This window comes from Bradyrhizobium zhanjiangense, assembly GCF_004114935.1.
GTDB lineage: Bacteria > Pseudomonadota > Alphaproteobacteria > Rhizobiales > Xanthobacteraceae > Bradyrhizobium > Bradyrhizobium zhanjiangense.
The window spans coordinates 620529-677056 of the sequence record NZ_CP022221.1; the positions used below are offsets into that span (position 1 = coordinate 620529).

At 64.5% G+C, this 56528-nt stretch carries 54 protein-coding genes and 1 tRNA gene (2 of these 55 cut by a window edge); 25 read left to right on the top strand and 30 right to left on the bottom strand.

Annotated features, from left to right (window positions below):
* Together obgE and XH85_RS03015 are read right to left on the bottom strand one after the other, a co-directional pair.
* Window positions 1-172, bottom strand: partial view of a GTPase ObgE gene (gene obgE, locus XH85_RS03010; RefSeq protein ID WP_128937075.1) — the start only. 869 nt of this gene lie to the left of the window's left edge; only the first 172 of its 1041 coding nucleotides appear in the window; it begins with the start codon at window positions 170-172; its stop codon lies beyond the left edge, outside the window.
* A gap of 84 nt (window positions 173-256) precedes the next feature.
* Window positions 257-739 (bottom strand): MaoC family dehydratase, encoded by a 483-nt coding sequence (locus XH85_RS03015; RefSeq protein WP_128930677.1) that lies wholly within the window; start codon window positions 737-739, stop codon window positions 257-259.
* A 263-nt stretch (window positions 740-1002) separates the two neighbouring features.
* Between XH85_RS03015 and XH85_RS03020 the strand changes: the two genes are divergently transcribed.
* Entirely contained in the window at window positions 1003-1917 is a 915-nt protein-coding gene (locus XH85_RS03020; RefSeq protein ID WP_128930678.1) for a DMT family transporter, read from the top strand.
* 203 nt (window positions 1918-2120) lie between these two features.
* Here the strand turns inward: XH85_RS03020 and XH85_RS03025 are convergent, their stop codons facing one another.
* The 3 genes from XH85_RS03025 to rplU all read right to left on the bottom strand — a co-directional run bounded on the left by XH85_RS03025 (window position 2121) and on the right by rplU (window position 3625).
* A complete protein-coding gene (locus tag XH85_RS03025) occupies window positions 2121-2714 on the bottom strand; it encodes a GNAT family N-acetyltransferase (protein WP_164935160.1) in 594 nt (197 codons plus the stop codon).
* 152 nt (window positions 2715-2866) lie between these two features.
* On the bottom strand, window positions 2867-3136 hold the full coding sequence (gene rpmA, locus XH85_RS03030) for a 50S ribosomal protein L27 (protein WP_128930680.1): 270 nt from the start codon (window positions 3134-3136) through the stop codon (window positions 2867-2869).
* A gap of 102 nt (window positions 3137-3238) precedes the next feature.
* The gene (gene rplU, locus XH85_RS03035) at window positions 3239-3625 is read right to left on the bottom strand and encodes a 50S ribosomal protein L21 (RefSeq protein WP_128930681.1); all 387 of its coding nucleotides are present in this window, start codon (window positions 3623-3625) and stop codon (window positions 3239-3241) included.
* A 333-nt stretch (window positions 3626-3958) separates the two neighbouring features.
* Here rplU and XH85_RS03040 point away from each other — a divergent pair, with 333 nt between their 5' ends.
* On the top strand, window positions 3959-5089 hold the full coding sequence (locus XH85_RS03040; protein WP_128930682.1) for an ROK family protein: 1131 nt from the start codon (window positions 3959-3961) through the stop codon (window positions 5087-5089).
* A gap of 381 nt (window positions 5090-5470) precedes the next feature.
* Here XH85_RS03040 and XH85_RS03045 read toward each other — a convergent pair whose 3' ends face one another.
* Window positions 5471-6334 (bottom strand): alpha/beta fold hydrolase, encoded by an 864-nt coding sequence (locus XH85_RS03045; RefSeq protein WP_128930683.1) that lies wholly within the window; start codon window positions 6332-6334, stop codon window positions 5471-5473.
* Between the two features lie 136 nt (window positions 6335-6470).
* Between XH85_RS03045 and XH85_RS03050 the strand changes: the two genes are divergently transcribed.
* Window positions 6471-6560 (top strand) — tRNA-Ser (locus tag XH85_RS03050).
* A 3-nt stretch (window positions 6561-6563) separates the two neighbouring features.
* On the opposite strand, the gene XH85_RS03055 is transcribed toward XH85_RS03050, so the two are convergent.
* On the bottom strand, window positions 6564-7463 hold the full coding sequence (locus XH85_RS03055; RefSeq protein ID WP_128930684.1) for a LysR family transcriptional regulator: 900 nt from the start codon (window positions 7461-7463) through the stop codon (window positions 6564-6566).
* Window positions 7464-7579: 116 nt separating this feature from the next.
* On the opposite strand from XH85_RS03055, the gene XH85_RS03060 reads away from it, so the two are divergent.
* Both XH85_RS03060 and XH85_RS03065 read left to right on the top strand, forming a co-directional pair.
* The gene (locus XH85_RS03060) at window positions 7580-9220 is read left to right on the top strand and encodes an FAD-dependent oxidoreductase (protein WP_164940257.1); all 1641 of its coding nucleotides are present in this window, start codon (window positions 7580-7582) and stop codon (window positions 9218-9220) included.
* 71 nt (window positions 9221-9291) lie between these two features.
* Window positions 9292-10272 (top strand): Bug family tripartite tricarboxylate transporter substrate binding protein, encoded by a 981-nt coding sequence (locus XH85_RS03065; protein WP_164940258.1) that lies wholly within the window; start codon window positions 9292-9294, stop codon window positions 10270-10272.
* A gap of 118 nt (window positions 10273-10390) precedes the next feature.
* Here XH85_RS03065 and XH85_RS03070 read toward each other — a convergent pair whose 3' ends face one another.
* Window positions 10391-11401, bottom strand: coding sequence for a Bug family tripartite tricarboxylate transporter substrate binding protein (locus XH85_RS03070; protein WP_128930687.1), 1011 nt, complete (start codon window positions 11399-11401; stop codon window positions 10391-10393).
* 518 nt (window positions 11402-11919) lie between these two features.
* On the opposite strand from XH85_RS03070, the gene XH85_RS03075 reads away from it, so the two are divergent.
* Together XH85_RS03075 and XH85_RS03080 are read left to right on the top strand one after the other, a co-directional pair.
* A complete protein-coding gene (locus tag XH85_RS03075) occupies window positions 11920-13191 on the top strand; it encodes a DUF2157 domain-containing protein (RefSeq protein ID WP_128930688.1) in 1272 nt (423 codons plus the stop codon).
* Window positions 13188-13802 (top strand): GDYXXLXY domain-containing protein, encoded by a 615-nt coding sequence (locus XH85_RS03080; protein WP_128930689.1) that lies wholly within the window; start codon window positions 13188-13190, stop codon window positions 13800-13802. Before XH85_RS03075 ends, XH85_RS03080 begins: the two co-directional genes overlap by 4 nt.
* Before the next feature lie 4 nt (window positions 13803-13806).
* Here the strand turns inward: XH85_RS03080 and XH85_RS03085 are convergent, their stop codons facing one another.
* On the bottom strand, window positions 13807-15174 hold the full coding sequence (locus XH85_RS03085; RefSeq protein ID WP_420837925.1) for an aminotransferase-like domain-containing protein: 1368 nt from the start codon (window positions 15172-15174) through the stop codon (window positions 13807-13809).
* Window positions 15175-15336: 162 nt separating this feature from the next.
* Here XH85_RS03085 and XH85_RS03090 point away from each other — a divergent pair, with 162 nt between their 5' ends.
* Window positions 15337-16197: a DMT family transporter gene (locus XH85_RS03090; protein ID WP_128937076.1), complete on the top strand. Its 861-nt coding sequence runs from the start codon at window positions 15337-15339 to the stop codon at window positions 16195-16197.
* A gap of 131 nt (window positions 16198-16328) precedes the next feature.
* Here the strand turns inward: XH85_RS03090 and XH85_RS03095 are convergent, their stop codons facing one another.
* From XH85_RS03095 to XH85_RS03105, 3 genes are all read right to left on the bottom strand, one after another.
* Window positions 16329-17537: an EAL domain-containing response regulator gene (locus XH85_RS03095; protein WP_128930691.1), complete on the bottom strand. Its 1209-nt coding sequence runs from the start codon at window positions 17535-17537 to the stop codon at window positions 16329-16331.
* A 291-nt stretch (window positions 17538-17828) separates the two neighbouring features.
* Window positions 17829-18254: a hypothetical protein gene (locus XH85_RS03100; RefSeq protein ID WP_164940259.1), complete on the bottom strand. Its 426-nt coding sequence runs from the start codon at window positions 18252-18254 to the stop codon at window positions 17829-17831.
* A gap of 478 nt (window positions 18255-18732) precedes the next feature.
* Window positions 18733-19896, bottom strand: a complete 1164-nt coding sequence (locus XH85_RS03105; protein WP_128930693.1) for a hypothetical protein — start codon at window positions 19894-19896, stop codon at window positions 18733-18735.
* Between the two features lie 311 nt (window positions 19897-20207).
* Here XH85_RS03105 and XH85_RS03110 point away from each other — a divergent pair, with 311 nt between their 5' ends.
* Window positions 20208-20831 (top strand): LuxR C-terminal-related transcriptional regulator, encoded by a 624-nt coding sequence (locus tag XH85_RS03110; RefSeq protein WP_128930694.1) that lies wholly within the window; start codon window positions 20208-20210, stop codon window positions 20829-20831.
* Window positions 20832-20874: 43 nt separating this feature from the next.
* Here XH85_RS03110 and XH85_RS03115 read toward each other — a convergent pair whose 3' ends face one another.
* The 3 genes from XH85_RS03115 to XH85_RS03125 form a co-directional block, all read right to left on the bottom strand.
* A complete protein-coding gene (locus XH85_RS03115) occupies window positions 20875-21123 on the bottom strand; it encodes a hypothetical protein (RefSeq protein WP_091893184.1) in 249 nt (82 codons plus the stop codon).
* 230 nt (window positions 21124-21353) lie between these two features.
* Complete coding sequence (locus XH85_RS03120) at window positions 21354-21731, bottom strand: Hpt domain-containing protein (RefSeq protein ID WP_164940260.1); 378 nt, start codon at window positions 21729-21731, stop codon at window positions 21354-21356.
* Between the two features lie 152 nt (window positions 21732-21883).
* The gene (locus XH85_RS03125) at window positions 21884-22591 is read right to left on the bottom strand and encodes a Crp/Fnr family transcriptional regulator (RefSeq protein ID WP_128930696.1); all 708 of its coding nucleotides are present in this window, start codon (window positions 22589-22591) and stop codon (window positions 21884-21886) included.
* Window positions 22592-23251: 660 nt separating this feature from the next.
* Between XH85_RS03125 and XH85_RS03135 the strand changes: the two genes are divergently transcribed.
* From XH85_RS03135 to XH85_RS03165, 7 genes are all read left to right on the top strand, one after another.
* Complete coding sequence (locus tag XH85_RS03135; RefSeq protein ID WP_128930697.1) at window positions 23252-23734, top strand: response regulator; 483 nt, start codon at window positions 23252-23254, stop codon at window positions 23732-23734.
* Window positions 23735-24145: 411 nt separating this feature from the next.
* Window positions 24146-26926: a hybrid sensor histidine kinase/response regulator gene (locus XH85_RS03140; protein WP_128930698.1), complete on the top strand. Its 2781-nt coding sequence runs from the start codon at window positions 24146-24148 to the stop codon at window positions 26924-26926.
* Window positions 26927-26947: 21 nt separating this feature from the next.
* Window positions 26948-27421, top strand: coding sequence for a chemotaxis protein CheW (locus XH85_RS03145; protein WP_128930699.1), 474 nt, complete (start codon window positions 26948-26950; stop codon window positions 27419-27421).
* Window positions 27422-27453: 32 nt separating this feature from the next.
* The gene (locus tag XH85_RS03150) at window positions 27454-27840 is read left to right on the top strand and encodes a response regulator (protein WP_091897857.1); all 387 of its coding nucleotides are present in this window, start codon (window positions 27454-27456) and stop codon (window positions 27838-27840) included.
* 61 nt (window positions 27841-27901) lie between these two features.
* A complete protein-coding gene (locus tag XH85_RS03155) occupies window positions 27902-28780 on the top strand; it encodes a CheR family methyltransferase (protein ID WP_128930700.1) in 879 nt (292 codons plus the stop codon).
* A 2-nt stretch (window positions 28781-28782) separates the two neighbouring features.
* Window positions 28783-29100: a pilus assembly protein PilZ gene (locus tag XH85_RS03160; protein ID WP_091897861.1), complete on the top strand. Its 318-nt coding sequence runs from the start codon at window positions 28783-28785 to the stop codon at window positions 29098-29100.
* Between the two features lie 142 nt (window positions 29101-29242).
* Window positions 29243-29746: a response regulator gene (locus tag XH85_RS03165; RefSeq protein ID WP_128930701.1), complete on the top strand. Its 504-nt coding sequence runs from the start codon at window positions 29243-29245 to the stop codon at window positions 29744-29746.
* Window positions 29747-29922: 176 nt separating this feature from the next.
* Here XH85_RS03165 and XH85_RS03170 read toward each other — a convergent pair whose 3' ends face one another.
* Window positions 29923-30207, bottom strand: a complete 285-nt coding sequence (locus tag XH85_RS03170; RefSeq protein ID WP_128930702.1) for a hypothetical protein — start codon at window positions 30205-30207, stop codon at window positions 29923-29925.
* Window positions 30208-30356: 149 nt separating this feature from the next.
* Between XH85_RS03170 and XH85_RS03175 the strand changes: the two genes are divergently transcribed.
* A complete protein-coding gene (locus XH85_RS03175; protein ID WP_091897867.1) occupies window positions 30357-30992 on the top strand; it encodes a response regulator transcription factor in 636 nt (211 codons plus the stop codon).
* 147 nt (window positions 30993-31139) lie between these two features.
* Here XH85_RS03175 and XH85_RS03180 read toward each other — a convergent pair whose 3' ends face one another.
* From XH85_RS03180 to XH85_RS03190, 3 genes are all read right to left on the bottom strand, one after another.
* A complete protein-coding gene (locus XH85_RS03180; protein ID WP_128930703.1) occupies window positions 31140-34736 on the bottom strand; it encodes a PAS domain S-box protein in 3597 nt (1198 codons plus the stop codon).
* Window positions 34714-35142, bottom strand: coding sequence for a response regulator (locus tag XH85_RS03185; protein ID WP_128930704.1), 429 nt, complete (start codon window positions 35140-35142; stop codon window positions 34714-34716). The genes XH85_RS03180 and XH85_RS03185 overlap by 23 nt, the downstream gene beginning before the upstream one ends.
* Window positions 35143-35336: 194 nt before the next feature.
* Complete coding sequence (locus XH85_RS03190; protein ID WP_128930705.1) at window positions 35337-36050, bottom strand: GntR family transcriptional regulator; 714 nt, start codon at window positions 36048-36050, stop codon at window positions 35337-35339.
* A gap of 94 nt (window positions 36051-36144) precedes the next feature.
* Here XH85_RS03190 and XH85_RS03195 point away from each other — a divergent pair, with 94 nt between their 5' ends.
* The 6 genes from XH85_RS03195 (at window position 36145) to XH85_RS03220 (ending at window position 42435) form a co-directional block, all read left to right on the top strand.
* The gene (locus XH85_RS03195; RefSeq protein ID WP_128930706.1) at window positions 36145-37164 is read left to right on the top strand and encodes an ABC transporter substrate-binding protein; all 1020 of its coding nucleotides are present in this window, start codon (window positions 36145-36147) and stop codon (window positions 37162-37164) included.
* Window positions 37164-37925, top strand: a complete 762-nt coding sequence (locus XH85_RS03200; RefSeq protein WP_128930707.1) for an ABC transporter ATP-binding protein — start codon at window positions 37164-37166, stop codon at window positions 37923-37925. Before XH85_RS03195 ends, XH85_RS03200 begins: the two co-directional genes overlap by 1 nt.
* 10 nt (window positions 37926-37935) lie before the next feature.
* Window positions 37936-38799: an ABC transporter permease gene (locus XH85_RS03205; protein WP_128930708.1), complete on the top strand. Its 864-nt coding sequence runs from the start codon at window positions 37936-37938 to the stop codon at window positions 38797-38799.
* Window positions 38796-40538 (top strand): L-arabinonate dehydratase, encoded by a 1743-nt coding sequence (gene araD / locus XH85_RS03210; RefSeq protein WP_128930709.1) that lies wholly within the window; start codon window positions 38796-38798, stop codon window positions 40536-40538. Before XH85_RS03205 ends, araD begins: the two co-directional genes overlap by 4 nt.
* Before the next feature lie 10 nt (window positions 40539-40548).
* Complete coding sequence (locus tag XH85_RS03215) at window positions 40549-41268, top strand: ribonuclease activity regulator RraA (RefSeq protein ID WP_128930710.1); 720 nt, start codon at window positions 40549-40551, stop codon at window positions 41266-41268.
* Between the two features lie 75 nt (window positions 41269-41343).
* The gene (locus XH85_RS03220; RefSeq protein WP_128930711.1) at window positions 41344-42435 is read left to right on the top strand and encodes an SMP-30/gluconolactonase/LRE family protein; all 1092 of its coding nucleotides are present in this window, start codon (window positions 41344-41346) and stop codon (window positions 42433-42435) included.
* Window positions 42436-42589: 154 nt separating this feature from the next.
* Here XH85_RS03220 and XH85_RS03225 read toward each other — a convergent pair whose 3' ends face one another.
* The 4 genes from XH85_RS03225 to XH85_RS03240 all read right to left on the bottom strand — a co-directional run bounded on the left by XH85_RS03225 (window position 42590) and on the right by XH85_RS03240 (window position 49014).
* The gene (locus XH85_RS03225; RefSeq protein ID WP_128930712.1) at window positions 42590-44686 is read right to left on the bottom strand and encodes a S9 family peptidase; all 2097 of its coding nucleotides are present in this window, start codon (window positions 44684-44686) and stop codon (window positions 42590-42592) included.
* A gap of 285 nt (window positions 44687-44971) precedes the next feature.
* A complete protein-coding gene (locus tag XH85_RS03230; RefSeq protein WP_128930713.1) occupies window positions 44972-46159 on the bottom strand; it encodes a pyridoxal-phosphate-dependent aminotransferase family protein in 1188 nt (395 codons plus the stop codon).
* A 107-nt stretch (window positions 46160-46266) separates the two neighbouring features.
* A complete protein-coding gene (locus XH85_RS03235) occupies window positions 46267-46992 on the bottom strand; it encodes a thermonuclease family protein (protein ID WP_128930714.1) in 726 nt (241 codons plus the stop codon).
* A gap of 291 nt (window positions 46993-47283) precedes the next feature.
* On the bottom strand, window positions 47284-49014 hold the full coding sequence (locus XH85_RS03240; RefSeq protein WP_128930715.1) for a hypothetical protein: 1731 nt from the start codon (window positions 49012-49014) through the stop codon (window positions 47284-47286).
* 420 nt (window positions 49015-49434) lie between these two features.
* Between XH85_RS03240 and XH85_RS03245 the strand changes: the two genes are divergently transcribed.
* On the top strand, window positions 49435-50286 hold the full coding sequence (locus tag XH85_RS03245) for a caspase family protein (RefSeq protein WP_128930716.1): 852 nt from the start codon (window positions 49435-49437) through the stop codon (window positions 50284-50286).
* Between the two features lie 320 nt (window positions 50287-50606).
* Here XH85_RS03245 and XH85_RS03250 read toward each other — a convergent pair whose 3' ends face one another.
* The 4 genes from XH85_RS03250 to XH85_RS47225 form a co-directional block, all read right to left on the bottom strand.
* A complete protein-coding gene (locus XH85_RS03250) occupies window positions 50607-51500 on the bottom strand; it encodes an efflux RND transporter periplasmic adaptor subunit (protein WP_164940477.1) in 894 nt (297 codons plus the stop codon).
* A 188-nt stretch (window positions 51501-51688) separates the two neighbouring features.
* Complete coding sequence (locus tag XH85_RS44685) at window positions 51689-51859, bottom strand: hypothetical protein (RefSeq protein ID WP_164940478.1); 171 nt, start codon at window positions 51857-51859, stop codon at window positions 51689-51691.
* A 70-nt stretch (window positions 51860-51929) separates the two neighbouring features.
* A complete protein-coding gene (locus tag XH85_RS03255) occupies window positions 51930-53069 on the bottom strand; it encodes a lactonase family protein (protein ID WP_164940479.1) in 1140 nt (379 codons plus the stop codon).
* Between the two features lie 123 nt (window positions 53070-53192).
* Complete coding sequence (locus tag XH85_RS47225) at window positions 53193-53327, bottom strand: hypothetical protein (protein WP_276485573.1); 135 nt, start codon at window positions 53325-53327, stop codon at window positions 53193-53195.
* Between the two features lie 121 nt (window positions 53328-53448).
* Between XH85_RS47225 and XH85_RS03260 the strand changes: the two genes are divergently transcribed.
* Window positions 53449-53829 carry a hypothetical protein gene (locus tag XH85_RS03260; protein WP_128930718.1) on the top strand — a complete coding sequence of 127 codons (381 nt, stop codon included), beginning with the start codon at window positions 53449-53451 and terminating at the stop codon, window positions 53827-53829.
* Window positions 53830-53966: 137 nt separating this feature from the next.
* On the opposite strand, the gene XH85_RS03265 is transcribed toward XH85_RS03260, so the two are convergent.
* From XH85_RS03265 to XH85_RS03275, 3 genes are all read right to left on the bottom strand, one after another.
* Window positions 53967-54920, bottom strand: coding sequence for an MBL fold metallo-hydrolase (locus tag XH85_RS03265; RefSeq protein WP_128930719.1), 954 nt, complete (start codon window positions 54918-54920; stop codon window positions 53967-53969).
* A gap of 214 nt (window positions 54921-55134) precedes the next feature.
* A complete protein-coding gene (locus XH85_RS03270; RefSeq protein WP_245473596.1) occupies window positions 55135-55920 on the bottom strand; it encodes an SDR family NAD(P)-dependent oxidoreductase in 786 nt (261 codons plus the stop codon).
* Window positions 55921-55968: 48 nt separating this feature from the next.
* On the bottom strand, window positions 55969-56528 hold the end of the coding sequence (locus XH85_RS03275) for an NAD(P)/FAD-dependent oxidoreductase (RefSeq protein WP_128930720.1). Its footprint extends 646 nt past the window's final position; 560 of the gene's 1206 nt are visible here — the last part of the coding sequence; the start codon falls outside the window, past its right edge — the gene reads right to left on this strand; the stop codon is at window positions 55969-55971.

A 56528-nucleotide genomic window follows, 5' to 3' on the forward strand; every position in this document is an offset into this window, starting at 1 on the left:
CGATCAGCGTGTTGAGGCCGTCGGCGACCTCGATGATCACATTGCCGCCGCGGCCGCCATTGCCGCCGGAGGGGCCGCCGAATTCGATGAACTTCTCGCGGCGGAACGCCACGCAGCCGTTCCCGCCGTCACCGGAGCGGATATAGACCTTTGCTTCGTCGAGGAATTTCATGGGCCATAGGTAGGCCAGCTCGCCCGGCCCGGCAACCCGAATTGACCCGTGCATCGGCGGAAATTCCGCGATTTTGGGGCGTGCTTAACCTGCGGGCCTTTTCCGGATCAGGAATTTCTGCGTGCCCTCCAGCACCAGCTCCTTGCGCTGGTTGAACACGGTGCTTTTGAGCGTGACAACACCGGTCGTGCGACCCGGCACCAGCTCGGTGACTTCGAGCGCGGGATAAAGGGTGTCGTCGGCGAACACGGGATTGAGAAACCGGCTTGACTGCTCGAGGAAGCCGACCAGGGATTCCTCGACCATGAACGGAAACAGGCCGGCACCGGGCGCGGTGTGGATCAAGGTCTGGAAGCCGTGGGCGAGCAGATGCGGCATGCCGCGGGCGCGACAATATTCCACGTCGTAGTGCACCGGATGGGTGTCGCCGCTTGCGGTCTGGAATGCCGCGAACACGGCGGAAGTCTGAGTGCGGCTCGGCAGCACGAAACGCTCGCCGAGGATGAAATCCTCAAACCAGCGTTGCGTTGGGATCATGCGATGCTGGGAGGGATCGAAATCGGTCATGCCGCGTCCTTTCGTCGGTATGAGTTCTATCGCTACCGCGATGCGAAGAGTGCGACAATCCGTTCAATTCGGCGCAAGTGGGCTTGTCCAGCGCGCCTGCGTCATTAAAACGACCGAAGCGACACTACTCGCCGTTTTTCGACGCTTCCTCCGCTCGTCATTGCGAGCGAAGCGAAGCGATCCAGACTGCTTCCGTGGAAACAGTCTGGATTGCTTCGTCGCAACAGCTCCTCGCAATGACGGGTCTTCCACGAACGACAGCAATGCCCTTCTTCAAGAATCTCTCCGCCTATGACGACCGCTCGGCACGGCTGGCCGGCATCGCCTTGATGGTGCTGTCGATCTTCATGTTCTCGTTCGGCGACGCCATGGGCAAGTTCCTGGTCGGCACCTATTCGGTGGGGCAGCTCTTGTTCCTGCGCGCCTGCGCGGCGCTGCTCTTGCTGTCGCCGCTGATCTGGCGGCAGCGTCACCACTTCCTGCAGCTGGAGCGGCCGCGCCTGCAGTTGTTTCGCGTCGTGCTGTCGACGCTGGAGGTGGCTGCCTTCTTCCTCGCGACCGTCTATCTGCCGCTCGCCGACGTCATCACCTATTATCTGGCCGGTCCGATCTTCGTCACCGCGATGTCGGCGATCTTTTTGGGCGAGAAGGTCGGCTGGCGGCGCTGGACCGCCATCCTGATCGGTTTCTGCGGCGTCTTGATCGCGCTGCGGCCGTCCGCGCAGACTGTCAGCCTGCCGGCACTGATCGCGCTCGGCGGCAGTCTCTCCTTCGCAACGCTGATGCTGATCACGCGCAGCCTGCGCAAGACGCCCGATATCGTGATGGCGTCCTCGCAATTCATCGGCACGTTTTCGCTGGGTGCCGTGCTCTCGGCATTTCACTGGGTGCCGCCGACATCGGGCAGCCTCGTGATCTTCGCGCTTGCGGGATGCGTCTCGGTCACCGCGCTGTTCTGCGTCAACCGCTCGCTGAAGCTCGCGCCGGCCAGTGTCGTGGTGCCCTACCAATATTCGATGATCGTCTGGGCGGTGATCTTCGGCTTCGTCGTGTTCGGCGACGTGCCTGAAGTCGCCACCATCGTCGGCGCCGCTATCATCATCGGCGCGGGATTCTATATTTACTTGCGGGAACGCGATTTGGGGCGTGAGAACGCCGAGGTGAATCCGCCCGCTTAGCTCTTACCCTCCCTGGAGGGCCCTGGAGGGGGGATGTCGCTCGCGCGCCGTGCGAGCGGGGTGACAGTCTTTTCGCGAAGATGGTGCTTGGATTGGCGGTGGTGGGTGAGACCATTGCTGTGGCTTCACCCCACCCCGCTGCGCATTCCGCTTCGCTGCATGCGCATCGACCCTCCCCCTCCAGGGGAGGGTGATCGGTGCACCTACCTCATCCGCCTCGCACTGCTCCAGCTCTTCAGCGACGCCCACACACCGCGTGACAGGCGGAAGCAATCGACGGGCGTGGACGATCCCAGCGCCAGGAAGCGGTGCAGCTGGACGCCGCTCCACTGGAAGCCGCACTTCTCCAGCACCTTGCGCGAGGCCGGGTTGGTGACGCGCGCGCCGGCATAGAGATGGTCGTCCTCGAACTCCTCGAAGAAGAAGTCGATCGCGCCGCGTGCGGCCTCGGTGGCAAAGCCCTGGCCCCAATGCTCGACGCCGAGCCAGTAGCCGAGCTCGGCATTGTCCGGCGTGGAGCAGTCGATGCCGACCATGCCGATCGGCCCGCTGTCGTGCTCGATCAGGAACACGGTCTCGCTGCCGAGCGCGGCGGTGGCGCGGATGAATTCAACGGCGTCGTCCTGCGAATAGGGATGCGGCAGGCGGCGGGTGTTTTCTGCGATGCGGCGGTCGTTGGCGAGCCGGGCGATGGTCCTGACGTCGGCGAGTGTCGGCCGCCGCAAGGTCAGCCGCTCGGTGGCGACGACACTCGGTCTCGCCTCCTGCAAGGTCACGCTCGAGAAATCCTGCAACATGTCCGGCTCCTGGAAAGTCACTAAGTCAAAGTGAGCAAGTCAAAGAAAAGGGGAGGCCGGTTTCCCGCCTCCCCTGGAGCCTTCGATCTCTATGATCTCTAGGACTCCGCCGGTTTGGTCAGGACCCGGCGGATTCCCATTTGATCCGCCGTCTATTCAGCCGCCTCTGCGATCGGGAGCACCGATACGAAGGTGCGGCCCTTGGCTTTGGCCTGGAACGAAACACGACCTTCGACCTTGGCGAACAAAGTGTGGTCCGTGCCCATGCCGACATTAAGGCCGGGGTGCCAGGTGGTGCCGCGCTGACGCGCAATGATGTTGCCGGGAGCGACGATCTCCCCGCCGAACGCCTTGATGCCGAGGCGCTTGCCCTTGGAATCGCGTCCGTTACGCGATGAACCGCCTGCTTTTTTGTGAGCCATGGCTCGTCTCCGAAATCCTACGTATGTCTAGATCAATTCCTTGACGGAATCATTTCACGATTTCTCACGCATCAATTCGTGAATTGGCGTGATCAAATCTCGTTATTCGGCGGCTTCCTTCGCGGCTTCCTTGGCCACCTTCTCCTTCTTCGGACGCGGGCCCTTGGTGGGCTTGGCGCCGTCGGTCAGGATCTCGCTGACACGCAGCACCGTGATCTCGTCGCGGTAGCCGCGCTTGCGGCGCGAGTTCTTGCGGCGGCGCTTCTTGAACGCGATGACCTTCGGTCCGCGCTTGTGGTCGAGCACCTCGACCGCAACGGACGCGCCTGCGACCGTCGGGACGCCCAGGACCGGCGTGTCGCCGCCGACCACCAGAACTTCATTCAACTGCACGATCGTGCCGACTTCGCCGGCGATCTTGCCTACTTCGAGAACATCATCCGGCACGACGCGGTATTGCTTGCCGCCGGTTTTGATGACTGCGAACATCTTTTTTTTCCTTCGTGTTCAATCCCGGCCTCGCGACAGTTTGTCGGGGCCGGCTTTTTGTCAGTCGCTACGGGTTTATGCGAGTTTTGTGCGGGCGGGAGTTATCCCTTTGAAAACCCACGCAAAAGCAAGCGGCGCGAGAAACGCCCCGCGCCGGCTGTGGGACTTATAGCCGCCGGACGCCGCAAGTCAAGGAAAAGCGAGCGAAAACGGTCAGGATTTGAAGGATTTGGACCCATTCCGGTGTATGGGCCGAATCTGCGGCCGACTTGAAACCAACGGGTTCCCTCCCCGTTGTGTCCTCGCAAATCGGACACGCGGGCAAGGGCTATCATGGCAGCAGACCAGCTGGTCAACACGACGGGCATCGCCCAGCACGGGGCGAGCCGCCTGCCGTCGGTCGACGTCGACAGCTTCAACATCGAGCTCAAGGACGACGAGGGCTTTCTGGGTGACCGCGCCAGCAAGGGCGCGTTCCGCGAGATCCTCGAAGAGTGGCGCAAACCGCTGCGCAAGAGCGGCGAGGATCCCTTCGGCGACGAGCCGTCCGACAAGATCAGCAAAAAGGCCCTCGATGCCGTTCTGGTCGGCGACGACACCGAGGCCACGGCCGTCGTGCATAGCGCGATCGAGGATTTCGCGCAGGAGCTCGCTTACGTCACGCGGCGGTTCCTCAAAACCAAGTCCTGGGCCAAGACCGACTGCATTGTGGTCGGCGGCGGCTTTCGCGCGAGCCGGCTCGGCGAAATTGCCATTGCCCGGGCCGAGATCATCCTCAAGTCGGAAGGCTTCCAGGTCGATCTGGTGCCAATCCGATTCGACCCTGACGATGCCGGCTTGATCGGAGCCCTGCACCTCGCGCCGTCCTGGATTTTCGAGGCCTATGACAGCATCCTCGCGGTCGACATCGGTGGAACCAACATCCGCTGCGGGATCGTGGAGACACGCTGGAAGAAGGCGCCCGATCTGTCCAAGGCCGCGGTCTTCAAATCCGATCTGTGGCGCCATGCCGATGATGAGCCGAGCCGCGAGGCCGCGGTGAAGCGGCTGGTCAAGATGCTCGAAGGGCTCATCGAGGATGCCGAAGCTGAAGGCTTCAAGCTCGCGCCGTTCATCGGCATCGCCTGTCCCGGCGTGATCGATGCGGACGGCTCCATCGAGAAAGGTGCGCAGAACCTGCCCGGCAATTGGGAGAGCAGTAAGTTCAACCTGCCGGCGAGCCTCGTCGAAGCCATCCCTGAGATCGGCGAGCACGACACCGCGGTCGTGATGCACAATGACGGCGTGGTTCAGGGCCTTGCGGAAGTGCCGTTCATGCAGCACGTCGATCGCTGGGGCGTGCTCACCATCGGCACCGGCCTTGGCAATGCGCGTTTCACCAACCGCCGCAAGGAGGGCGCCAACGGAAAAGACCGGGATTCCACGGAGAACGGCAAGAAAAAGGGCAAGAATGACAAGGAGTAACCTTGACCGGTTAGGTTAAGGGGCGGATTGCGTTGCGCGATGCGGGCTGCACGCTAGGGTCGAATCGTCGCTTCACTCGGCCGGCGAAGCCGCCCTTCCCGGTCAGTATTTCAATGAGCGGCAAGGGACCGCCAGTGTTTACCGCGTCTGGCGGTCCCACCCCGTTTTTCTGACGCTTGCTCCGCCTCTCCCGCTTGCAGGAGAGGCGGACGCGCCCCGCGCGATGCGAAGCATCGTCCCGCGCGCGGCGGGTGAGGGCTCTCGCCGCGTCGGGACGTCCTCAGCAATCCAACAATCCCATTGTGGAAACACCCTGTCCCCGACCTCTCCCGCAAGCGGGAGAGGGAGTGCACCTCCATCATCGCACGAGCTCCCCTTGATTCAGCTCCAGCCGATGCGCTGAAAGAACGCCGCGATCTCCACGGCCGCGCGATCCGGATCTTCCCGATGCGGGAAGTGCCCGACGTCCGGAAACATCGCCAGATCGAGTTCGCTGAAGGTTTCGCCGAGCCGATCGGTCCAGGCATAGGGAAACAACGGGTCGTGCTCGGCCCAGCGCACGCAGGTCGGCACGTTGATCGGCGGCAGGCGCGGCGCCTCACCCTTCATCATCGCGATGCGCCCGGCATGCGAGGCGCGATAATGCGCAAAGCCGCCGGCGAGATTGCCGTCCTTGAGGAAGTTGTCGGCGAAGGCGTCGAGCACGTCGTCGAAGGCATTTTTCCGGTGCGCCCAGCCTTTGAGGAAGTGGCTGATATAGAGCCGGCAGGTCTCGCGGCTGGCGCCGACCAGTGCCGGGGCCATCTCCATCTGCTGAAAGGACTGGTACCAGATGTGGTTGAGCCTATCGGGGGCCGCCATGCGCGGCCCGATGCCGGGATAGACGAAATCGAAGAAGAACAGCCCGGTGAGCCGTCCCGGTGCCTGCCGGGCCAGGGGCTGCATCACGGCGCCGCCGACGTCATGACCCACGACGCCGAATCGGTCGATGCCGAGCCCGTCCATCAGCGCCAGCATGTCCGCCGCATGGCCATCCGGCCCGTAAGGGCCATCGGGCTTGTCGCTGTCACCAAAGCCGCGCAAATCGGGCGCGATCAGCATGAAGCGATCCGAAAGCCTAGATATCACCGACTCCCAGGTCCGCCAGAATTCCGGCCAACCATGCAGCAAAAGCAGCGGTTTGCCCCGTCCTGCGCGAACCAGGTGGAAATCGGCGCCATTGGCCGCGATCGTCAGATGCTCCACGGCGGTTCCTTTCGGAATGAGAGGGAAGGGATGAAACAGGCGGCGGATTTTCGCCTTTCGCGCCTTGTCTGGCCGGCCATCCTCGCCTATTACACGCCCCGACCACAGGGGTTCCTACCTCTTATCGGCACCTTCAGGAGAGGTGGCAGAGTGGTTGAATGCACCGCACTCGAAATGCGGCATAGGTGCAAGCCTATCGGGGGTTCGAATCCCTCCCTCTCCGCCATTATCAAGTAGATCGCTCCGCTAGCACCGTCCTCGCCGTCGCCACAAACGCTTGCGCCGCCGGCGAGAGAGTTCGTCCCTGGCGCTGTAGCAGCGATACCGGGCGGGTGATGGCCGGGCGCACCAGCGGCTTCGCGATCAGCGTCGGGAATTGATCGGCCGGTAGCATCGTTGCGGGAAGGATGGCGAGGCCGAGGCCCTGCGCGGTCATGGCGAGCGCGGTGTTGATCAGCGTCACTTCATAGGTCGGCGAGAGGCGCTTGCCCTGCGCGCCCAATGCCTGATCGATCTGCATGCGGATCCGCGTCTCGCGCCGCATTGCAATCGTCGGGAGCTGTGACAGCTCATCCCATGTCAGCGCGCGCCGCGCAGCGAAGTCGGCGGTGCGGCGGCCGATTGCGCTCAGGCGACCGCGGGCCAGGGTCTCGACCGACATCTCCGCGATCTCGCCCTCCACGCTGCCGATCGCGAACTCTGCATCGGTTGCAATCATGCGCGGAACGAGATCGTCCGCGGCAACGTCGCGCATGTCGATCTCAATGTCCGGATAGCCTGCGCGGAATTTCGCTAACACCAAAGGCAGCAGCGCCGATGCGGCGCCGGCTGACGCGAGGAACACGACGCGACCTGCGCGCGCCTGCGCGAGGTCATGCATGCGCCGTGACAGTCCTTGTGCATCGCTGAGCATCCGTTCGGCGGCATGAAAAGCTTCGTCGGCGGCCAGCGTTGGCTGCACGGACCGCGTGGAGCGATCGAACAGCCTGACGCCAAGTTGGACCTCGAGCTGCTGGACCAAGAGGCTCGCCGCCGATTGCGTGATCCCGAGCTCGCGCGCGGCCCGCGTGATGCTGCGCGTCCGGTACACGCCGGTGAAGGCTTGCAGCTGCCTCAAGGTGACATTCATAGGCAATGCTCATGAATTGATGAGTTCTTTCTGGCTTATCTCATAAGCGACCCTGCAATAAAATGCATGCTGCGTGGACAGGGAATCCGCGGGTGAAGCATGGGATGGAAACGAGCATGAGGACACAGGTGCTGGTGGTGGGCGCCGGGCCCGTCGGATTGACCGCGGCGATGGATCTGGCCTCGCGCGGGATCGACGTCGTCGTCGCGGAGATCCGCCATGCCGGCGATCCGCCCAGCGTCAAATGCAATCACGTTTCGGCGCGCTCGATGGAGATCTTCCGCCGGCTCGGCGTCGCCGCAAAGCTGCGCGACGCAGGCCTGCCGGCCGACTTCCCGAACGATTGCTCCTACAGGACCACCGCGACCGGCATCGAACTTTGCCGCATCGACATCCCCTCCCGCGCGCGCCGTTACACCGCAACCGGCGGTCCCGACACCTGGTGGCCGACGCCCGAGCCGCCGCACCGGATCAACCAGGTCTATCTCGAGCCGATCTTGTTTGGCCATGCCGCCGCGCAGCCGCGCATCACCATTTTGGCGCGCACGGAAATTACGGACATCGAACAGAACGACGGCCCTGTGATCGCGATAGGTCGCAACCTCGACAGCGGAAACCCGCTCCGTATCGAAGCCAACTTCGTGATCGGGTGCGATGGCAGCCGTTCGCTCGTGCGGAAATCGATTGGCGCGAGCCTGTCCGGGACGCCGGTCATCCAGCGCGTGCAATCGACCTATATCGAAGCTCCGCAACTCAAGGAACTGATGGGAGCGCACAAGCCTGCCTGGATGGTGCTCTCGCTCAACCCGCGGCGCTCCGGCACCACGGTTGCGATCGATGGTCACGACCGCTGGCTGATCCACAATCACCTGAAGCCCGACGAGCCCGAGTTCGATTCGGTCGATCGCGACTGGGCGATCCGCGCCATTCTCGGCGTCGATGCGCGCTTCGAATACCGGGTCCTTAGCAAGGAGGACTGGGTCGGGCGCCGGCTGGTGGCCGATCGCTTCCGCGATCGCAGGGTCTTCATCTGCGGCGACGCCGCGCATTTGTGGATGCCCTATGCCGGCTACGGCATGAATGCGGGCATTGCCGACGCCGTCGACCTCTGCTGGCAATTGGCGGCGCATCTGAACGGGTGGGCGCCGGCTTCAATTCTCGACGCCTATGAAGCGGAGCGCCAGCCCATCACCGAACAGGTGTCGCGCTTTGCGATGGACCACGCGATGAAGATGATGGCCCAGCGCGGCGGCGTCTCAGCGGAGATCGAGGACGCCACGCCGCGCGGTCACGCGGCGCGCGCAGCGCTGGCCAGGGCGGCGTACGATCTGAACGTGCAGCAATATTGCTGCGCCGGCCTCAACTTCGGCTACTACTACGATGCCTCGCCGATTATCGCCTATGACGGTGAGACCCCGCCGGCTTACGCGATGGGAAGTTTTGCGCCTTCCACCGTACCCGGCGCCCGCGCGCCGCACCTCTTCCTGCGCGACGGCCGATCGCTCTACGATGCATTCGGGCCCGGCTATACATTGCTGCGGCTCGATCCGGCGATCGATGTGGCACGATTCAAGTCTGCCGCGGAGGAACGCGGTATGCCGCTCACGCTGGTCGACATCGCGCCGGACGAGGCGAACGGTGCCTATGCCGAGAAGCTGGTGCTGGTGCGGCCAGACCAGCACATCGCCTGGCGCGGGCAAGTCGCGCCCGACAATCCGCAAGGCTTGCTGGCACGCATCACCGGCGCGGCGGCGTAAGGCGACATCAAGCTGCCCGGCCGACCCGTCTGGTTGGGACTCACAAACAAGAACGGACTGAGGAGGGAAATGTGTTTCACGCTGCGAGGCGCCGCATTCTGGCCGTGCTGACGGCCGCGACTTTCGCCGTGCTGCCGCTGGGGGGCGTTGAAGCGGCCTATCCGGAGCAATTGATCAAGATCATCGTGACCTTCCCGCCCGGCGGCAGCGCCGATACCGTGATCCGCGCGCTCGAGCCGCTGGTCACCGCCGAACTCAAGCAAAGCCTGGTGATCGAGAACCGCGCCGGGGCAGGGGGCAACATCGGCATGGCCGCGGTCGCGCAAGCCAAGCCGGACGGCTATACGCTCGGTGTCGCGCCGGCAGGCAGCCTGACGGTGAATCCGCACCTCAATTCGTCAATGCCGTTCGATCCCAGGGATCTCGCGCCGATCACCCTGCTTGCGGAGATTCCCTTTGTGCTGGTGGCGTCTGCAAACGTGCCCGCGCACAATGCGGCGGAGACGATCGCGCTCGCCAAGGCAAAGCCAGGCGCGTTGTCGATCGGACATGGCGGCAACTCGACCGCCATGCATCTGACGGCAGCGCTGTTCGCGCAGAAGACGGGGATTAATATGGAGCTGGTACCCTATCGCGGGACCGCGCCGGCGACGGTCGATGTGCTCGCAGGGCACGTCCCGTTCGCTGTGCTGGATATCCCCGCATCGCGGCAGCTGATCCTCGAAGGCAAGCTCAACGCGATCGGCGTCTCCTCGGCGCGCCGTCTTGCATCCCTCCCTGACGTGCCGACTCTTGCCGAGAGCGGGATCGCGGGTTTCGAATCGGTCGGCTGGTTCGGTCTCGTTGCTCCGGCCGGGACGCCTGCGGATGTCGTCGGCCGACTGAACGAAGCCTTCACGAAGGCCCTGAAAGACCCGTCGGTGGTCGAGAAGATCCGCACCCTCGGCGCAGAGCCCGCGCCGACATCGCCTGAGCAGTTCGGCCGCTTCATTCAGGGCGAAAGTGCGAAATGGGGCAAGCTGATTGGCGAGGCCGGGATCAAGGCGAACTAAAGCGCGATGCGATGAGGATGAATCGTCATCGCGCTTTAGGTTGTTGTTTGAGCATGATCTTTTCGGAAAACCGCTGCGCACTTTGCGCTCACGCGGCCCTTCGGGTCCGGATCATGCTTTAACGCGCGGCGATGCCCGCGCTCTCGATCACCCGCTTGTAGCGTGCGGTCTCCTCGACGATGAACGGCTCCATCTCGGCCGGCCCCTTGTCGGCGATCGACACCTGGCCGTTGGTGGCGAGGTCCGCGACGATGGCGGGGTCGGCGAGCACGGCGGCCAGCGCCTCAGAGAGCCTGCCCACGATTCTCGGGTCGGTTCCGGCTGGGACCGAGACCCAGGTCGAGCCGACACTGACGGCGTCCGGGTAGCCGACCTCGAGCACCGTGGGCGCGCCGGGCAGCGCGGCCAGCCGCGCCGTGCCGGTGGTGCCGAGCACCTTGACCTTGCCGGTGTCGATCAGCGGCCTGAGCACGGTAAGGTAGTCGAAGGAGACGTCCAGGATGCCCGACATCATGTCGGTCATCTGGCTCGAGCCCGACTTGTAAGGCACGTGGGTCAGCTTGATGCCGGCGGCAGCCTGGAACATCTCGCCGGCGAGGTGCTGGGCGGTGCCGGGGCCGGGGGAGCCGAAATTTACCTTGCCCGGGTTGGCCTTCGCGTACGCGACGAACTCAGCCAGCGAGTTGTAGGGCGCTGCCGCGGTCGCGACGAGGATCTGGTTCGACGAGCTCACGCCGCGGACGTGGACGTAGCTCTTGAGCGGGTCGTAGTTGAGCTTCGCCAGCCCCAGGTTCGGCTGGATCGTCATAGGCCCGCCGGAGGCGTAGAGCACGGTGTAGCCGTCGGGCTGGGCCCGGGCAACGAACTCCGTCCCAATGGTCCCGCCAGCGCCGGGGCGGTTCTCCACCACCACGGGCTGCCCAAGCCGCGTCCGCAGCAACTCCGCGATCTTGCGCGAGACGAGGTCGGTGACGCCGCCGGCCCCGAACGGCACTACCCAGGTGATCGCGCGGTTCGGCCAGGATTCTGCGGCCGTCTGAGCCCCCGCGGCGCCCGCCTGGAGCGCCAGCGTCGTCGCGGCGACGAGGCACAAGAGCGCTCTCATCACCTTGGCGGCGATGCCTTCCATGGTTGCAGTTCTCCCTCGCTGCCGTGTGGCCGTTTATGGCCATGTTGACTGAAAGTTACAGCTGTGAGTCTCTTCCAACCATCGGCGCAATCTGAGCATCTCTTTTGCAGAATATGAAAAGATGGATGAATTGCCTTCAGGTCGTGGAACTGTTCGTCATCATGGGTCCGCGAGGGCAGCTTCTCGGCGGCGGCCCGCCGCGCCGGGCTCTCGCCGACCTTGGTGTCGCTACATCGGCGAGCTCGAAGCGCAGTTCGGCGTGCAGCTATTCAACTGCAGCATCTGATCGGACGCATCGGTCGCGATCTCTCGCCGGCTGCGCGCTTCAGCGCGGCATACTTGCGGGCGCTCAGCCGATCCGCGACCGCAAGCTCGCCGGCTGACGTGTCGTGCAGCAACCGTCTATGCCCTCTGCAGACAGTGCGGTCTTGAACCCGCCATCGGCGGAATCCGACCAAGCAACATCCCGCCGGCTGACTGGCGGCAGCCGCCCGCCGGCAGTTAGGTGATCCCAGACGATGTTCGACAAAACCTACCGGCAGCGCCTCGAAACCGATCTTGCGCAATGGGAGGCCGATGGCGTGATCGCGCCGGCGGTTGCCGCCTCCATCCGCAATGCACTGCCGCCGCTGCCGGCCGGCATCAACATCGCCGTGGTCGTCGCCATCGTCGGTGGTCTGTTGATCGCGGCGGCTTTCCTCGCCTTCGTCGCCGCGCACTGGACCGAGATCGCGCGGCTGTTGCGGTTCGTGATCCTGCTTGCCGGCATGGTCGTCGCAGGCGGTCTCGGGGCGTGGTTCGCCAGCGCGGGACGCACGGTTCTCGCCGATCTCTGTGCCAGCATTGGCGCGATCATCTTTGGCGCGGGCATCGCGCTGGTCGGCCAGATGTATCATCTCGGCGAGGACTTTGCCGGCGGCATGCTGCTGTGGTCGATCGGCGCATTTGCCGGGGCACTCTTGACCGGTTCGCGCGGTGCGCTCGCGGTCGGTCTCGTGGCCGCCTCGATCTGGACCTGCTTGCGGACTTACGACACGCCGGACGCCCTGCATCTTCCCTTTGTGGCAGTCTGGCTCATCGCCGCCGCGACGGCCTTCGCATGGAATTCTCGCGTGGCGGCGCATCTCGTCGCGATCGCGATGCTGCCGTGGTGGATCGCGACGTCGCTCCGCTTCGAACTCGATGGCGCGCAGCCATCATTCCTGCTTGCGAACGGCGCGGCGCTGTTGTTCGGCGCGGGGCTCGCGATCGCCGCATCGCCGTCGCCGAGGGCGCTCCGCCTCGGGAGCGTTCTGTCGATCTACGGGGCGTTTGCGTTGGCCGGCGTTGCCTTCCTCGAGGTGACGACAGTCGACGACATCGTTAGCTTCCGGACCGGCACGGTGCCAGCTCAACCGCTTTGGGCGATCCTGAGCGGGATTGCGGGTGCAATCCTTTCTCTCGCATCCGCCGGGATCACCAGGCGCGCCGGTGAAGTCCTGGCAGCATGCGCCATCGGGCTCGTGCTGCTCGCCGCGCCGATCTGGCCGGCATCTGCGGCCGGCGAGCCCTGGTTCGCCTATGCCGCGCTGCTCTGCGCCATGCTGTGCCTCGTCGTCTCCGGCATGCTCGATGAGGTGCGTCCGCGAATCGTTGCCGGCTGGCTCGGCATCGCCGGCGTAATCGCGGGCATCACCTGGGCCGTGAAGGGCTCGCTGCTGGGCCGCTCGGCCTTCCTTGCGGCGGCCGGAATCATCGCCGTCGGATTTGCGACCGCGCTCAATCGCATGCTGCCGAGGGCTGCGCGATGATCAAACTGGCCGCATCAGTCACAAAAATCTGGCAGCGCATTCCGAAAGCCGTGCTGTTCGGGGGCGCCGTCCTGCTTCAATGCGTGCTGCTGGTCCTGATGGTCGCCGATCGCATGCAGATCCTGCGCGAGGGCCATGAGGTGACCTTGCAGACGCAGCCGGTCGATCCCCGCGATCTCCTGCGCGGCGACTATGTCGTGCTCCGCTATGAAATCTCGCAAGTGCCGGCCGGCGCGCTCGCCGGCAAGCCGGCCGCCGAACGCAATGCCGTCGTGTTCGTCAAGCTCGCGCCCAATGCCAGCGGCCTTTACGAGGCCGTCTCGGTGCATGCCGAGCCTGTCCCGGTCACGGCGCCTGAAGTGCTGATCCGCGGCCGCGTCGGCTATTCGGGGGGCGCCTGCGGCACAAACGGCCGCACCTTCTGTGACAAGCTGACGATCAAATACGGTCTCGAAAGCTATTTCGTGCCCGAAGGCGAGGGCAAGAAGCTCGAGCAGGCCCGCAACCAGCAGAAGCTGCGGGTCGTTGCCGCGGTGCTGCCCTCGGGCCGCGCCGCCATCAAGCGGCTGCTGCTCGACGGCGAGCCGGTGTATGAGGAGTCTTGGTACTAGGCGTCTATCGTTCGGTGCCCGCCTTCAACGCCCGCCGCAGCACATCCCACATCCTGGGATCGCCCATCTGCGCCACGTTGAACCGCATGAAATTCGATGCCGTTTGCGACACGCTGAATACATTGCCCGGTGCCAGCACCACATCCTCTTCGAGTGCGGCGCGCGCGACGGCCGTGGCATCCTGGCCGCCCGGAAGACGGCACCAGAGGAAGAAGCCGCCGCGCGGCGTCAGCCACGGCTCGATGCCGAGCGCCTGAAGCTTGCGCGCGACGTCGCGCCGGGCGCGCATCAGCCGTTGCCTGAGCTCGTCCATGTGCTTGCGATAGCTGCCGCCGGCCAGCACCTTTGCGATGATCTCGGTCGCGACCGGGCTTGAGCCGCCGAAGCTGGTTGCGACCTGGAGATCGACGAGATGCTCGATCCAGTCGGCGCGCGCGGCGATATAGCCGCAGCGCACCGAGGCCGATAGCGTCTTGGAGAAGCTGCCGATGCGGATCACGCGGGCGAGACCGTCGAGCGCGGCAAGGCGCGGCGAGCGCTCCGGCTCGAAGTCGCCGAAAATATCGTCCTCGACGATCGTGAGGTCGTGCGCGGCGGCCGCGCTCAGCAGCCGATGCGCAGTCGGAAGCGACAGCGTCGCGCCGGTCGGATTGTGCAGCGCTGAATTGGTGATGTAGAGCCGCGGCCGTTCGCTGGCGAGGACCTGCTCGAAGCTTGCGACGTCCGGACCCGATGGCGTGTAGGGCACGCCGACGATCTTCGCCTGGTGCGCCCGCAGCAAGGCGCGAAAATTAAAGTAGCAGGGATCATCGACCAGCACGGTGTCGCCGGGACGGAGCAGGAAGCGGCAGACGAGATCGGCACTTTGCGTGCCCGAGCCCGTGAGCATGAGCTGGTCGACCGACACCTCGATCGCATCTTCCGCAAGACGCGTAAGCAGCAGCCGGCGCAGTGCCGGCGAACCGCGCGTGCCGCCGTAGTCCGCGAATAGAGTCGCATGGGTCCGCGCGAGCGCGCGGATAGCGCGTCGCAGCGCCGCCTCCGGCATCCACTCCGGCGGCAGCCAGCCGCAGCCGGGCTTCAGCGCGGTCGTGTCTGCATCGAGCGACTGCCGCGAGACCCAGAATGGATCGACCTCCCGGTCGCGGCGCGGCTCGACCTCGGCAAGCGTAAGCGGCGGCATGACCGTCGGCGAGACGTAGAAGCCCGAACCGCGACGGGCACGGATCAGCCCTTCCGCGGCCAGGCGGTCATAGGCCTCGACGATGGTGGAAGGCGAAACCCCCATCGTCGCCGCAAGGCTGCGGATCGATGGCAAGCGGTCGCCGGTATTGAGCGTGCGTCCGGCGACCTTGGCGCGGATCGCGCTCATCACGTCGGTGGTCCGCGTGCCGCCCCGTCCCTTCGTCTGCGTCTCGCCGTCCAAGCTGTATTGCCTTCCATACCCATACAGTTTTGTCGGATTGTACTGGATTGTCCCTGGTCTTGCCATCGCTGGAGGACGAGGGTCGTCACGCAAAAGGCGGGAATGGACATGCAATCTGCGGGCAGCGGCTGGGGCAATGGGCTTCTCGGCGTCATCATCTTCAGCGGCTCGCTGCCGGCGACGCGCGTGGCGGTCGGCGGCTTCTCCGCGCTGTTCCTGACGTCCACGCGCGCGGTCATTGCGGCGTTGATAGGCCTGGCCGTGCTTGGCTTGCTCCGTCAGGCGCGACCGGCGCGGCACGATCTCGCCTCACTCGCCATCGTCGCCATCGGCGTCGTGGTCGGCTTTCCCTTGCTGACCGCGCTCGCGCTCCAGCACATCACTTCGGCGCATTCGATCGTCTTCATCGGCCTCTTGCCGCTATCGACCGCGATCTTCGGCGTCTTGCGCGGCGGTGAGCGGCCGCAGCCGTTGTTCTGGCTGTTCGCCGTCCTCGGCAGTGCCACCGTCGCGGGCTTTGCTCTGTCGAATGACGGCTCAGCCTCGCTCAGCGGCGATCTCCTGATGGTGGCCGCGATCGTCTTATGCGGTCTCGGCTATGCCGAAGGCGCCGCGCTGTCGCGCCGCCTCGGCGGCTGGCAGGTGATCTCCTGGGCGCTGCTGCTGGCGCTGCCGCTGATGGTGCCCGTCGCGATTTGGACGTGGCCGCCGACATGGAGCGGCGTCAGCGCGCCCGCCTGGATTGGGCTCGCCTACGTCTCGATCTTCAGCATGTTCGTCGGCTTCATCTTCTGGTATCGCGGGCTTGCGCTCGGCGGCATTGCGCGTGTCGGCCAGTTGCAACAGCTCCAGCCATTCTTTGGCCTGGCGCTTGCCGGCCTGTTGCTGCGCGAGTCGGTTGCCTGGAGCATGATCGTCGCGACCGCGCTCGTGGTCGTCTGCGTCTTTTTCGCGCGGCGGTTTGCGTGATGATGGCCGGCTAGTCCTGCCTTCGGCACGGCAAGAGCGCGAGTGCTCGGACTGCCCAAGCAGGCCCGGCGAACGCGCGCGAGATCAATGATTCTCGCGCGCGCCCAGCGACGCACGAGCCGCGAACGAGCTCACTCCATCACGGTTTTCGTCAGCGTCGAGCGGGCGAATTTCTTCAGCGGCATCGGCTTGCCGAACAGAAAGCCCTGCACGAGATCGAAGCCGAGCTCGTTCGCGCCGACGAGGTCGGCGCGACTCTCGATGCCCTCGGCGACCACGCGCGCGCCGTAGCCCTGCGCAAGCTCGACGATGTGACGGCACACCGTGCGCTTCAGCCGGTCGCTGCCGCTGCCGGTGACGAAGTGCCGGTCGGCCTTCATCATGACGAAGGGAATCTTGTCCAGGCCCATCAGCGCCGGCCAGTTGGCGCCGAGATTGTCGATCGCGAGGCCAATATTGTGCAGCCCCACCTCGCGGGCGACCTCGGTCAGGAGATCGAGATCGCGGGTCGCTTCTTCGCTGTCGATCTCGATGGTCAGCCCGCCGAAGGCCGGATGCGTCGGCACGCGGCGACAGAGATCGCGCACCGCCTGCGGCGCCTTCAGATAGGACGCCGGCAGGTTGATCGAGAGATCGACCGGGCTCTGCTGCTCCAGCAGATAGTGCCAGTCCTGCATGGCGCGCTCGATCACGAATTCCGAGAGATCGCGCAGATGCGGATCGTGCTCCTCGGGAATGAAATAGGCCGGCGGCACGACGCCCCAGGTCGGATGGCGCATTCGCACCAGCGCCTCGGCGCCGCTGCGGATCAGCGTGCGCGCGTCGATCTTGGGCTGGTACCAGAGCTCCAGCCAGCCGGCATGCAAGGCCTCGCCGACATGCACGGCCGGGCTCGGCGCCGGCTCCTCCGGCAGCAGCATCGCGACACGCTCGCGCAGCGTCTCCGCGGCAAAGGGCGTGGTCAGCGGCGGCAGCATCGCAAGGCCATATTCTTCGCCGACCTGCCGCACGGCCCTGACGACGATCGATTCGCGGGCGCCGACCGCCAGAACCTTCCCAGCGAAGCCCTCACGCACCAAGACCTCGAGGAATCTCCCCGGCTCGATGCCGTCGGTGGCGACACCGAGCAGGATCAGATCCGGCAATTCGGTGGCGAGCACGGTTTGCAGCTCGTCCGCGCTGGCGCATTCGCAGGTAACGAAGCCAAGATCCTCGAGCACTTCGCTGAGGAAGGCGCGCAAGTGACGCTTGCTGTCGGCCACGCAGGCGCGCGGCGTCACCTTTCGCCGTCCGAAGGTTACAGGCCTTCGTCCGACGAGTTCAACAATCCCATCGTTCATCAACACCACTCCCGTTCCGTGACGGTTTCTTAAACGCGGAGCGTGGGTTCAAATAAGGAGAGCGTCACGTCGCTGTTGAATTATTTGAGTAACGTTAAGCCCTGCAATTCGAGCTAATTTGTCGACAGATTCTTCGAAAAGAATTCGCATACTCCGGCACCGCACGCGCAACAGCTGCCAGCGCATGCGGAATTTCTCCCGCGCGATCGATGAAGGTGCGGCTTGCCGACGCCAGGCATCGAGCGATGCGGTTGCGTGGCCCTTCGCTGCAATGACAGGACGATTGGAGAATTAATTTCCGGCGGCTTTTTCGTGTTGTGCGACGCCGACTGCCTTGTAGTCATAGGTCGGATAGAATTCGGTGCGATAAGATCCCCAGGCCGTGTCCTCGATGACGCGGTTGACCTCGCGCAGCCGCGACGCCGGCAGGCGCAGCGTGATCACCTGGCCAACGCCCATCATCACATACCAGCTCACGACTTCGACGCCGGCCGGCGGAAACGCCTTGTAGAAGCCCTGCGTCTCGAGTTGCGCATTCAGCTCGTGCAGCGGCCGGGATTGATCGTGCTTGAAGAAGACGGTCAGCAGCACCGCGTTGTCGGCAGTCGGCGCAGCATTGCCTTGCGGCGGCGTCGTCTGCGCCAACGTCGTCGATGTGAGCGCGAGCGCACTCACGAGCAACGTCACCATCGTCAGGGTCCGTCGGTTCGATCTCATCGCGACCTCCTGCGGCTTGTTCCTTCGCAGCATCGGAGGATAGGAGCGACAGCTACGGCCGCGGAACTCATTTTCGCGCGATGCGGGCATGTTCCATCTGCGCTCGTGACAGTTATGCGACGATGCGTCCGCGCCTGTCGGCGCAAATGTGAAACACATCACATGCGCACTGCTGCGCCTGCGCTATTGCTCCGCACAGCCGGTGGTGGGCTGTCGAGGATACAGCAATGACGATGCGGCGAATGATGTATTGGTGGTTCAGATTCGTGCTGTCGGGGCGATTTCTCGATCGCTTCCTGTGTCTGCCGCGCGCGCATTAGAGCATGATCCGGAAAAGTGTGAAGCGGTTTCCCGAAAAGATCATGCTCAAACAAAGACCTAAAGCGCGATGACGATTCAATTCGATCTCATCGCGCTTTAGGGCATGATCACTCACCGATAACGCGAAAGCCCCTCGCGCTTTGATGACTGCGCGATATCAGGTCTGCCCGATCAATTTGCGAAACGCCGCCGCGCCGTCCTGCATCGCGTCGCGTCCCTTCCAGGCGAGATAGGTCAACTTGCCGCCGAGCGTATCGTGGCTGCGCAGGCGGCGCGATCCGAGAATGTGGCCGACGTTGGCGGGGAAGCGGCTGACCTCGGCGGACACCAGTGCCGCGATCGCGTCCATCAATTGCTGGAGGCGGATGCCCCACTCGCAATGTTCGATGTCATCGATGCGGACCTTGAGCGCATATTCGATGTCGTAGATCTCGGCGAGCAGGTCGCGCGCGACCAGCACGCGGTTGTGCCGGAGTGCGACCCGAAGAGCGAGGCGCTTGTCGTCGAGCCGGTCGAGCACCATGGGAACGACACAGGCATAGGGCGCGGCGGCGACGTCGGCGGCGCTCTTGGTTGCGGCAGCCTTGGTGGCAAGGCGCACCAATTGCCAGGGCGTCTTCAGGCGCCTTGCCACCAGTGCCAATGCGAAAGGCAGCGCGCGGGGATGGGACTTCCTGAAGGCGTCGAGTTGCGAGGTGATCTGGGCCACCTGGTTGTCATCGAACTTCGCGATCTGCTCGGGCAGTTTTTCGTCGAACTTCGGCAGCGCGGCGCCGGCGCGCAGCACGTCGAGCATCTTCATGACGTCGTCGAAGGCGGTGCGCGATGCCGTGTACTGCGCGAGCTTGGCGCGTGCGAGCTCGGTGCTGTCCGCCGACGCCAGGGTGCTCTCGAGGACCTTGAGGACCTTGGTCTGGAAGGTCGACGCGGTCTTCTGCACTTCCTTCGGATTGTTGGCGGCGACCTGGTCGTTGATCGCCTTGATGTAGTCGCGTGCCATGGTCGGCAGCAGGTCGCGGCAGATCCATTCCCAGATCGGGGTGAGGGTGTTGCGCGAGATCCGCCCCGCATTGGCGTGCTCAGGCGCGCCGTCGATCAGAAGCAGCTCGAGCGGCGCGAAGAAATAGCGCGAGGGGCTGGTGGCGCGCGCCTGGGTCGATCCGTCCTTGCGAAACTCGGCGCGCAAGCGCGACTGGATGTCGGCCGAGCCCGGCATGTCGATGCCGCACAGCTCGAGCCGCTCGAGTTCGCTGAGCAGACAGCTGCGCGACAGCGGCGTCAGCCTCTGCAAGAATTCCGACAGCCGATCGATCTCGTTCATGGCACGCAATCTTTCGCAGCGTTTCCCGCAGGCTTGCGGGCCCAATGCGTGGAGGCATTTGCGCGCTCTCAATCTCCCTAGAGAAGCAAGTCGCCGTTAATTAATCCGTAAAATCCGGGGGGCGGGCACGACGGGCGGCAGGCTTCGAGGATCTGAGCCGGAATCTCAACCTCTACGCGCCCGGGAACCGACCCGCGCAAGCATAAATTGTGCCGATGCCGCGGATTTAGCGCAAAACTGCCGAAATCACCGTAGTCTTACGGAGCAAAAAGTTAACCACAGACCGGCCCCCGTTCCGCTAAATGAGTGACATGGCGTCACAGAATGATACGGCCACTGATTCGCGGCCGTCGGAATGGTACGAAAGCAGCGCTGCTCCAGCTGAAGAGCCCGATTTCGTCCGCCTGAACGCCGCCCGTGCCAAGGCCGCCGACGAAATGGCCGCCGCCATTGCCCGCGAGCTCAACGGCCCCCTGACTGCGCTCCTGCTCTACATGGGCGAGATCAAGCATCACAGCGATCAGCTCGCGCCCGTCACCGGCGACCGCGCCTATTTGCAGCGCGTGGTGGAGAATGCGCTGGCGCAGACCGAGCGCGTTTGCGGCCTCGTCAAGCAGCTTGCCGGTCCTCACAAGGGCGGCCTGCCGATCCCATCCGGAACCGAGAACGCCGAAGCGCGGACCCCCCGCGTGCCGCTGCCGCAGCGCGTGCCCAGCGCCGAATTGATTGGCCTGTCCGGCCAGAAGCGGCTGACCAAGCGGGAGCGCGAGGTGCTGAGGCTGATCAGCGAAGGCTATTCGAACAAGCAGGGCGCGCTTCGGATGCAGATCAGTCCGCGCACGTTCGAAAGCCACCGCGCCGAGGCAATGCGCAAGCTCGGTGCGCGCAACACTGCGGACCTCGTCCGTGCGGCGCTGCTGCACTCGATCGATTGAGATTGATTGTTGCATTCCGCCCGGCTGGCGGCGCGGATCCCGCTCAGAAATAGTCTTCGGCAAAGGGACGCGTGCGTGATGCGGGCCGCAGCGGCTTGGGCTCGTCCTTCGGTGCGTTCGGGATGATCGTGATGGTCCAGCGGGGAGGCATGCTCGATTCCTGCTCGAGCACCGAGCGCACGAAGCCAGTCACCGTCGACTCGCCAGACTTTACCGTCGCCATCCGGCCGTTGAACTGAGCGATGCGGAAGCGACGGACTTCCTTCTGGTCCGCAGTCTCATAGGTGAACATGGAAACCCTCCTGGTTTCCCGCGACTATCGCCAGCTATGATTAGCCATCTGTGAAAATCCCAAGCCGTAGAAGTACGGCGGGAATACACGCGCGGATGGGTTAGAGCGTTTTCGACAACCGAAATGGCTCTAAAGCGCGATGAGATTTGGATGAATCGTCATCGCGCTTTAGGCTGTTGTTTGAGCATGATCTTTTCGGAAAACCGCTGCGCACTTTTCCGGATCATGCTCTAGCATTTCGGCTCCTGCGCGCGCGCCGCGGCGTAGGCGTCGTCCATCAGGTCCAGGAGATCGCCGAGCTCGGTGTCGTGAAGCGTCTCTACGGACTTCTCCAGCCGCAGTGCCAGCGCCGCGAGCCTCGCATAGCCGAACGTCCCGGCCGCACTCTTCAACGAATGTGCTTCGCGCGCGATCCTGGCCTGATGCTGCTCGCGCGAGAGCGTGCGGAACAGTTGCAGGCGTGCGCAGGTCTCGCTCCAGAACACGGCGCGCACCTCGCTGGCCCCGTCCTCGCCGATCTCACGCACCAGCGCCGCATAAGCATTCGGGTCGCGCGCGGGCGCGCAATCGAGCACTTTCTGCGCCGGCGCGGCGGTCACTTCAAACATGGCTTTGCCTGCCTCGATCACACTTCGATGCCGCGCGGGCCGGTATCGGTGCGAGGCCAGCCGTGTCTACGGCATCTGGATTTCAGTTCCGGAAGCAGGACGGCTCGTGTTTGCGGGCCGGCATTAGCCGTCGGTTTACCACGCGTGCGGGGTCAGCGCTGGCCGAGCAGCCGGTCGTATTGCGCCTTCACGGTGGCGTAGCATTCGCACGCGGTCTGGCGCAGGCCGTCCAGATTCAGGATCTGGATGTGTCCGCGGCTGTAGTGGATGAAATTGGCCTGCTGCAAGGTGTTGGCGACCAGCGACACGCTGTTGCGCCGCGCCCCGATCATCTGTGCCATCGCCTCCTGGGTCAGCAGCAGCCGGTAGTCGCCCGACAGGTCATGGGTGTGCAGCAGGCAGCGCGACAGCCGCGACTCCACTGGATGGGCGGCGTTGCAGCCCGCGGTCTGCTGGACCTGCGCGTAAACCGCAAGACCGTGGCGCGTGAGCAAGGTCCGCAAGCTGCTGCTCTGGTCGGCCGCGACGCGCAGCCGGTCGAGATCCATCACTGACGCGACCCCGGGAACCAGCACGACGGCCGTGTTCAACGCGCTTGCATCGCCCATGGTCGAGAGTGTCCCGAGCAGGCTGTCGCGGCCGATCATCGCGACCTGCACATGCTCGCCCTTGGCGAGCTTCACCACCAGCGAGATCACGCCGCGGTGGGGAAAATAGGCGCGCTTGAGCGTTTCGCCGGCCTCGACCAGCACCGCCTCATGGGGCAGATCGATCGCGCGCAGGTACGGGCGGATCAGCTCATAATCGTCTGCCGACAGCGCGGACAGGAAACCGTTGGATGGGCGGCCCGTCGTTTCCAAAGCTGCCTCCCGCCTTCTGCATCAGCAAAGTCGCCGCCGGCGAAATCGCTTCTTGCGCGAGTAAGTTCCATCATGTTCACGCCGGGATATATTGGCAATTGGGACAAAATGTCCGGCCCAAGACAGTTTCCCTGACCATTTCAAGTACGAGGGCGCGGCAGATTGAAATCTGCCGCCTCGAGCATTTGCAGCAACTGGTTGGGCGGGTGGCCTCTCGCGGTCATGCGGGTCAATCCGGCGCGTTCGATGTTCCGATCGGCGCCGCGCCCCGTTCGTCATGCAGTTGCGCGGCGACAAAAATATATTGTATAGGTTGTAGCGCTGTCCATATACCCGTTACAGGGCAGACAGCCTGTGGCATTTGCGGCGGAAATAAAGAGCGGCGCGCTGATTCGCTCCTGAGTTGTGCGCCCGTCTGCGAGGGTTGCGCAGGAAAAAGCGGCAAGGGGCCTTCATGAGCCGGAAGCATTGCATCCGTGCTGCCATCGGACGCCGGTCGACCCGCGCAGTCTCGCCCGCGAGTGCTTTCAGCCATCCAGCATTGCTCCGAACCATGGTGCCGTGCGGCCGCAAATTTCGCGGCCATCGTCTCCGTTCTCCCGGCGCCGCCAACCATCTTAGCGACGATCCATTTCTCGATCGAAACCAGAGGAGAAAGGCGTGTCCCATGGCTCGATGATTGAATTGCCGAAACGAGAAGCTCAAACGGGGAGGGAAGATCTGCGCCATATTCTCGTTGTCGACGACCACCCGATGGTGTGCATGGCCATCGAGATCTATCTCCAGCGCAACAATTTTCGGGTGACGATCGCCGAGGGAGGTGAAGCTGGACTGCGGGCCCTCGCATACGAACAGTTCGATCTGATGATCATCGATATCTTCATGCCGCATATGCGTGGGTTCGAATCGATCCGGACCTTCCATGAGCGGGCGCCCGCCATTCCGTTGATCGCGATGTCGGGCTACGCTTTCGCAAATCTGAATTCGCCCGAACCCGATTTCCTCCGGATGGCGCTGGAGCTCGGCGCCGAACGGTGTCTGCGCAAGCCGTTCACGCCGCACGCACTGCTCGCCGCCATCAACGATTGCCTGGCGGAGCATCGGCCCGACGCCGAGATTGCCTCGGTAACGCAGCTGGGTTAGCGCGGCACGAGCCGGACTGGCGACAAGGTAACGGTTCGTTTACCGAAAACGCGAATTTTGCGGATCGCGGCACAGCACGAAACGACCATCGCGAGAGCGCCCGCAACCGCGGGCCGAGTCCGTTCAATTCCACTCAAGGCCGCGCCTATCGTCCTTCACGAACGGGATTTTCTCGCGCGTGCCATGCGCCGTTATCGACGCGTCTACCTCACTCCTCGCTCCGTCGCGGCGCGGTGCCGGTTTTGCCGAAGCGTGTAGCCGAACGGCAAACTTGTCTTCAATATCCGTATTAGCACGGAGGCCGAAATTAACGGGACCGTGAAAAGGGATGTCTAACGATCGAAAAGAGGGCTTCCGTCGATTCCAAGCGCGGCGCAACGCGTCGAAGCCCAGATCAGTAAGGCGTACCTCATGGATGATCTGTTGCGGGAGTTTTTGACGGAGACCAGCGAGAGCCTGGACACCGTCGACAATCAGCTGGTGAAGTTCGAGCAGGAGCCGAACAACGCCAAGATCCTGGATAACATCTTCCGCCTGGTCCACACCATCAAGGGCACCTGCGGCTTCCTCGGCCTGCCGCGGCTGGAAGCGCTGGCGCATGCCGGCGAGACGCTGATGGGCAAATTCCGCGACGGCATGCCGGTGACCGGGCAGGCGGTGACGGTGATCCTGTCCTCGATCGACCGCATCAAGGAGATTTTGGCTGGCCTGGAGGCGACCGAAGCCGAGCCGGAAGGCAACGACCGCGACCTCATCGACAAGCTGGAGGCGATGGTCGAGCAGGGCATGGCGGCGATGGCAGCAGATCATGCCGCTCCCGTCGCCGACGCGCCGCCGCTGGCGCCGGAAGCCCCCGCCGCTGCGCCCACCAAGGAGATGACCACGGGCACGCTGATCGAACAGACGCTGGAGCGCCCGTTGCGTCCCGGCGAAGTCTCGCTCGACGAGCTCGAGCGCGCCTTCCGCGAGACCGCGATCGAAGCGCCGGTGCCTGCGGCGCCCGTTGCCAAGGCTGAAGCCAAGGCCGAGCCCGCGCCGGCGGCTGAAGCCCCGGCTGCGAAGGAAGCCGCCAAGCAAAAGCCCGCGCCGAAGAAGTCGATGGCCGACGAAAGTGCCGGCGAAGGCGACCGCATCGCCAACCAGTCGATCCGCGTCAACGTGGATACGCTGGAGCACCTGATGACCATGGTCTCCGAGCTGGTGCTGACCCGCAACCAGCTGTTGGAGATCTCCCGCCGCAACGAGGACACCGAGTTCAAGGTGCCGCTGCAGCGGCTGTCCAACGTCACCGCCGAGCTGCAGGAGGGCGTCATGAAGACGCGCATGCAGCCGATCGGCAACGCCTGGCAGAAGCTGCCCCGCATCGTCCGCGATCTCTCGAGCGAACTCGGCAAGCAGATCGAGCTGGAGATGCACGGCGCCGACACCGAGCTCGACCGCCAGGTGCTCGACCTGATCAAGGACCCGCTCACCCACATGGTGCGCAACTCCGCCGATCATGGCCTGGAGACCCCCGCCGAGCGCTTGGCGGCCGGCAAGGGCGAGCAGGGCACCATTCGGCTGTCCGCCTATCACGAGGGCGGCCACATCATCATCTGCATCGCCGACAACGGCCGCGGCCTCAACACCGAGAAGATCAAGGCCAAGGCGCTCTCCTCAGGGTTGGTCACCGAGGCTGAGCTGGAGAAGATGAGCGAGGCCCAGATCCACAAGTTCATCTTCGCGCCGGGCTTCTCGACCGCGGCCGCCATCACCTCGGTCTCGGGCCGCGGCGTCGGCATGGACGTGGTCCGCACCAATATCGACCAGATCGGCGGCACCATCGACATCAAGAGCGTGGCCGGCGAGGGAAGCTCGGTCACCATCAAGATCCCGCTGACCTTGGCGATCGTCTCGGCCCTGATCGTCGAAGCCGCCGGCGACCGCTTTGCGATCCCGCAGCTCTCGGTGGTCGAGCTGGTGCGCGCCCGCGCCAACAGCGAGCACCGCATCGAGCGCATCAAGGACACCGCGGTCTTGCGCCTGCGCAACAAGCTGCTGCCGCTGATCCATCTGAAGAAGCTCTTGAAGATCGACGATGGCGCCGCGTCCGATCCCGAGAACGGCTTTATCGTGGTGACCCAGGTCGGCAGTCAGACCTTTGGCATCGTCGTCGACGGCGTGTTTCACACCGAAGAGATCGTGGTCAAGCCGATGTCGACCAAGCTGCGTCACATCGACATGTTCTCCGGCAACACCATTTTGGGCGATGGCGCCGTCATCATGATCATCGATCCCAACGGCATTGCCAAGGCGCTCGGCGCCGCCGGCTCCTCGGCCCATGACATGGCCGACGAGAATGCGGCGCATCACATCGGCAGTGGCGAGCAGACCACCTCGCTGCTGGTGTTCCGCGCCGGCTCGTCCCAGCCCAAGGCGGTCCCGCTCGGGCTCGTCACCCGCCTGGAGGAGCTGCCGGCCGACAAGATCGAGTTCAGTAACGGCCGCTACATGGTGCAGTACCGCGAGCAGCTGATGCCGCTGGTCGCGATGGAGGGCGTCACCATCGCCAGCCAGGGCGCCCAGCCGATCCTGGTGTTCGCCGATGACGGCCGCTCCATGGGCCTCGTCGTCGACGAGATCATCGACATCGTCGAGGAGCGGCTCAACATCGAGGTCGGCGGCTCCGGTTCGGGCATTCTGGGCTCGGCCGTGATCAAGGGCCAGGCCACCGAGGTGATCGACGTCGGCCACTTCCTGCCGATGGCGTTCGCCGACTGGTTCACCCGCAAGGAGATGAAGCCGTCGCTGCACGCGCAGTCGGTGCTGCTGGTCGACGACAGCGCCTTCTTCCGCAACATGCTGGCGCCGGTGCTGAAAGCGGCGGGCTACCGCGTCCGCACCGCGCCGACCGCGCAGGAGGGCCTCGCCGCGCTGCGCGCGCAGAGCTTCGACGTGGTCCTGACCGACATCGAGATGCCCGACATGAACGGGTTCGAGTTCGCCGAACTGATCCGCTCCGACAACAATCTGGGGTCGATGCCGATCATCGGCCTCTCCGCGCTGGTGTCGCCGGCGGCGATCGAGCGCGGCCGTCAGGCCGGCTTCCACGACTATGTCGCCAAGTTCGACCGTCCCGGTCTGATCGCGGCGCTGAAGGAGCAGACCGCGGGCGCCGCCGGCGCCTCCGAGCTGAGCCGGGCAGCGGCGTAAGGGCGACAAGGAGATAGATCGATGAGCCGCAAGACCCAGTCCACCGAGGGCGCCATGGTCGAATACGTCACCGCGATGATCGGCGGCCAGCTGTTCGGCCTGCCGATCTCCCGCGTCCAGGACGTGTTCATGCCCGAGCGCGTCACCCGCGTGCCGCTGTCCTCGCGCGAGATCGCCGGCGTCCTGAACCTGCGTGGCCGCATCGTCACCGTGGTCGACATGCGCGCCCGGCTCGGCCTGCCCAAGGCCGAAGACGGCAAGGTGCCGATGGCGGTCGGCGTCGACCTGCGCGGTGAATCCTATGGCCTCCTGATCGATCAGATCGGCGAGGTGCTGCGCCTGCCCGAGGACGGCAAGGAGGAAAACCCCGTCAACCTCGATCCGCGCATGGCCAAGCTCGCCGGCGGCGTCCACCGCCTCGACGGCCAGCTCATGGTCGTCCTCGACGTCGATCGCGTCCTCGAGCTCGAAACCAAAGTGCAAATGGCTGCGTGAGCCAACCGAAACATCGAAACCGGAGAACCAAAATGAAAACGTGTTTGGTGGTCGATGATTCCAGCGTCGTGCGCAAGATCGCGCGCCGGATTCTGGAAGGCCTGGAGTTCGAGGTCACCGAAGCCGAGGACGGCTCGAAGGCGCTCGAAATCTGCCAGCGCAAGCTTCCCGATGCGGTGCTGCTCGACTGGAACATGCCCGTGATGGATGGTTTCGAATTCATGGGCCACATGCGTCGCCTGCCCGGCGGCGACCAGCCCAAAGTGGTGTTCTGCACCACCGAGAACAACGTGGCTCATATCGCCCAGGCGCTCAGCGGCGGCGCCAACGAATACATCATGAAGCCCTTCGACAAGGACATTATCGCCGACAAATTCGCTGAAGTTGGGTTGATCCCGGTCGGACAAACCATGGTCTGAGTGTGTCTGGCCCAAAGTGTTTGGGCCAGAGTGTTCCAGTACAGTTTCGAAGAGGCCATCCGTGACCCCGACCGAGTACGAGTATCTGCGCAAGTTCCTAAAGGATAATTCCGGTCTCGACCTGTCCGCAGACAAGCAATATCTGATCGAAAGCCGCCTGCTGCCCCTCGCCCGCAAGACCGGGCTCTCCGGCATCGCCGAGCTTGTGCAGAAGCTGCAGGCCGGCTCGCGTCCGCTGATCACCGACGTGGTCGAAGCCATGACCACCAACGAGACCTTCTTCTTTCGCGACAAGGTGCCGTTCGAACATTTCCGCGACACGATCATGCCCGAGATCATCAAGGCGCGCGCCGGACGCCGCAGCGTGCGCATCTGGTGCGCCGCCGGCTCGACGGGGCAGGAGCCCTATTCGCTGGCGATGTGCCTGAAGGAGATGAGCGCGGCCCTCACCGGCTGGCGCATCGAGATCATCGCGACCGACCTGTCGCAGGAGGTGCTGGAAAAGGCCAAGGCCGGCGTCTACAGCCAGTTCGAGGTGCAGCGTGGCCTGCCGATCCAGATGCTGGTCAAATATTTCAAGCAGACCGGCGAGACCTGGCAGATCAATCCCGAATTGCGCGCGATGATCCAGCACCGGCAGCTCAATTTGCTGCACGATTTTGCCCAGCTCGGCACCTTCGACGTGATCTTCTGCCGCAACGTGCTGATCTATTTCGACCAGGACACCAAGATCAACATCTTCAATCGCATGGCGCGCCAGATCGAGCCCGACGGCTTCCTCGTGCTGGGTGCGGCCGAGACCGTGGTCGGATTGACCGAGACGTTCAGGCCGATTGCGGAGCGGCGCGGCCTCTACAAGCCGAACGATCCGCGCGCGGCGGCAGCCAAGCCGGCTCTCGCGGGCGTGGCCCCGCGCCTGGCGGTGATGGCAGGACGGTAAGCATGGCCGAGGATGGAAAAGGTGCGGAGCGCGTAACGTTCAGCCGCGGCTATGACGTCTGCATCATGGCGATCGACGGCACCTGGCGGCGCGACTGCAAGCTCAACGCGATCTCCGACACCGACGCCATCCTCACGGTGGAAGGCTCGATCCAGGGGCTGAACCTGAAAGAGTTCTTTCTGCTGCTGTCCTCAACCGGCCTTGCCTACCGCCGCTGCGAGCTGGTACGGGTCAACGGCGCCGAGATGGATATCCAATTCCTGCGCGGTAAGAACCGGAAGAAGCGCGGCGCGACCGGCGGCCATGACGCCGCGGCCTGATCGGCACGTGGCTGCCGCCGCACTTTCCGCCACGTTGCTTTATATTTGCTGAAACATCAGAACCAATTTGCCGTAGCCGCTTTACGTCGTCTAAGCGCGAGCCGTGTAACCATTGCTGGTCTCAATCTCAGGAATACCGGCAATGCCCAGAAGCTCTCTCTCCCCCATCTCGTCAAACCTGCCCGACGTCGCCGAGCGGCGTGCGCTTCAGCTCCTGGTCGTCGATGACGACGCCACGCAGCGCAGCCTGATCACGGTTGCCGCCAAGCAGGCCGGCCACGAAGTCACCGTGGCGCCCTCGGTGGCGGAAGCGATCGAGAAGCTCCGCGCCGCGCGCTTCGACTGCGTGACGCTCGATCTCGTGCTGGAGGATGGCGACGGCATCGACGTGCTGCGCGAGATGAAGGAAGCGAAATTCGCCGGCGCGGTGATCGTCATCAGCGGCATGGACGGCAAGCGCCGCAGTGCCGCCCGCAGCTTCGCCCGTTCCGTCGGGATCGAGCTCCAGAGCCTGCCGAAGCCGCTGGATCTGGCGGCCCTGCGCATCAGCCTCGCTAATCTCGGCAAGACTGCGATGGGCCTGCCGGCAATCCACACCTGGGGCGGTGTCGCCACCGACGCGATCGTGGAACGGCACCGCGCCTAAAGCAGGATCCGGACCCGAAGGCCGCGTTAGCGCAAAGTGCGCAGCGGTTCCGAAAAGATCATGCTCAAAACAACAGCCTAAAGCGCAATGACGATGCATCCTAATCTCGTCTAATCTCGTCGCGCTTTGGCTGCGGAGCTGCCATGCGATCGGATGTGCCGCCGCTGATCGCGATCCTACGCGTCGGTGGATTCCGACAGGCATTGCAGGGCGTGGCGAAGGCCCGCCCGGCAGGCGCCGAGGGCGGCGCTCGCGGTGGCATACTGGGGCGTGACGTCGTCGAGGATGAAGACGTCCGCGGAACTTTCCGCATCATTGCCGTGTTCTTGATCCATGGCTGCGGCGATCCGGCGCATGCTGGTCTCGATCTGTGCGATCAGCAAGCGAAGGTCAGCTGCAATCAGCTCACGGCTCTCGATTTCGGGCGTTGCGAGCAACGGTGTATCGGCTAAATTTAGCATGGATATTCTCCGTCTCCCGCAATTAGGCGCCATGCCGCTACTTGTGCGTTAAGTCTATGTCCCGTACAAATACGGGTGGGCCGAATCCGCGCCGAACGCCATAACGGTTGGCGCGGACGCGAGTCCTTCATGCCAACTGGATGTGGCACATGGCCGAACAAAGCTCTCGCGGTGAAATCTTCGTGGTCGACGACGACCCTGCTGTTCGCGACACCTTGTCGATGGTGTTGAAGGCGGCGGGCTATGAGGTGATCTGTTTTGCGGACGGCGCAGCGCTGCTCTCCGTCGCGCGGAACCGCACACCGGCTGCGATCCTGCTCGACGTGCATATTCCCGGAAAGTCAGGCCTCGACATTCTCAAGGAACTGCACGGCGAGGACTATCCGGCGCCGATCTTCATGATCTCCGGGCAGGGCGACATTGCGATGGCGGTCGGGGCGATCAAGAGCGGTGCGCTCGACTTCATCGAGAAGCCGTTCCGCGGCAGCGAGATCGTCGGCCGGCTCGACGAGGCGATCGGCGCCTATGCGCGCCGGCAGGCGGAGAATGCGTCGCCGAAATTCGGCTCGCTGCATTTCCCCGGACGTGAGCCGTTGACGCGCAGGGAGCGCGAGGTGCTCGAGCAGTTCGCCTCCGGTGCGTCCAACAAGGAAGCCGGCCGCACGCTCGGCATCAGCCCACGCACCATCGAGGACCACCGCGCCAACATCATGAAGAAGCTCGGCGCGCGCAACGCCGCCGACCTGATCCGCATCGTGATGACCGCGGCCCAGCGCGCGTCGTAGAATCGATCGGCGAGCCTTTGTAGCCCGGATGGAGCGCCAGCGAAATCCGGGACCGGTGCACGCAGCAAGAGACTTCCCGGATTGCGCTGCGCTCGATCCGGGCTACACGCGACCAGCTATGAAAGGCCTGCCTAAAAGGCCTGCGCCTCATCCCTGCAGTGCCCTGCGGATGATCCGCGCCAGATCCGATTTTCGATAGGGCTTGGCGAGCAGCAGAACCCCCGAATCCAGCCGGCCGTGATGGATGATCGCATTCTCGGTATAGCCGGACGTGTAGACCACCCTGAGATCGGGGCGGGTCTTCTGGATCTCGTCGGCGAGCTGACGTCCGTTCATCTTGCCGGGCATGATGACGTCGGTGAACAGGAGATCGAACGGCTTGCCGGCGGCGACGATCGCGAGCGCCTCCGCAGCGTTCGCGGCCTGCAAGGTGACGTATCCCAGCGAATGCAGCTGAGCCAGCACGTAGTCACGCACCAGGCGGTCGTCCTCGACCACCAGGATGGTCTCGTGTCCGCCCTCGATCGCCGCCGCCGTCACGCCCTCGCCGACCGCCGTCGGCGTCCTGCCCGGCGGCAGGTACATCTTGATCGTGGTGCCGTGGCCTTCCTCGCTGTAGATCTTGATGTGTCCTGCGGACTGCTTGATGAAGCCGTAAACCATTGAGAGTCCGAGTCCGGTGCCCTTGCCCGGGCCCTTCGAGGTGAAGAAGGGATCGAACACCCTGGCCAGCATGTTCGCGGGGATTCCGGTGCCGGTGTCGCTCACGGCGATCAGCACGTAGTGCCCCGGCGGCACATCGTTGGCGCTGGCATAGACCTCGTCGAGATAGGCGGCGCCCGTCTCCACGATCAGTTTGCCGCCGTTCGGCATGGCGTCGCGGGCATTGAGCGCGAGGTTGAGGATCGCGGTGGTGAGCTGGTTGGGATCGACGATCGCGACGCAGCTCTCGTCCTCGAACACCGATTCGATCTGGATCTGCTCGCCCAGCGTCGGCCGCAGCAGTTTCGCGGTGTCGATGATCAGCGAGTTGATGTCGATCTCGCGCGGCTGAAGCGGCTGCTTGCGCGCGAAGGCGAGCAGGTGCTGGGTCAGATCGGCGCCGCGCGCGGCCGCCTCGTCGATCATCTTGGTGATGGCCGCAAGCTGCGGCTCCTTCTCGACCGCCTCCGCGAGGATCTCGATGGTTCCGGTGATGACGGTGAGGATATTGTTGAAGTCGTGCGCCACGCCGCCGGTGAGCTGGCCGACCGCCTCCATCTTCTCGGCATGGCGGATGCGTTCCTCGGCCGCGATCTTGTCGGTGAGGTCGCGGTAGAAGACGTTGAACAGCAGGCCCTCGCGGCGCTTCAGCGCGGTGACGCTCAGCTCAGCCTTGAACTCCTTGCCGTCGCGGCGGCGGCACATCAGCTCGCGGCGGCGGTTCAGCGTCTTGTCGTCTTCGTTCGCGAGGAATTGCGTCAGGCCCGTTTTGACCCTCTCGCGTTCGCTCTCGGCGACGATGAGATCGATCGTGTTCTTGCCGAGCACCTCGTCGCGGCGCCAGCCGAACAGCCGCTCGGCTTGCGAATTCCAGTTCAGGATGCTGCCGGTCTCGTCGGTCTGCACGAAGGCGTCGAGCGAGGTCTCGACGATCTTGCGGGCAAGCCGTTCGCTCTCGCGCAGCGATTCCTGCGCGAGCCGCGCCTCCGTCATGTCGCGCCCGACGAAGAAGAACCGCTGCGCCGGCTCGGACCAGTTGCCGAGCCAGGACAGCCAGACCTGGTGTCCGTTCTTGTGGAAGCAGCGCGTATCACCGAGCTTTGGCCGCTCGCCGAGCCGCATCGCGCGCATGTTTTCGCGGGACTGCTCCAGATGGTCGGGATGAACGAAGTCGGCGCCGCTGCGGCCGATCATCTCCTCCGGCCGGTAGCCGAGAATGGTCTCGCTGCTCGGGCTGATCTGCACGACATGACCGCGCGCGTCCATGACCATGATCAGGTCCTGCGACGTCTCGAAGATCTGCCGGCGCTCTTCGAGCTGCTGCTGCAGCGCCCGCTCGGCCCGCCGCGCCTCGGTGAGGCTGCGCGCAGATCCGGAGGCTCCGACGATCTCGCCTGACGGTCCCCTGATCGGCGAGAGGCTGAGCGAGATCTCGACCGGCGTGCCGTCCTTGCGCAGGCGCACCGTCTCGAAGCGTTCGATCGGCTCGCCTGCCGCGATCCGCCGCAAGATGTTCTTGCCCTGGTCGCGGCGGTCGGCGGGTACGATGATGGCGGTGGATTTCCCGATCGCCTCGTCCGCCGAATAGCCGTAGAGGCGTTCGGCAGCCGGATTCCAGCCCGTGATGATGGCTTCGAGCGACTGCATCACGATCGCATCGTCGGATGATTCCACTGCGGCGCTGAACAAGCGCTCGCGCGCCGCATGATGGCTTCGAGCTGCCTCGGTGCGGCGATGCTCCTCGATCTCGCGTTGGAGCGCGGCCGTTTTCGCCCGAGTCTCCTCGACCATCTGGGCAAAGGCCCGTGCCAGCACGCCGGTCTCGCCGCTGGCATCGACGGGTATATCCGCTGGACGTCCGCTGCCGATGGCCTGCACCGCCTTGGTCAGGCGGCCGATCGGGCGCGTCAATGAGCGCGCCAGGAGCACCGCGAGTAAAGCCGCAGCGAGCACGGCAAGCACGCCGACGAGTAGGGACGTTCGTTGAATCGCTGCGGGCACGAGGCCGAACACCGGCGAGGGGATCGTCTCGATAATCGCAACCCAGTCCTTGCCCACGAGCAGCGCCGGCGCAATCGCCGCCCCGCTCGGCCGGCCCGACCCGTCGGTCATGAGCCGCGTGGATCCTTCCAGCGTCCCGGCCGAGGCCGCGAAATACGGAAAATCCTTGCGCCAGTCGTTGGGACGATCATGCCATGCGCCGAATTCCCGCATGCGATCGGGATGGACGAGATAGTCGCCGCGCAAATTCACGACATAGATCTCTCCGCCCGAGGTCACGGTGGAGCGGACGCGGTCGAGCGCCGGTCGCATGTCGATATTGGCGATGATGATGCCGAATGGCCTGCCGTCCGCCGTGAACAGCGGGGTTGCAACTCGTAACGTCGGAATGTGGGAGGTCGTGGTTCCCCCTTGGCGGGTGGCGAGATCGATGGCGGACACGTAGATCTCGCCCGGCGCCAGTCGGATGGTCTCCTGAAAGTAGGTTCGTTCACTCTTGCGCTCGAGTTCGTCGTTGGGAGCAACCCGCGCCTTTCCATTCGGGCCGGAGCGATCGACGCGGACCAGCTCGCGTTGGTCGTCGTCGAGACCGATGATGCGAAATTGCCCGTAACTGGGTTTGGCGTCGATCTCGGCTGCGAGCCGCGCTGCGATGCGCTCGCGCCAGGTTTGCTCCGACACGCCGTCGGATGCGTCGATGCCTCCACCGATGTGAGCGCGGATCAGGCCGTTGATGGCTGCGGCAGAGCGGTAGCCGAGCAGATCGCCGCGCGCGCCGGCGACGTAGGATTCGAGATTGGTCGCCAACAGCCGTGACTGGGCTTCGACGCGTTCCAGTACCCGCGGAATGACGGCCTGGGTGGTGTTGCGATAGCCCAGCCATCCGACTGCGGCCACGGTCACCGCCACCAGCAGGGTCATCGTGATGGCAAGCCGCGTTGCGAGCGTCATGGGGATATTCGCACCGGTTCCCGAATGGCCACGCCCGTTCTGGCCTGGAAAGGAATGAGGGTCCTTGTCATCGGTGGCCGGTGCTGACATCCGGATTCCCCAGCGATGCCGCCTGGGCCGTGCCAAGGCAGCCATCGACCGCCGCGAGCAGTGCGCCTGGTCGGAACGGCTTTTGCAAGCTTGCCACCGCGCCGAGCTTGGTTGCCATCTTCAGGAAATTCGGCTCCGCATAGGCGTCCGGCGCGGCCGAACGGCCGGAAATGACGATGATCGGGACGGTCGGGGCCAGCGCTCGGATATGGCGCATCGTCTCCAGCCCGTCCATGCCGGGCATGAAAATGTCGAGAAACAACAGGTCGAACGGGCTGGCCTCGAACAACGCAAGCCCCTCGTAGCCATCGCCGGCGACGGTGACGTGATGACCGGCCCGCTCCAGGAGCAGCCGGATCGTGATCTGCACGGCCGGGTCGTCATCCGCGATCAGGATGTTGGCCACGTCTGAGATCCTCCGGGGTCGGATGGGGATGCCCCAGCGACCGCAAATCAAGCCCATCAAAGAGGAAATTGTTGCGCGGTTTCAGCCCGGCCCGCAAGCACTTCGCGAGCGCCACCATCCGGTCGAGATTACCGAGCCTTGCCAACGCTATATGCACGCTCTCGTGCATAAGCCGGGTCAGCTCGGGTTCCCTCTTAGTCAGTCAGGTATTCGGGATAGCGGCTTCGGATCTTGTCCAGCTCGCTCAGCGTGCCCGACAGATGTTTGCGCAGATGCTGCTGCGCGGCCTCGGCATCTCCGGCCTCGATCGCGCGCGTGATCAGTCTGTGGTGACGGACGATGTTCTGGGCCTTGCCGGGTGAGGGCAAATGCAGCCGGCGCAGCCGGTCGATATGTCCGCTGCGGCTGCGCACCAGCGTCCAGAGCTCCTGCTTGCCGGCGGCCGCGTAGAGCTGGGCGTGAAAGTCGTTGTCGCCGGCGATGAAGCTCTCGAAATCTCCGGCCTTGGCGAATTGCTGTTGCAGCGTGATGGCGTGATCAAGGCTGATCACCAGGGACTGGTCGGGATTTGTTGCGAGCAGGCGCACGATCTCCAGCTCCAGTGCCTGACGCAGAAAATGGGCCTGCTGCGCGCGGTCGACGTCGATCCGGCTCACCACGGTCGCATGCTGCGGAAAGACGTCGACGAGGCCCTCTTCCTCCAGCCGCATCAGCGCGTCGCGCACCGGCGTCGAGCTGACGCCGAACTGGCCGGCAAGCTCGGCGCGCGACAAGGGAGCGCCGGGCGGCAGCTCCAGCGCGACAATCGCGTTGCGTAGCCGCTCGAACACCTGCGGCGCCGCCTGGCGGCCGCGGTCGAGCCGGGCGGAGCGTGGGGGCGCGCGCAGCGCGGTATGCGATGATTCCATGGCGGGTCCCGCGGGCTTGCGTTTGATGCACTAATATATTAGTGCATCAGCAGGGTCAACGCAGATCGACGCTGGCCGGAGGAAACACACAACAATGATCAAGCATCTTCGCGGCAAGCTCGTGGCCGCCACCGTGATCGCCGCGATCGCCTTCTCAATGTCAACGGCTCGCGCGCAGCAAAAGTCCGAGATCGCGCTGTCGCGCCAGCCCGGCATCTTCTACATGCCGAGCCACATCATGGAGAAGCTGAAGCTGATCGAGAAGCATGCGGCTTCCCTCGGCGTAACCGGTGTCACCACCAAATGGATCACCTTCTCCGGCGGCGGAGCGCAGACCGACGCCCTGCTCGCCGGCGGCGTCGACATCCTCAACACCGGCACCGGCAATCTGCTGCTGCTATGGGATCGCACCCGCGGCGGCGTGAAGGGCATCGTCGCCACCTCGGCGCAGCCGATGACGCTGATCAGCCGCGACGCCAACATCAAGTCGATCAGGGATTTCGGGCCGAGCGACAAGATCGCGGTGCCGACCGTGAAGGTCTCGACCCAGGCGATCGTGCTGCAGATCGCGGCCGCCGAGGCCTTTGGTGCCGACCAATGGTCGAAGCTGGATGCCAACACCGTGCAGCTCGGTCACCCCGACGCCTATGCGGCGCTGTCCAACCCGAAGCACGAGGTGCACAACCACTTCTCGATTCCGCCCTTCACGTTCCTGGAGTTGAAGAACGTGCCGGGTGCGCATGTGGTGCTGTCGTCGCCCGATGTGATGGGCGGCCCTCTCAGCCAGGCGCAATTCTTGACCACAACGAAGTTTGCCGACGCCAATCCAAAAGTCATCCAGGCCGTGCGCGACGCCACCAAGGAAGCGCAGGATCTGATCCGCAGCGACACTAAGCAGGCGGTCGAGATCTACAAGGAGATCACCGGCGACAAGACGTCGGTGGAAGAGCTGCTCGATCTCCTGAAAGAGCCCGGCATGATGGAGTGGAATCTCGAGCCGCAGGGCACGATGAAATTCGCCGCCCATCTCTACAAGACCGGAACGCTGAAGAATCAGCCCAAGGCCTGGACGGATTACTATCTCCCCGTCGCGCACGATCTGAAGGGCAACTGATGGCGCTGCTCGACGTCAGCTGCGTGACGCTGCGCTACAAGACCTCCAGCGCCGTCGTCACCGCCACGGAAAAAGTGAGCTTCACCGTCGACCGGTCCGACCGCTTCGTGCTGCTCGGGCCCTCCGGCTGCGGCAAGTCGACCCTGCTCAAGGCCGTCGGCGGCTACATGAGCCCGAGCGAAGGCAGCATGACCATCAACGGCCGCGAGATCCACGGGCCCGGCGCCGACCGCATGATGATCTTCCAGGAGTTCGACCAGCTCCTGCCCTGGAAGAGTGTGCTCGCCAACGTGATGTTCCCGCTGCTCACCGCGCGAAAGCTGTCGCGCAAGGACGCCGAGGCGAAGGCGCGCGCCTATATCGAGAAGGTCGGCCTCACCCGCGTGGTCGATGCCTATCCGCACACGCTCTCCGGCGGCATGAAGCAGCGCGTCGCGATCGCGCGCGGCATGGCGATGGAGCCGGATATCCTTCTCATGGACGAGCCGTTCGCCGCGCTCGACGCGCTGACGCGGCGGACCTGTCAGGATGAGTTGCTCCAGCTCTGGAGCGAGACCAAATTCACCGTGCTGTTCGTCACCCATTCGATCGCGGAAGCGATCCGCATCGGCAACCGCATCCTGCTGCTGTCGCCGCATCCCGGCCGCGTCAAGGCCGAGGTGATCGACGTCGACAAGGTTTCGAATGAGGATGGCAGCGCCGGTCGGCTCGAGAAGGAGATCCACGATCTCCTGTTCGCCTCCGAATCAACCGCGCATTGAGGGAGCCGTCATGGGCGAAGCCAGAATCTTGCTGCGTGACGCGCCGGTTGCCAGCACGGGAGGTGCAGGCGAGGTCGAGCGCAAGCTGGGTGTGCTTGAGCTATTGTGGAACGACGGCTTTGTCCGCAAGTCGGTCATCATCCTGTTTCTCGCGGCGGTCTGGGAGGCGTACGGGGTCACTCTCGACAATCCGCTGCTGTTTCCGACACTGCACGACACCTTCGTGACGCTGTTCGATCGCGTCAAGGACGGCACCATTCCGATGCGGGCCTGGACCTCGCTGAAGGTGCTGTTCATGGGCTATTCGGCCGGCATCGCACTGGCCGCGATCTTCACCGTGCTCGCGATCTCGACGCGCATCGGCACCGACTTCCTCGAGACCGTCACGGCGATGTTCAACCCGTTGCCGGCGATCGCGCTGTTGCCGCTGGCGCTGATCTGGTTCGGCCTCGGCAATGGCAGCCTGGTCTTCGTGCTGATCCATTCGGTGCTGTGGCCGGTCGCGCTCAACACCCACTCCGGCTTCAAGAGCGTGTCCAACACGCTGCGGATGGTCGGCCGCAATTACGGCCTGCGCGGATTGCCTTATGTGGCGAAGATCCTCATCCCCGCGGCCTTCGGCTCGATCCTCACCGGCCTCAAGATCGGCTGGGCCTTCGCCTGGCGCACGCTGATCGCGGCCGAGCTGGTGTTCGGCGTGTCCTCGGGCCAGGGCGGTCTCGGCTGGTTCATCTTCGAGAACCGCAATCTGCTCGACATACCTGCCGTCTTCGCCGGCCTCTTGACCGTGATCATCATCGGGCTCTTTGTCGAGAACCTGATCTTCCGCGCCATCGAGCGGAACACCGTCCAGAAATGGGGCACCCAATCATGACCAAGAACAAGAAGAAAACGCCTGACCAGCTCCGCAGCGCGCGCTGGTTCGCACCCGACGACCTTCGCTCGTTCGGCCACCGCTCCCGTACCATGCAGATGGGCTACGCGCCGGAGGAGTGGAAGGACCGGCCGATCATCGCGATCCTCAACACCTGGTCGGATGCACAGCCCTGCCACATGCACTTCAAGTCGCGGGTCGACGACGTCAAGCGCGGCATCCTGATGGCCGGCGGCTTGCCGCTGGAGCTGCCGGCATTGTCGCTGTCGGAATCGCTGCTCAAGCCCACCACCATGCTCTACCGCAATCTGCTGGCGATGGACGCCGAAGAATTGTTGCGCAGCCATCCCGTCGATGGCGTGGTGCTGATGGGCGGCTGCGACAAGACCACGCCGGCGCTGCTGCTAGGGGCCACCTCGATGAACATCCCGGCGATCTATCTGCCGGCGGGTCCCATGCTGCGCGGCAACTGGAAGGGCAAGACGCTGGGCTCCGGCTCCGACGGCTGGAAATACTGGGACGAGCGCCGCGCAGGAAAGATCTCCGACAAGGACTGGCTCGACATCGAGGCCGGCATCGCTCGCAGCTACGGCACCTGCATGACCATGGGCACGGCCTCGACCATGACCGCGATCGCCGAGGCGATCGGCATGACGCTGCCGGGCGCTTCCTCGATTCCCGCCGCGGACGCCAACCACATCCGCATGGCCTCCGAATGCGGCCGCCGCGTCGTCGAGATGGTGTGGGAGGATCTGACACCGAAGGCGATCCAGACCCGCAAGGCGTTCGAGAACGCGATCGCGGTGGCGATGGCGATGGGCTGCTCGACCAACGCGATCATCCATCTGATCGCGCAGGCACGCCGCGCCGGCCAGGACATCGGGCTCGACGATTTCGAGAAGGCCAGCCGCAAGGTGCCCGTGATCGCCAACGTGCGGCCGAGCGGTGATACGTATTTGATGGAGGATTTCTTCTATGCCGGCGGGCTGCCGGCGCTGATGAGCCAGATCAAGCCGCATCTGCATCTGGACTGCGTCACCGTCACCGGCAAGACGGTGGCTGAAAACATCGCGCACGCCGAAGTGCACAATGCCGACGTGATCCGCTCCGTCGACAATCCCATCTATAAGGAAGGCGCGCTTGCGGTGCTCAAAGGCAATCTCGCGCCCGACGGCTGCGTCATCAAACCTTCCGCTTGCGCACCGCGCTTCCTCAAGCACACCGGGCCGGCGCTGGTGTTCGACGATTATCCCGCGATGAAGAAGGCGGTCGACGATCCCAATCTCGACGTCACCGAAGATCATATCCTGATCTTGCGCAATGCCGGGCCGCAGGGCGGGCCGGGCATGCCGGAATGGGGCATGCTGCCCATTCCGACCAAACTCGTGAAGCAGGGCGTGCGCGACATGGTGCGCATCTCGGATGCGCGCATGAGCGGTACCAGCTATGGCGCCTGCATCCTGCACGTCTCGCCCGAGTCCTATATCGGCGGTCCGCTGGCGCTGGTGCAGAACGGCGATCGCATCACGCTCGACGTCGCCGCGCGCACCATCAATCTCAATGTGAGCGAAGCCGAGCTCGACAAGCGCCGCGCCGCCTGGAAGCAGCCCGAGCGCCGCTTCGAGCGGGGCTATGGCTGGATGTTCACCAAACACATCAAGCAGGCCAATGACGGCTGCGACTTCGACTTCCTGGAGACCGATTTCGGCGCGCCGATCGGCGAGCCTTCGATTTACTAGAGAGCACGACATGTCCAAACTTTCCGAAGCCACCCGCAACAAGCTCAAATCCGTCTCCACCGCCACCGTCGCCACCGCCCTGTTCAAGCGCGGCCTGCGCATCCAGATGGTCCAGGATGTGCACCCCTTAAGCCCCGATCAGCCGACCATGGTCGGCGAGGCCTTCACGCTGCGCTACATGCCGGCACGCGAAGATCTCAACACCATCGAGGTCTTTAGGGATCGCTCGCATCCGCAGCGCAAGGCGGTCGAGGATTGTCCGGCAGGCAGCGTGCTGGTGATGGACAGCCGCAAGGACGCGCGTGCGGCCTCGGCCGGCGCGATCCTGGTGACGCGCTTGATGAAGCGTGGCGTCGCCGGCGTCGTAACTGACGGCGGCTTTCGCGATTCCGCGGAGATCGCCAAGCTCGGCTTCCCGGCCTTTCACCACCGCCCGAGCGCGCCGACCAACCTCACGCTGCACCAGGCGATCGAGATCAACGTCCCGATCGGCTGCGGCGATGCGCCGGTGTTCCCCGGCGATGTCATCCTCGGTGACAGCGACGGCGTCATCGTGATCCCCGCGCATCTCGCAGATGAGATCGCGAACGAAACCTTTGAGATGACCGCGTTCGAGGACTTCGTCACAGAGGAAGTCGGCAAGGGCCGCGGCATCTTCGGCCTGTATCCCGCGACAGATCCGCAGACGCTCACCGACTTTGCCGAATGGCGCAAGAAGAACCGCCGCTAGGCCGAGAGCAAATCATGTCAAGGAACAGGCCGGCCGCATCAAGCGCCGGCCTTTTATCAAGCAGGGAGGATTACAATGAATTTCACGCGACGCAATCTGATGGCCGGCGCCGGCGCAGCAGTGGCATCCACGTTTCTCGCCCGCGCTGCCGGCGCCCAGTCGTTCGCGTTCACGCCCAATCAGCGCTACCCGGACCCGGCCGTCCAGATCCTCGACCCCAGCTTTGCAAAATACCGGCTCTGTTCCTCGACGGTCGAGCAGGTTGCAACCGGGATGCGCTGGGCTGAAGGCCCGGCTTATTTCCCCGAGGGCGGCTATCTCTTGTTCTCCGACATCCCCAACAACCGGATCATGAAGTTCGACGAGAAGACCGGCCAGACCAGCGTGTTTCGCGCCGATGCCAATTACGCCAACGGCAATGCGCGCGACCGCCAGGGCCGCCTCGTCACCTGCGAGCATTCGGTCACCCGCCGCATCACCCGCACCGAGAAGGACGGCAAGATCACAGTGCTCGCCGACAAGTTCGAGGGCAAGCGGCTGAACGCGCCTAACGACATCGTGGTGAAGTCCGACGACAGTATTTGGTTCACCGATCCGCTGTTCGGCATCAACGGCGAGTGGGAGGGCAAGAAGGAGAAGGCCGAGCAGGCCACCACCAACGTCTATCGCATCGCCAAGGACGGCAAGCTCAGCGCCGTCCTCACCGACCTCTTCAATCCCAACGGCCTCGCCTTCTCGCCGGACGAGAAGAAGCTCTACATCGTCGAGTGGAAGGGCACGCCAAACCGCAGCATCTGGAGCTACAATGTCGGCGAGGACGGTGCCTTAAGCGGCAAGACCAAGCTGATCGACGCCGCCGACCAGGGCTCGCTCGACGGCTTTCGCGTCGACCGCGACGGCAATCTCTGGTGTGGTTGGGGCTCGAACGGCGCGTTGCAATCCGAGCCGACCGAGATCGGCGGCCGCAAGGTGTTCCAGCTCAGGAGTAAGCCGGAAGATCTCGATGGCGTCATGGTGTTCAACCCGGAAGGCAAGCCGCTCGCCTTCATCAAGCTGCCGGAACGCTGCGCCAACCTCTGCTTCGGCGGGCCGAAGAACAATCGGCTGTACATGGCCAGCAGCCATTCGGTCTACGCGCTGTATGTCGAGGCGCACGGGGCGGTGTGAGTCTTCGCCTCTACCCGCTTGCGGGGAGAGGACGGATCGCATCGAAGATGCAATCCGGGTGAAGGGGAACTCTCCGCGAGTCCAACTGTCACCGTCCTTGCGGGGACTCCCCCTCACCCCGACCCTCTCCCCGCAAGCGGGGCGAGGGAGAAGGTCAGGCCTCCGCCATCCCCGCCGCCCACAGCGCAAACGCATAGACGATCGCGACTTCGTCGAGCCGATCGAACCGCCCTGAGGCGCCGCCATGGCCGGCGCCCATGTTGGTGCGGAGCAGAACCGGGCCGCCGCCGCGCATGATCGCGCGCAGGCGTGCGATCCATTTGGCGGGCTCCCAATAGGTGACGCGCGGATCGGTCAATCCGCCCATGGCGAGGATCGCCGGGTAGTCCTTCGCCGCGACATTGTCGTAGGGTGAGTAGGACAGGATGGTACGAAAATCCGTCTCGCTCTCGATCGGATTGCCCCATTCCGGCCATTCCGGCGGCGTCAGCGGCAGCGTGTCGTCGAGCATGGTGTTGAGCACGTCGACGAACGGCACTTCGGCCACGATTCCCGCGAACAATTCGCCGGCGCGATTGGCGACCGCGCCCATCAGCATGCCGCCGGCCGAGCCGCCATGGCCGACGATGCGCTTGGCGCTGGTGTATTTCGCTGCGATCAGCGCCCGCGCGCTGGCGGCAAAATCGTCGAACGAATTGGTCTTCTTCTCGCGCTTGCCGTCGAGATACCAGCCCCAGCCTTTGTCGGCGCCGCCGCGGATATGGGCGATGGCATAGACGAAGCCGCGATCGACCAGCGACAGCCGGTTGGCGCTGAACGAAGCGGGCATCGCCATGCCGTAGGAGCCGTAGCCGTAGAGCAGCAGCGGCGCCGAGCCGTCGAGCTTCAGCCCACGGCGATAGAGGATCGAGACCGGCACCTCGGCGCCGTCATGCGCCTTGGCCATGATGCGCGTGGTGACATAGTCGGCGGCGTCGTGCCCGGACGGAATCTCCTGGCGCTTGCGCAAGGTCCGCGTGCGCTTGACCATGTCGTAATCATAGACCTCCGACGGCGTCGTCATCGACGAATAGGCGAAACGCAAATTCGTCGTCTCGAATTCGTAGGAGCCCATCGTATCCAGCGAATAGGCGGCCTCGTCAAAAGCGATCGCATGTTCCTCGTTCGTGGCGAGATCGCGGATCACGATCGCCGGCAGCGCATTGGCGCGCTCGAGCCGCACCAGATGGCCGGCATAGAGATCGAGGTCGATGATGTAGATGCCGGGACGATACGGGATCACGTCGCGCCAGTTCGTGCGCTCGGGCGCGGCGAGCGGCGCCGTGACGATCTTGAAGTCGATGGCGTCGTCGGCATTGGTGAGGATGAACAGCTCGTCGCCGCGGTCGGCCAGCGAATATTGCACGCCTTCTTCGCGCGCTGCGACCAGGCGCGGCGGCGCTTCGGGGTTTGCGAGATCGATCAGCCGCTGCTCCGAGGTCTCGTGGTCGCCGCCAGCGATCACGCAGAAACGGCCGCTGGTGCTCTCGTGCAGATGGGTGAACCAACCGGCGTCCTGCTCCTCATAGACGAGCGTATCGTCGGCCTGCTTGGTGCCGAGCCTGTGCCGCCACACCTGCATCGGCCGGTGATTGTCGTCGAGCTTCACATAGAAGAAGCTCTTGCAATCCGCGGCCCAGACCATGCCGCCGTCGGTCTCCTCGACGATATCGTCAAGATCCTTGGCCGTAGACCAATCGCGCACGCGGATGCTGAAATATTCGGAGCCCTTGGTGTCGGCGCTCCAGGCCTGCAGCTTGTGATCATACGAGTGCCGGCTGCCGCCGAACTTGAAGTATTTGTGGTCCTTGGCGAGCGCATCGCCGTCGAGCACGATATGGCCGTCGCCGCCGTCGCGCGGCATGCGGCCGAACAGCTCGTGCTGCCCGCCCTCGCGAAACCGGCGGAAATAGGCGAAGGGACCGTCGGGCGAGGGTACGCTGGAATCGTCCTCCTTGATCCGCCCCCGCATCTCGCGCACCAGCGTCTTCTGGAGGGGGGCGGTGTGGCCGAGCAAGCTCTCGGTGTAGACGTTCTCTTCATCCAGATATTTGCGGATGTCCGGATCGAGCACGCTGGGATCGCGCAGCACCTCCTGCCATTTCTCGTCCTTCAGCCAGGAATAGTCGTCGGTCACGGTGATCCCGTGCCGCGTGAAGGAATGCGGCCGGCGCGGGGCGACGGGCGGGGTCTTGCTGGCGGTGTTGGGCAAGTCGATCCTCGGAGCTGGGATGTGTCTTGCCCCTATATCAGATCGAATGTGGAGGATTTAAAGAACTCAGAACTTCAATGTCGTCCCGGACAAGCGCGCCCCAAGCGCGCGCAGATCCGGGACCCATACTCCCAGGGCGGGGTTGTAGCGCGAGCTGCCAACTCCGAGTCTTCGTCAAACCACGTCCTGTGGCTATGGGTCCCGGATCAGCGCTCCGCCCTGACAACGCTATGCGTTGCCAGAGCTGCGCTTGTCCGGGACGACAGCGGAGTTTGTGGCAGCGCCCTACACCGCCACTTCCTCACCGAGATACGCGACCGCTGCCTCGAGCCCGCCCTTGCCATGCGGGATCTTCAGCGCGTTGAGCCCGATCTCGATCACGCCCAACGTGCCGAGCAGCATCGGCGCGTTGACATGGCCCATATGGGCGATGCGGAAGGCTTGGCCCGAGAGATCGCCGATGCCGGTGCCGAGCACGACGCCGCACTTCTCCTTGCAATAGCGTTGCAGCACGGCCGGGTCATGGCCGTTGCTCATGGTCACCGTGGTCACGGTGTTGGAGCGCTCGCTGGCTTCCGCGACGTTGAAGCCGAGCACCTGGCCTTCCGACCATGCGCCGACCGCGCGGCGCGCGGCTTCGCCGAGCAGGCTGTGGCGGCGGAAGGCGTTCTCCAGCCCTTCCTCGTGCAGGAGGTCGATCGCCTGGCGCAGCGCGAACAACAGATGCACCGGCGCGGTGCCGGCATATTTGCGATAGTGCTCGGTGCCCTCGCGCTCGCTCCAGCTCCAATAGGGCGTCGCCATGTTGGCTGTCTTGTGCACCTCGAGCGCACGCGCGTTGGCGGCGACGAAACCGAGGCCGGGCGGCGTCATCAGGCCCTTCTGCGAGCCGGACATCGCGACGTCGATGCCCCATTTATCCATCTCGAACGGCATGCAGCCGAGCGAAGCCACGGTATCGACCATGTACAGCGCGGGATGCCCGCTGGCCTTGATCGCCTTGCCGATCGCCTCGATGTCGTTCTGCACGCCCGAGGCCGTGTCGACCTGGACGACGACGACAGCCTTGATGGTGTGCTCCTTGTCGCGGCGCAGGCGCTCCTCGACCTCGTGCGGCCGCACCGCGCGGCGCCAGTCGCCCTTGAGCACCTCGACCTCGGCGCCCATCAGCGCCGCCGCATTGCCCCAGCCGATCGCAAAGCGCCCGCTCTCCAGCACCAGCACCTTGTCGCCGCGCGACAGCACGTTGCTCAGCGCCGCTTCCCAGGCGCCGTGGCCGTTGGCGATGTAGATGTAGGACTTGCCCTTGGTCGAAAACAGCTTCGAGATGTCACGGAGCAGCCCCTCGGTCAGATCGGTCATCTGCCTGGAGTAGATGTCGATCGCCGGACGATGCATCGCCTGCAGCACCTCGTCGGGCATCGTGGTGGGCCCGGGGATGGCCAGAAATTCCCGGCCCGCGCGAACGGTCATTGCTGTTGGTCCTTGTGTCGTGAGAACGGACTGGTGGGTCGCTGAAACACACTTTTACGCGGCGCCGGGGTTTGAGAAAAGCGCTCAAAACGCAGGTCTGAGGTGGGTTATCGCTTCGTCTCGCGGCAGCCCGCGGCCTCCGCCTCTTCCACCGAACAGAACCAGCGGGTGCCTTTGCTGATCTTCATCTTGATCTGGGTGTACCAGCGGCTGGTCGGCTGGTGGTAGATGCATTCGCCGGCGCTGTTGACGTTGCCCTTGATGGTGCAATCAGGCGACGGCGCGACCGGTCCCGAGGCCGAGGCGAGCAGCACCGCATGCGCCCCATCTGGCGGCTTGGTGGCGCCGAGGATGGCAGTCTTCTTGTTGCGGACCCGCCAGTCCCAGGGCGCGATGAAGGCGCCCTGCCACATCCCGGCCTTGGCCTCCCGCGCGGCGGCTTCGTCCGCCTCGTAATCATGGGACATGCGAGTGTAGGCCAGCGCCCAGCCGCTGCGCACCAGCCATTTCTGGATGTCCTCGCCGCCGACCTCGCAACGCGCCACGGTGCGGCCGCGCCGGTCGATCGCGCGGGTATGGCACACCCAATTCTTGCCATCGGCATATTTGGCGAGCTCGTCGCGCGCGGCGACGCCACAGGTCCAGCGTTCGGTCTTGGTGTTGAGGCAAAGCTGGTCGACTGCCGGCGCGTCGATGCCGCCGAGCCGCACCCGCGTGTTGCCGATCACCACGGTATCGCCGGCGCGCACTTTTGCCATGCCGGTGATGTCGGCGGCGTCAGCCAGCGACGGGAGGGCGATGAAAGCCAGCGCAATCAGGACTTTTCGCAACATGCCGGTCCGCAAGTTCCAGGAAAATCTCGATAGACCCCGCGATTGTGGTCAGCTTTTGGCCACTCGACCAGCGCCTGCCTAACAGATGAGCTTTCAACTTCCCGTCATTGCATGGCGCTCCTTCACCCTCCCCTGGAGGGGGAGGGTCGGCATGCGATCGAGCGAAGCGAGATTGCGTGACGGGGTGGGGTGATCTCTCCACTCGGGCACTGTTCGTCGCGGAGGGACCGTCACCCCATCCCGCTCGCGCTGCGCGCGATCGACCCTCCCCCTCCAGGGGAGGGTGAAGAGCTACCCCCGCCCTGCCATCGTTCGCCGGGCCACCGCCAGTCCCATCAGCACGAACGCCGACGTCACCTCGGGCCCGCCGACCAGAATCCGCGTCGGTGTCTTCATCTTGTTCCATTCATAGGCACGGAACGGGCCGCGGCGGCCGCCTTCGCCGATGGCATCGACGATCACGTTCAGCGCCGGCGCGAAGGCGCGTGGGTCGGCGCCGAGATGGCCGAGCGCGATCAGCGCCAGCGCGGCGTCGAACACATTCATCTCCGCGGCCATCAGCTCGCCCTTGACGTAGGATAGCACGCGGTGGCGGATGAAATCGAAATCGCCGTCGGGATCGATTGCGGCTTGCGCTGCCAGCGGCAGCGCCAGGAAGGCGGCATAACAACGGCCGAAATAGGCGCTGTAGAGCTCCGGCAGGTAATAGATGTGCGAGCGCGGATTGGCGAAAGCACCGCTCGCGGCTAATCGCTTCTGGAAGCCGATGATGCGATGCACGGTGGCGAGCCGCGATGGCGTCTCCAGAATCTTCCAGCGTGCCAGGTTGCGGAAGCTGACTTCGAGAATGTCGAGATTGAGCGTCGGATCGAGATCGTTGCCGTAAGGACGCTCGCCCGCGAGATTATCGATCCAGGTCGCAACGCCGCCCTCATAGTCGATATGGTCGTTGAGCGGCACCGTCACGCGCGGCGCGTTGACGCCGGCGCGGACCTGGTAGCCGGCGTAGAAATCCAGCAGCGGCTGGTCGATGATCTCATCGGTGCAGCCGGCCTGCGTCGCTGCCGAGATCGAGCAGGCCGTAGTGTCGCAATCCGGCACGTAGATCCCGAAGCCGAGATCCTGCTTGATCTGGGCGAAGAAGCGGGAGAAGCGCGGATGCGGCGCCGGCGCGAGCGCGGTGATGACGTTGAACCGCGCGCCGTCGATGCCCTCGACCTCCTCGCGGCTGATGTTGACGCAGAAATCCACCATGTCGGCGATCGCACGCTCCGCCGCGATCTTGTCGGCGGGTAAGGCGAGCCCGGTCTCGATATAGCCCAGCAGCGCCTCGATGAAGAACGCATCGTAATAGGCCGAACGGTGGCGGATCTGCACCGGCTCCCACATCGGCTCGGCAACCCCTCGCCACGGCGGATGCACCACGGCGCGCGCCGGCGAGCGCGCGATGAAGACGCGGGCGAGGTTGAACAGCAGCGAGGAATTCTTGTAGCCGCGCGCGTTCAGCCCGGTGAGCGCCATGATCAGCTCGCGTCCGCGGCAATCGGGATCGCCGATCAGGTTGAAGGCGGCATAGGTCGGCAGAAAACCGTTTCGGCGATACGAGCCGAGCAGGTGCTGCGCGCAGTCGCGGATCACGCCGTCGATCTGCGATTGTTGCGGCGCCTTGCCGACGAACACGGCCGGCGGCGGCCTGGGATGGTCGAGCGCGATGCTGTCGAGGAGATCGGCCACGGGCTGGCCGACGGCCGCCCAGTCGGGCTCCGCCTCGTCGCGGGCACGGGCGAGCGCCTGGCGCAGCGCCGCCAATCGGGCCTCGTCGCGCAACTCGGGCAATCCGGCCCGCCGCAGCAGCACCCGCAGCGCGGGATTGCCGAGCGCGGTCTTGTAGAATTTGGCGAGATGCGGATCGCCGCCGGCCTGACCCGCCAGCACGGGATCGCAGACCTCGTAAAGCGAGGGGCCGTCCTTCCGCGCCGTCAGCGCCCGGCAGGCGGCGCCGGCAAAATATTGAAAGCTCATGAAATACCTGGTCGCGGGGCATTGGCCGGGGGCCGGCCGACACGCTCCCAGCCGCGTGCCACCCCCTGCAAGTCGTTGAAAAAGCTACCCGGATTCGCAGGAAATACAAATGTGATGGGAGTCACGGAAAAAGTCGGCACGAGGGCTGCATGATGAGGCCCCGGAAGCCTCCGGGGGAACCCAAAGCGGAGAAAATCGGGCCGGAGAATTATCTAACATCTTCAGCTGCTTAGCTCAAATATTGGGCGAACTATTGCCGGGGAGGCGATATCCGGTTAAAGGTTTGTCTGGTGCGGCGCCGCAAATTGCGCGCAATTCGGGGGCACATCCCCGGCCAATCCCTCAAACCTAAAGACGCTATCGCGCTACTCAAACAGTGTGCGCGCGCTTGGCTGGTCTTTGGCACAGGAACGAACCGAGATGAATGTAAGGCAGCTCGACCTTTCCCGACGCACGATTGCCGTCGCCGCCGCCCTCATCGGCACGGTGTCCCTCGTGATCGGCGCCCATGCTGCCCTCAACATGCGCGCGATCGACGCCGCCAAGGCCGTCTCGACCGACCAGATCACCGGCTCGATCGGCCATGCCACGCGTCTGGCGCTGGTCATCGGCAATGGACATTACCCAGACGCCAACGCGCCCCTGACGCAGTCGATCAATGATGCACGCGCGCTCTCTTCGTCCCTGCGCAAGAGCGGCTTTGACGTCGACATGGTGGAAGACGCGACCAAGGACGACATGGTCCGCGCCGTCAACCGCCTGAAGTCCCGGATCAAGCACGACAGCGTCGTCATGCTGTTCTTCGGCGGCTATGGCGTGCAGGCCGGCCGCGAGAGCTACATGCTGCCGGTCGATGCCGTGATCTGGAAAGAAAGCGACGTCCGCCGCCACGGCGTCTCCATCGAGGGCGTGCTCGACATGATGAAGGAGCAAGGCGCCAAGGCCAAGCTCGTCGTCGTCGACGCCTCCCGCCGTAACCCCTACGAGCGCCGCTTCCGCTCCTACAGCCACGGTCTCGCGCCGATCAGCGCGTCCGACAATGCGCTGATCCTCACCTCGGCCTCGCCCGGCAAGGTCGTCGATGACGGCAAGGGCGAGCACAGCGTGCTGGTCAGCGAGCTCCTCAACAACCTCAATGCGCAAGGCAGCAGCGCCGAAAGCGTCTTCAACAAGACCCGCGTCGCCATCTCCCGCGCCAGCGAAGGCGACCAGGTCCCGAGCGTCTCGTCGTCATTGCTCGAGGACGTCCGTTTCGGCGAAGCCGGCGGCTAGTTTTTTTTAAGGTCATACGAGCACTCGTAGGGTGGGCAAAGGCGCAAAGCGCCGTGCCCACCATTCTCTCCAACATTTCGAAAGACGTGGGCACGCGGAGCCTGTCATCGGGCGCGCGTTTCGCGCGACCCGGTGGCTTTGCCCACCCTACGATAGCCGTGCCTGAGCGCACGTCTGTCGCCACCTCGTCATTGCGAGGAGCTCTTGCGACGAAGCAATCCAGAAATCTCTCCGTGGAGGGACTCTGGATTGCTTCGCGGAGCCTGTCATCGGGCCGCGCTACGCGCGGACCCGTTGGCTCGCAATGACGACGGCGATATCTACTTCGCCGCTTCCGCGCTCGCCATCACCGGGCGCACCGGATCGCCCTCGCGCAGCAGCGCGCCGGCGCGGGCGACGATGACGTCGCCATCGTTGAGGCCGTCGCGGACCTCGATATTGCCGCCCGACATCAATCCGATCTCGACGCGCTTGGTCTCGACGCGATTGCGGCGGATCACCTGCACCACGGTGCCGGCCGAGGAATATTGCACGGCCGTCAGCGGCACCGCGACGTTGCAGCTCTGCCCGGTCTTGATCAGCGCGCGCCCGCTCGCGTTGAGCAACAGGCGCTTCTGCGAGGAGATGCCGATATAGACCATGCCCTGCTGGATGTTTTGCTCGACGGTCGGCCCGATGCGGCGAATCTTGCCGTCGATGTCGCCGGCGCCGGCGATGCGCACGGTCGCTTGCTGATTGACGGCGAGCTTGCGCATGTCGGTGGTCGCGACCAGACCGACCAGATCATATTCGCTGCGCGCCACGATCGTGAACAGGGCCTCGCCCTTGGCCGAGGCGAAATTGCCGATCTGCGCGGTCGACGTGGCGATCACGCCCGCCACCGGCGCGGTGACCTGAAGCGTGCCGCCTTCCGGCAGCGCCAGCCGCGCCAGCACCTGGCCGGCAGTGATGGTCTGGCCGGCTTCGGCCAGCACCTCGGTTACCTTCAAGCTGGGACGTTCGGGCCGCACCGAGGTCTCCTCGCGCGCGATGATCGTGCCGGTGGCCTCGACGATGTCGGAGAAGCAGGATTTCGCGACCTTCAGCACCGTGACCGCCGGCCCCTTGGGGGCATCGTCCTCGGCGGCTCCAGCCTGATATGGGCCGAGAGCGAACACGCCAGCGATAGCTGCGGGAAACAGGCTTCGGGCAACGGCACGGGGCAAATGACGCATCGAAAATTCCACGGGTTCAAGCCCTTCAATCGATAGCAGATGGCAACGGGCCGGACTACGGCAGCGTTGTCCCATGGCGGGATGCCACGCCGGCGCGGGCCGCGGTGGCAAGTCTTTGATTAGTCGCGCGATTGGAGATCAGGTTCGCTCCCGCCGGACGGGGAGGTCGCAGCGGGGCTGGCGGGCCGTCAGCTCCGGCGGTCACCCAGCAGCTTGCCGGTGGCGCGATCGATCAGGTGCAGGCGCGTACAGGCCTGACACGGCACGGAAACATGCGTCCGATCGGTTGGCTCGTCGCCAAGCCGATATTGCACATTCATGCCGGTCTGGGGGCACTTGAAGACAATTTGACGGTCCATGCCCGATGATATCGCGCCAAGGCGGGCCTCGCGAAATTACGGATGATTACGTAGGCCGGCCGCGCGTCCCTCACGGCAGGCTCAGAAACTCCACCCAGTTCGGCTTCTTGCCGGTGGGATAGGATTTCAGCTTGGCGAGCGCGCCGCTGCTCTGGTTGATCGCATAGACCGTCATGCCGTCGGAGAGTTCGCCGACCGCGGCGAGATAGCGCCCAGAGGGATCGATGTTGAAGCCGCGGGGCTGCTTCTCGGTCGGCACGCTGCCGATCGTGGTCAGCTTGCCGCTTGTTGCATCGACCTTGTAGGCGGTGAGCGTGTTCGTGGTGCGCTCGGAGGCGTAGAGGAAGCGCCCGTCGGGCGTGATGTGGATGTCGGCGGCCCAAGGTTTTTTATCGGAGGCTTTGCCGTTGAACCCTTCGGGCAGTGCGCTGGTGCGCTGGATCTCGGTCCAGGCGCCGCTCTTGGCGTCATAGCTGAACGCCGCGACGTCGCCGTTCAGCTCGTGAACGAGATAGACGAACTTGCCACCCGGGTGGAATACGAAGTGCCGCGGCCCGGATTTTTCCGGCAGCTTGTGTGCCGGCGGATCGCTCGGCGTCAGCGTGCCGGTCGTGGCGTCGAACGCAAAGCTCAGCACCTGGTCGGAGCCGAGATTGGTCGCGAACGCGAAGCGGTTGTCGGGCGAGGACACGACGGCGTGCGCGTTCAGCCCGGTCGGGATCACCTGCTTCGGCTCACCGACGACGCCGTTGGCTTGAAGCGGATTCAGCGCGACCTTGTTGCCGCCATAGGAGGCACTGAACAGGAACTTGCCGCTGCGATCGATGGCGATATTGGCCATGCTGTCGGCGAGCGGTCCGTTGCCGATATGACTGAGCTGGCCCGTCTTGGGGTTGATCGCGAAGCTCACCGCGAGGTATGGCTGCGAGCGGATTCCGGCGATCAGCACGCGCTTGTCGGGGGTGATCGCGAGCGGCGTCGAGGATCCCGGCTTTTCGACGCCGGTGAAGGCGGCCGTCTGCACCGGCATCATCTCGCCGCTCTCGGCCATCTTGAACACGCTGATGTCGTTGCTGTCGGCGTTGCCGACATAAGCGAAGGTTTCGGCCATGCCGGCACGGACTCCAGGGATGAGGGCGAGAAAGGCGAGGGTGGTGGCGATCGCAACGTGCGGCAGGCGCGATGCGATGCGTCGGGTCGGTCTCAACATGGTCTCCTCCTCAAAGCCGGTGCGGCATTGTCGTTTTGCCGTCGAGGATAGCGGGAGGCGCGCCGTCGTACCAAATTCCAGTTGGGATTGATCGATGCCGTAATTGTATCGGTCGCCCGGAGGCTACCGCACCGCCGCCACGCTGCGGGAGGGCAAATGGGGGCCGGGCGGGTAATTGGGCGGACCGAGCACGGTCCATACGGTGACCGCAAGCAGCCCGCAGGTCAGGATGGTCCAGGCGATCAGTCGTCTCCGCATCAGGCCTAATCCGCCGGTCGAATCTCGATGCCTCGGGCAACGATCGTGCACCGCAAACCGCGGCGATCCTATGACCTCGTTCACAATGCGAACCAATGCCGCGCCAGCGCATTGAAGCATCATGCCCCGTGAAAACGATCTCGAAGGCAAGCCCGACATGGGCGGCAAGCATGGCGGTCAGCAAGGCCAGCCCAAGCCGCCGCCGCGCCCGCATCAGGGCGAGCGCGACGAGGACGTCGTGGCAAAGCGCCACACCGGTCAAACCGGTCGCAGCGCCCCGCCGACCAAGAATAGCCCCGCATGCGCACCGGGAACGGCAGCCTCGCCTTGCCGTTACCCTGATCCCGCGGGCGGAGGAGATCGAGACGGAGGCTGGCACGTGTTTTGGATCTATTGGGACACCGCCTGGTCGCTGATCATCAGCGGCATCATGTTTGCGACCATCGTCAGCCATCCCGACGCCGAGATCGCCGAAGTGCGTGCCGCAAAAGGCATGATGTAGACTTTCTGTCGTGCGGCAAAGCGCGATGAGATCGGGTGATCGTCATCGCGCTTCGGTTCGCGCTGAGCATGATCCTTAAACCGCAGCAGACTTTGCGCCAACGCGGCCCGTCAGGTTCGGATCATGCTTTCTAGCGGTCAGTAGTCCCAGAACGCCGGCACCCAGCGAAAGTGGTCGCCGTCGACCGCCACCCGGCCGACCGATGGGAACGGCATGTGAGTGGCGACGAGGAGCTCTTCGTTCGCCGCCAGCTCCCGCAGGAGACGGACACGAACGCGGGCCGCCTCTTCGGGATCGTGCTCGAAGCCGTTGTGCCACTCGGGGTGATCGAATCCGACGGTGAACACGGCGTCGCCGGCGAATGTCAACCGATCGCCGCCGGATGCCAGGCGGACCACGCTGTGCCCGGGGGTGTGGCCGCCGGTGCGCGTGACCACCACGCCCGGCGCCACCTCGTGCTCGTCCTCGAAGGTGCGCAGCTGGTTATGGTACTCTTTCGCGAATCGCTTGGCGGTTGCCCGAAGCGCATCCGGAAATCCCGGCGGCATCGCGACGTGGGAGAAATCGGGCGCCTCCCAGAATTTGACCTCGGCGGCTGCCACGTGGATGCGCAGGTCCGCGCGCAACCGGTCCCTGACCTCGTCGACGAGCAGGCCGCCAATGTGGTCCATGTGCATATGCGTCAGCACCACGTCGGTCACGGACCCAAGATCGATGCCGGCGGCTTCCAGTCGCTTGCTCAACTGCCCGGCCCGCGGCAGGTGCAAGTCAGGGTCGGACCCTAGTCCAGCGTCGACGAGGATGGTCTGGCCGCCGCTGCGCACCACGACCACGTTCAGCGCCCAATCGAAAGCATCCGGCGGCAGGAACATGTCCTTCAGCCAGGCCGCGCGGACGGCCGGGTCGGCGTTGTGGGCCAGCATCGCACCTGGCAGCGTCAGCACCCCATCGCTGATCACCAGCACGTCGATCTCGCCGATCCGCAGCGCGTACCGCGACGGGACCAGCTCTTCGGGGCCTCTGCCGAGATGTGCAGTGTCGTGCAAGTTCATGTTCGTCTTCTCCTGGGTGTTGCGGATCGTCTGATTCATTGTTGAAAGCTCCTGCGCTCTGTCTTGACGTTCAGTTTGGGAAAAGACCGCGCGTCTTCCGTGGGCGGCGCGGTCAATGCTGGTGAGATGTTCGGAGATTGGTGGCGCGCTCATTGCTGGTGCTGTCCCGTGATGATTTATCGAACGCGACGTGCGAGTGCCCCAGAGCGATTGCCGTCGCTATAGGGTGATTGCTGCCAACGCATGCGGGCAGCTATGCCAGTCCCAAGCCGCCATCGATCGCGACCACCTGGCCCGTCACCCATTCTGAGGCGGGGCCGGCAAGCCGGACGATCCATTCTGCGACATCGTCCGGAACGCCGCGCCGCCCGAGCGGTATGCGCGCGCGCTCCTGCTCCTTGATTGCGGCAGCCTGCTCCAGGGACAGCCCCATCATGCCAGTCAGAGCGCCGGATTCCGTGGGCCCCGCAGCGACCGCGTTCACGCGTATACCGACCGGTGCGAGCTCCAGCGCCCAGCAGCGAGTCAAGTGCTCCAATGCCGCCTTGCTGGCTGCGTAATGCGACAGGGCGCCCGCCGGCCTGTGACCGAAAGTGCTCGAGACATTGACGATTGCGCCCTGTGTTGCCCTGAGGTGAGGCAGAGCAGCAGCGGCGAGCAGACTTGGGCCGATCACATTCACGGAGAAGATGTCCATGATCCGATCGGCCGTCGCGTCGACCAGCGGAAGAATTGCGCCTGCGCCTGCGTTGTTCACCAAGGCATCGACCTTGCCCCAGGTATCGACCGCCTTGGCAATTGTGCGCCTGGCATCTTCGGCGGAGGCGACATCGGCAACCAGGCCGGCAATGTTTGCATGCTCGGCAACCGTTTCTTCGATAGGGCCGGGACGGCGGCCGGTCACGAGCACCTTGTCGCCTTGTCTGGCGAAACGTAGTGCCGCCGCGCGCCCGATGCCCGAGCTGCCTCCCGTCACGATGACGACATTTTCACTTTTCATGTTCGATCTCCTTCTTTGCTGACAGCGCAGTCCAGCCACGATCGATTGAGACCGCGTGTGGAGGCGTGGCCGATGTCGTGTGAGTGCTTAGAGGTCAGTCACGCGCTCCGGATCGGCCGAGGCCAGCGCGACGGCACGTTCGGCGCGCGGCGGGTAGATCCAGACGGTGTTGATCTCGCGTTTCGTCTTCTTGGCGACCTCGCCGACGATCTCCACGTTGCGCTCCCAGCCGCGCGTGAACAGCGCGCCGGCTTCGCCGAGATCGAGGCATGTGACATAGGCCTTCTGGTGATAGGGCCTGGTCGGCAGGCCCAGCAGCTCCGCGGCCGCATTGTTGCCGGCGAAGGCGCCCATGCGCGTGGCGTGCTGGCACGACATCAGCGCGTAATTGCCCTCGTCGTCGCAGGCGGCACGCGCCGCATCGCCGGCCGCGAATACGCCCTGGACGCCTGGCACCTGCAAGCAGCGGTCGACCAGCAAGCGGCCGAAACTGTCGCGCTCGGCGGGGATCTGTGCGGTCAAAGGCGCGGCACGAATGCCCGCCGCCCAGATCACCGTCTCGGTCTCGATGTGTTCGCCGCTGGACAGGGTGACGCCGGACTCGTCGAGCGAGGTGACGCCGGCACCGAGGCGGGTTTGAACACCGA

Excerpts from the sequence above, each read along its gene's own strand:
- XH85_RS03240 (WP_128930715.1), bottom strand. The coding sequence starts at position 49,014 with ATGAGCTTTCAATATTTTGCCGGCGCCGCCTGCCGGGCGCTGACGGCG.
- XH85_RS03260 (WP_128930718.1), top strand. The coding sequence starts at position 53,449 with ATGCCCCGTGAAAACGATCTCGAAGGCAAGCCCGACATGGGCGGCAAG.
- XH85_RS03140 (WP_128930698.1), top strand. The coding sequence starts at position 24,146 with ATGGATGATCTGTTGCGGGAGTTTTTGACGGAGACCAGCGAGAGCCTG.
- XH85_RS03070 (WP_128930687.1), bottom strand. The coding sequence starts at position 11,401 with ATGGAAGGCATCGCCGCCAAGGTGATGAGAGCGCTCTTGTGCCTCGTC.
- XH85_RS03020 (WP_128930678.1), top strand. The coding sequence starts at position 1,003 with ATGCCCTTCTTCAAGAATCTCTCCGCCTATGACGACCGCTCGGCACGG.
- XH85_RS03040 (WP_128930682.1), top strand. The coding sequence starts at position 3,959 with ATGGCAGCAGACCAGCTGGTCAACACGACGGGCATCGCCCAGCACGGG.
- XH85_RS03195 (WP_128930706.1), top strand. The coding sequence starts at position 36,145 with ATGATCAAGCATCTTCGCGGCAAGCTCGTGGCCGCCACCGTGATCGCC.
- XH85_RS03110 (WP_128930694.1), top strand. The coding sequence starts at position 20,208 with ATGGCGTCACAGAATGATACGGCCACTGATTCGCGGCCGTCGGAATGG.
- XH85_RS03180 (WP_128930703.1), bottom strand. The coding sequence starts at position 34,736 with ATGTCAGCACCGGCCACCGATGACAAGGACCCTCATTCCTTTCCAGGC.
- XH85_RS03075 (WP_128930688.1), top strand. The coding sequence starts at position 11,920 with ATGTTCGACAAAACCTACCGGCAGCGCCTCGAAACCGATCTTGCGCAA.
- XH85_RS03175 (WP_091897867.1), top strand. The coding sequence starts at position 30,357 with ATGGCCGAACAAAGCTCTCGCGGTGAAATCTTCGTGGTCGACGACGAC.
- XH85_RS03150 (WP_091897857.1), top strand. The coding sequence starts at position 27,454 with ATGAAAACGTGTTTGGTGGTCGATGATTCCAGCGTCGTGCGCAAGATC.
- XH85_RS03115 (WP_091893184.1), bottom strand. The coding sequence starts at position 21,123 with ATGTTCACCTATGAGACTGCGGACCAGAAGGAAGTCCGTCGCTTCCGC.
- XH85_RS03105 (WP_128930693.1), bottom strand. The coding sequence starts at position 19,896 with ATGAACGAGATCGATCGGCTGTCGGAATTCTTGCAGAGGCTGACGCCG.
- XH85_RS03145 (WP_128930699.1), top strand. The coding sequence starts at position 26,948 with ATGAGCCGCAAGACCCAGTCCACCGAGGGCGCCATGGTCGAATACGTC.
- XH85_RS03200 (WP_128930707.1), top strand. The coding sequence starts at position 37,164 with ATGGCGCTGCTCGACGTCAGCTGCGTGACGCTGCGCTACAAGACCTCC.
- XH85_RS03255 (WP_164940479.1), bottom strand. The coding sequence starts at position 53,069 with ATGTTGAGACCGACCCGACGCATCGCATCGCGCCTGCCGCACGTTGCG.
- XH85_RS03015 (WP_128930677.1), bottom strand. The coding sequence starts at position 739 with ATGACCGATTTCGATCCCTCCCAGCATCGCATGATCCCAACGCAACGC.
- XH85_RS03230 (WP_128930713.1), bottom strand. The coding sequence starts at position 46,159 with ATGACCGTTCGCGCGGGCCGGGAATTTCTGGCCATCCCCGGGCCCACC.
- XH85_RS03265 (WP_128930719.1), bottom strand. The coding sequence starts at position 54,920 with ATGAATCAGACGATCCGCAACACCCAGGAGAAGACGAACATGAACTTG.
- XH85_RS03250 (WP_164940477.1), bottom strand. The coding sequence starts at position 51,500 with ATGCGTCATTTGCCCCGTGCCGTTGCCCGAAGCCTGTTTCCCGCAGCT.
- rpmA (WP_128930680.1), bottom strand. The coding sequence starts at position 3,136 with ATGGCTCACAAAAAAGCAGGCGGTTCATCGCGTAACGGACGCGATTCC.
- XH85_RS44685 (WP_164940478.1), bottom strand. The coding sequence starts at position 51,859 with ATGGACCGTCAAATTGTCTTCAAGTGCCCCCAGACCGGCATGAATGTG.
- XH85_RS03080 (WP_128930689.1), top strand. The coding sequence starts at position 13,188 with ATGATCAAACTGGCCGCATCAGTCACAAAAATCTGGCAGCGCATTCCG.
- XH85_RS03090 (WP_128937076.1), top strand. The coding sequence starts at position 15,337 with ATGCAATCTGCGGGCAGCGGCTGGGGCAATGGGCTTCTCGGCGTCATC.
- XH85_RS03205 (WP_128930708.1), top strand. The coding sequence starts at position 37,936 with ATGGGCGAAGCCAGAATCTTGCTGCGTGACGCGCCGGTTGCCAGCACG.
- XH85_RS03165 (WP_128930701.1), top strand. The coding sequence starts at position 29,243 with ATGCCCAGAAGCTCTCTCTCCCCCATCTCGTCAAACCTGCCCGACGTC.
- XH85_RS03220 (WP_128930711.1), top strand. The coding sequence starts at position 41,344 with ATGAATTTCACGCGACGCAATCTGATGGCCGGCGCCGGCGCAGCAGTG.
- XH85_RS03095 (WP_128930691.1), bottom strand. The coding sequence starts at position 17,537 with ATGAACGATGGGATTGTTGAACTCGTCGGACGAAGGCCTGTAACCTTC.
- XH85_RS03025 (WP_164935160.1), bottom strand. The coding sequence starts at position 2,714 with ATGTTGCAGGATTTCTCGAGCGTGACCTTGCAGGAGGCGAGACCGAGT.
- XH85_RS03100 (WP_164940259.1), bottom strand. The coding sequence starts at position 18,254 with ATGAGATCGAACCGACGGACCCTGACGATGGTGACGTTGCTCGTGAGT.
- XH85_RS03235 (WP_128930714.1), bottom strand. The coding sequence starts at position 46,992 with ATGTTGCGAAAAGTCCTGATTGCGCTGGCTTTCATCGCCCTCCCGTCG.
- rplU (WP_128930681.1), bottom strand. The coding sequence starts at position 3,625 with ATGTTCGCAGTCATCAAAACCGGCGGCAAGCAATACCGCGTCGTGCCG.
- XH85_RS03085 (WP_420837925.1), bottom strand. The coding sequence starts at position 15,174 with ATGAGCGCGATCCGCGCCAAGGTCGCCGGACGCACGCTCAATACCGGC.
- XH85_RS03055 (WP_128930684.1), bottom strand. The coding sequence starts at position 7,463 with ATGAATGTCACCTTGAGGCAGCTGCAAGCCTTCACCGGCGTGTACCGG.
- XH85_RS03215 (WP_128930710.1), top strand. The coding sequence starts at position 40,549 with ATGTCCAAACTTTCCGAAGCCACCCGCAACAAGCTCAAATCCGTCTCC.
- XH85_RS03120 (WP_164940260.1), bottom strand. The coding sequence starts at position 21,731 with ATGTTTGAAGTGACCGCCGCGCCGGCGCAGAAAGTGCTCGATTGCGCG.
- XH85_RS03190 (WP_128930705.1), bottom strand. The coding sequence starts at position 36,050 with ATGGAATCATCGCATACCGCGCTGCGCGCGCCCCCACGCTCCGCCCGG.
- XH85_RS03060 (WP_164940257.1), top strand. The coding sequence starts at position 7,580 with ATGAGGACACAGGTGCTGGTGGTGGGCGCCGGGCCCGTCGGATTGACC.
- XH85_RS03170 (WP_128930702.1), bottom strand. The coding sequence starts at position 30,207 with ATGCTAAATTTAGCCGATACACCGTTGCTCGCAACGCCCGAAATCGAG.
- XH85_RS03245 (WP_128930716.1), top strand. The coding sequence starts at position 49,435 with ATGAATGTAAGGCAGCTCGACCTTTCCCGACGCACGATTGCCGTCGCC.
- XH85_RS47225 (WP_276485573.1), bottom strand. The coding sequence starts at position 53,327 with ATGCGGAGACGACTGATCGCCTGGACCATCCTGACCTGCGGGCTGCTT.
- XH85_RS03160 (WP_091897861.1), top strand. The coding sequence starts at position 28,783 with ATGGCCGAGGATGGAAAAGGTGCGGAGCGCGTAACGTTCAGCCGCGGC.
- araD (WP_128930709.1), top strand. The coding sequence starts at position 38,796 with ATGACCAAGAACAAGAAGAAAACGCCTGACCAGCTCCGCAGCGCGCGC.